Here is a 54,532-nt window from a genome sequence, read left to right on the forward strand (position 1 = left end):
CCAATTGTCGAGGCTTTCGGAAAAGCCCTTCTCGCGCGGTGCCAGCTTCTCGGCCATCTGCTTGAAACCCTTCGAAATGAGTGAGGGCCGTTGCCTACGCCAGCCCCCGTCCGGAATCAATGGTTGCGGGCTATTCGCAACGCTGGGCCTCGTGCCGGCAGTCATGGCCGGAACGGTCCAGCTCCAACTGGTAGAGCGACTGGAGCGCCTCGTTGTCCAGGGAGACGCCCACCCGGCGGGGGCCCGTGCCCGGCTCGTTGAGGAGGATGTCCACCGACTGGGGGTTGCGCTGGGCCACCGGGTCCGCCGGGGCGGCCGTCACCTCGCGCTTCTCGAAGCGCTTCCAGCTGGGGGTGCCCCCGCCGGCCGTGCCCACCGTGGAGAAGCCCTCGGCGCAGTTGGCCGCGCCCCCCACGAAGCCCGCCTGGTAGACGCGCGCGCTGTGGCCCCCCGAGGCCGCGCACATGCCCCCCGAGGCGCCCGCCTCGAAGCTGTTCCACACCACGCACCCGTTGACGATGGCCGTGCCGCTGCCCGTCTGCTCGCGGGAGGCGCCGTACTTCACGTACCAGCCCGCCTCCAGCGCCCCGGCCTCCTTCGCGCCCCCCGTCACCTTCCCCGAGGCGTCGAACTGGGACACGTCCACCAGCTGCTCGTCCGTGAGCAGGCCGGTCTCGTAGCGCGCGGCCTCGGTGGCGGTGCCGAAGGTGCGCGACTTCTTCACCCCGTAGCTCCAGAAGCCATAGAAGCGGTGGGGGCTGGCGGCCGGCAGGGGCTTGGTCGCCGCGAGGGCAATCCAGTCATCCTTCGACACCCGGCAGCCCCACCCCGTCCCCGTGCCATCGCAGGTGTACTCCAGCTTGCCCGCGCTGCTCGCCGAGCACCCGTTGGCCGCGCTGTAGTCCCAGGAGAGCGACACCTTCGTCGAGCCGCAGGTGTCACCCGCGGTACCCGCCGTGGGCGCACTCGAGGTGTAGGCGTAATCGGCGTAGGTGGTGGTGGAGCTCCAGGCCGTCGAGCCGCCGCGCTCCACGGTGACGGTCTGGCTGGCCCGGCAGCCGAGCTGCGCGCACCCGAGTGGGTTGGAGAGCCGGCACGTCGTCCCGCCGCTCTCGGCGAGGTTGAAGCGGTCCCCGGTGCCCACGAAGGTGCGCAGGTAGCCGGTGTCCGCCTGCACGGTGTTGGAAGTCATGTAGCTGAACGTGGGCCGCACGGTGTCCTCGCTCGGGGCCTTCACCTGGAAGGCGCGGGCGGCGAACCAGTTCGTCACCTTGCCGCCGCTGGCCGCGCGCACCCCGGGCTGCCAGAAGCGCACCGTCCACACCTGCCCGCCGTAGTCCGCCACCGTCGCGGTGTCGAAGAGCAGATCTCCATCCGGCTTGGAGCTCAGCTCGCCACCAATGTCCATCATCGCCACGCTGGCGGCGAAGGGGTGGCGCAGGTGCTCGGAGCGCTCGCCGCCGTCGCCGTGGAAGAAGCTCCAGAGGGTCTCGCCCGTCTTCATGTCCACCATGGCCAGGCCCCGGCCCCGGCTCAGCGAGCGGTCATACCCGCCATTGAGGAAGACGACCCACTCCTCGCGGGCCGGCTTTCCATCCACGCGCCAGGGGCCGTCCGGGTCCGCCAGGGCCACCGGGCCGATGGGCGGAGGCCGGGGCGCGAAGGCTCCATCGCTCTCGCCCAGCTGCAGCGCGAGCGCGTCGCACGGCTGCGGCCACATCCACAGGAAGTCCCCCTTCCGCGAGGGCGCGCGGCCCGGCAGCCCGCGGGCGGGGTTGGCCAGCAGGGAAGTCACATCCAGCGCGAAGCGGTGCACCCCGCCCGTGCCCGAGCCCACCACGGCCACGGTGCGGAACTCGCTGGCCTGCTTCTTCCCGTCGGCCGTGGCGTCGCCGGGCGTGCCCACGCCGTCCAGCCACACCTCGCGCACCATGGGCGTGCCGTCCACGAACCAGCCGTGCTTGCCCAGCTTGGGCAGCAGCTTGGGCAGCATGTCCGGCGGGACGAAGGCCCACAGCTCCTCGCCCGTGCCCTCGTCGTGCTGGGGCATGCCGGTGAGCGGATCCTTCCCCGCGCGGCTGCCATTGTGGAAGGCGTGCAGCATGCCGCCGTTGGAGCCCACCAGCACCACGCGGTCGCGGGCCTCGTGGCGCGTGACGTACTCGTCATAGGCGGGGCGGGGGCTGCCGGTGGCCGGGTCCGGGTAGCTCGCCTGCTCCGTGTGGCCCGAGTGGAGCGTCTGGAGGCACTGCTGCGAGAAGGCGCAGAAGTCGCGGGGCATGGGCGGCTCCACGCTCTGGGGCGCCGAGTGGAAGATGTCGTTGAGGAGGAAGGCCCGGTCGAAGTCGCGCCGCGTCTTGTCCGTGTTGAGCACGTCCGCGCCCCGGTAGTAGCGGATGACGGCGCGGGCGCAGTCGTCGGGGCCGAGCTTCTCGCCCGCCACGGTGCAGCCACCGTCACCGATGCCGAGGTAGCCGCGCAGCGCCGGGGCGTTCTCCTCGGTGAAGGCGACGGGGGTGTCGTTGGAGTCGATGCGCCCGTCCGGAGCGCCGGTGGGGCCGCCGTTGTCGACGATGGTGTAGAGGTTGCGCGTCTTCCAGCGCTGGGTGGCCGCCGCCGAGGCCTTGAGCTTCTGGCCCGCCTCCCAGAAGGGCCGGCCCGGCTGGAGACGGTCCTTGAGCTTCACGAAGTCGCCCAGCTCGATCTCCACCACGGCGTCGCCGTCCGCGTCGATGAGGTGGACGTCGTCGCAGTCCTTGTCCTGGTTCAAATCCCACGCGTCCGCGCCCAGGGCGGCCTTGTCCGGCTTGCAGCCGAGCAGCAGCTCCGAGGCGAGCTTGTAGCGGTAGAGGTAGCCGCGCCACGGCTCGTCACGGTCGCGGCCCGGGCGCAGGCGGGGCACCAGCGTGCCGCTCGAGCCACCGAGCTGCAGGCCGGACACGGACGCCGCCGAGAAGGACGTGGAGCGCCGGTTGACGTTGGCGATGATCTCCTCGAGGGCCTGCTTGAGGCCCGCGCCGTCGTTGGCCTGGTGGTAGAGGCCACCGCCCACGCGCGCGGCGTTCTTGAGGATGTTGGCGTTCACCCCGAAGCCGATGGCGTGGATGGTGAGGCTCTGCCGGCCGGAGGTGTCGAAGTCGCCCACCGCCGTGGGGCTGGCGCGCTGCAGGTCCTGCGTGGCCAGCAGCTTCGCCACGTCATCCAGCTTGTGCTGCGCGTCCTCGGGGCAGGGCTCCGAGGCGGGGCACTCCACCGTGCCGCCATTGAGGGCGGTGAGGGCCTCGGCCGGGAGGTGCTCGTCGGCGCTCGGCTCGCCGTCGGTGACGATGACGATGGAGGTGGACTGGCAGCCCCAGCACCAGCTGCGCTCGGGCCGGGTGAGCAGCGCGTTCTGGAAGCCCGTCTTGAGGTAGCTGCTGTCGAAGCCGAAGGTGTCCGTGTAGAGCGAGTTGCTCGAGGAGAAGTACTGCCCGAGGTTGAGCAGCGACTCGGCCAGCGGCGTGGCGGCCTTGAAGTGCAGCCCGTCCACGGCGGCCAGGTAGTTGGGGCGCACGGACTCGAAGGCGCGAGGGTCCGCGCTGAGCTGCTCGCACGTGGGGCCCTGCGGCATGGCCATGAGGGCGCCGTGCACCGAGTTGTCCGCGTCGAAGTAGCTGATGCCCACGCGCACCCGGCGCATGTCCTTGAGGATGGACTTGAGCACGGCCTTGGCCGTCACGTACTTGGGCGGGTTGAAGTTGAGGAAGCGGCCCGAGAAGGCGAAGGTGAGCTTGCGCGGGTCCGTGCCCGGCCGGGCGCCCGTGGCCCCGGGGCGCTTGTAGAAGCCCTTCGTCTGGAGGCACGAGAGGCACGCGTCGTAGAGCGCCCGCGTCGGGTCCGCGCTCGCCGGGTGCTGGTACGCGCAGACGTCCTCCTTGGTGTTCCACTGCGAGGCCGGCGCGTTGGAGTCCTCCCAGAACATGTACCCGTAGAACTTGTCATCCTGGAAGAGGGTGGTGTGGTCCGGGTCCGGCACGGGGTAGGCCGTGGCGGGATTCCACCCGTTGGCCGCCTCCATCGCGACGAGGTCCGGCTGCGAGCACCCATCGCCCGCGGCGAAGAAGGCCTCGTGGTTGCCCTCGTTCACCTGGGGCAGCTCGCGCATGGACGCCGAGGTGTCGATGAGGAAGTGGACGTTGGGCGGGGTGCCCTCGCTCATGAAGAAGCGCTCGTCGCCGGTGATGTCCTCACCGCGCAGGGCCTCGGAGGCCAGCGACGTGGTGAGCTGACAACAGGCGGCCCTGGGCTCGGGCTCGGCGGAGAGGGCGAGGGCGGAGGACAGCAGGAGCGCTGCGGAGGACAGGCGGCGGAGGTGGCTCCAGGAATACATGAGGGTCCTCGGAGGGGGTGCTACTGAAGGCCGACACGGACGACGAACTCGACTTCGCGCTCGGGACCGCCGGGGTACTCCTGGCAGAGGGCCGTGATGGAGTACCAGGCGGCACCCTCGGCCGCGTCGCCGAGCGTGTTGCTGATGTCGCGGGCCGCGCCGCGCGAGGCACCCACCGCGTTGGCGGGCAGCCGCTCCACGTGCGTGAGCGTGGGGGAGGCCGTCGAGCCGCTGAAGTGGCCCGCGCGGATGAGGCCCGGGCCGTACGCGTCATGGAGCTGCACCTGGGCGGTGCTGCTCGGGGTGAGCACGCGCAGGCGGGCGAGGAAGAGGTTGCGCGCGGCCTGGGTGCAGGCCGACATCGAGTCCTCGCGCGTCTGGAGCACGGCGGCGTTGCGCTCGGTGCCGGTGAAGGCGAGGGCGCCGGCCACCAGCAGCGTGACGAGCACCACGACGAGCAGCGCCATCACGAGGGCCATGCCTCGGGGCGCCGGGGAACTGCGGTGGGGATGGTGAGGCATGGGCTCAACCTCCTCCCAGGTGGACGGGGATGAATTGGGAGCGCATCAGCAGGTTCTTGGGGGCGATGGCCTCGCGCATGACGGCGCGGGTGAAGCCGCCGCCCCGCGGGTCGAAGGCCTTGGCGGGCGTGGTGCCCAGGTTCTCCAACTGCCGCCACGAGGCGGTGCCGGAGGGGAGCGCGGGGCCCTCGGTGCCGGGGGCGCCGGGGGTGAGCACGTCATCCCCGGGGCGCTGCGTGTCGGGCTGGGCGCTGCGCGCCACGAAGGTGAGGCGCACCTGCCGGATGTTGGCCGGGTGCGAGACGAGCCGCCGGGGCGAGGCATAGGGGTCTTCCAGGCGCGGCCGGTCCGGCTCGGGCGTGCCGGTGTGCCAGGACTCGCCCCAGGGCACGTCGCCGTCCACGCCGACGAGCGGCGGCGGCGTGTTGCCCAGGGTGTTGAGGATGTAGGCCACCTGCAACTGCTCGAGCCCCACCGCGAGCGGCGAGGCGTCGGCGCCGTCGATGGCCCCGTCCCCGTTGAGGTCCACGCCCCGGTGCAGCATGAGGTAGGGCGTGGCGCCGGGCGTGGCCGGGTTGCCGTCGTCGTCGAAGGAGGCGACGTAGAAGCTGGCGCGCTCCACCTTCACCACCACCGGCGGCTCCGAGTCGTGGAAGCACGCGTCGGAGAGCTGGTCCTGCTCGTGGAAGAGGGCGCCGGGAGGACCCGCGGGCGAGTCCACCGTCACCGGAGTGGTGTCCAGCTTGACGGAGGTGGCGCTCACGGCGGCCGTCTCGCCCACCGTCACGTAGGCGTAGCGGATGGCGCCGGGGCAGAGCACGAGCAGGATTTCGCCCTTGAGCAGGGGCCGCTGCAGCGCCTTGTCGAACTTGAGGAAGTCCGTGCCCACCGTGGTGGCGAGGCGGCGGAAGTACGGGTCGCGCGAGTGGACGGTGAGGCCGTCGGGGAAGCCCTCGCCGTGCGCGTTGCGGGCCGCGTCGTAGGAGTCGTAGGCGAGGAGGGCCCGGTCGGGGTCCACGCCATAGCCCGCGTTGCGCACGTGCCGCTCGACGAAGCCGAGCGCCTGGCGCACGCTGGACTGCACCGCGCGGCGGTTGGCGTGGGCCTGGTACTGCCAGGCCTGGGACACGAAGACGGCCGCGATGCCGGTGAGCACCACCGCGCCGATGGCACTACCGACGAGCAGCTCGACGAGGGTGAAGCCCGCGGGCTGGGACCGGATGGACACGAGGGGAGAGCTCCTTCCAGCCCGCTCGTCTGTGCAAAGCGCGGCCCAATGGCCCCGTTGGCCGGGAGTCCCTGTGCAAGCCCTTGGAACGAGAAGGGAAGCCCGTTACCCCGTGTGACCGGGGGAGTTCCCTCCCCGACCCCAGGAGTTACCCGCGGCTGCCCTTTCTACTGGGAAAGGAATGGCCCTCCTGTAACGATTGCATGCCTCCCTGCTTCGGGCTCGGAGTGGGGGGATGCCTGCTTGCCTGCCCTGGCCATGGGGCCTCTGTCGGGGGCCGCCCTACTCCGCCTTTCGGGCGGAGGCGCGGTAGCGAGACCATCCCAGGAGGAGCCAGAGCAGCCCGGTGCCCAGGACGAAGGGCAGGCTCCACCAGGCGACGCGTTGTGCCAGGAGCGTGTTGACCTCGAGCGCCGCCTTCTCCCGGGTCTGCACGATGACGGCGAACGCGGTGCGGCCCACCGGCGCGAACGCCGCCAGCCACGTGCCCGGCTCGTCGGAGACCGGATCCCGGTAGCCCTCGAGCACGCTTCCCGGGGAGTCCGGCAGTTGAAGCTGCTCCTGCCCGAGGGAGGCGGGCTCCGGCAGGGCCTGGGCGAGCTGCCGCGCCGTCTGGGGCTCGAGCGTGGCCGGCATCCCGCGCCCCAGCCGCTCGTGGGCGAGGACGGCATAGACGTCGCGGGCGGGCCACTCGAGCTGGCCGCGCTTGCGGTCGGTGAGCCCCACGAGCGTGACGGTGCGGCCCGAGTCGCTCCCCTCGTCGAGCTGCAGCATGCCCAGCCGGGAGTCGGTCGCGACGTTCACCACCAGCACCCCCAGCCACGTCCCGTCCGCAGCGTACACCGGGGCGGCCAGGGCGAAGGCATACTTGCCGTCCGACTCCGTCTCGAAGGCCCGGGAGATGTACGCGGCGCGCCGTCCCTCGGCCGCCAGACGCCGGGCGCCCTGGAAGTAGTCGCGCCACCCGTAGTCCTTGCCGAGGATGGCGCGCGGCGGCTCGGGCCAACGGCCCAGGGTGCGTCCGGCCGTGTCCTGGACGAAACAGAGCGAGAACGGCGAGCCCGCGTCCGAGGACTTCAAGCCGCCGCGCGGGCCGTCGTAGTACGTGAAGCCGTCCCGGCAGAAGGCCTCCAGGGCCGCGGCGTCGCGCGTCTGGAGCGCGGCCACGAGCCGAGGCTGCGCCGTCGCGTGCTCCACGCCCTGGCGGTACTGCGCCAGCTCGAAGAGCACCGTCCCCGCCACCAGCCGCGCGGCGTAGAGGTTGACCCGCAGCGCGTCGCGGCGCAGGTCCTCCTCCTGGGCGCGCTCGATGCGCACGGCGCCCACCGCCGCCACCGAGAGGCACCAGAGCAGGGTGGCCAGCAGCCCCGCGCCCAGCGGATGTCTCAGGCACCACATCCAGGCGCGTCCGAGCATGCCGCGGGGCCGCGCCTCGATTTCCCTGCCCTCGAGGTAGCGCCGCAGCTCATCCGCCAGCTCCTCCGCGGAGCCGTAGCGCCGGGTGGGCTCCTTCTCCAGGCACTTGAGGCAGATGGTCTCCAGGTCCCGGGAGATGCGCGGCGCGAGCATGCTCGGTGGGAGGGGCTCGGCCTCCTGAACCTGCTTGAGGAGCTCGAAGATGCCGTTGGCCTGGAAGGGAGGCCGGCCCGTCAGCAGCTCGTAGAGGATGGCCCCGAGGCCGTAGACGTCGGCGGCGACGGTGAGGGGCGGGCCGTGCGTGCGGGCCTGCTCCGGCGCCATGTAGAGGGGGGTGCCCACCGCGCCGCTCCTCGACACGCGGGCTTGCTTGTCGAGCACCTTGGCCACGCCGAAGTCGGCGATGTGCGGAACGCCCGCGGCATCGAGCAGCAGGTTGGCGGGCTTCAAGTCCCGGTGAAGGACGCCATGCTGGTGCCCATAGTGGACCGCCCGGGCGATCGTCTCGACCAGGCTCGCCGCCTCGCGGGGCTTGCCGTGGAAGTCCCGCACCCGCTGGGCCAGGCTCCCGCCCTCCATCAGCGGCATGGTGAAGTAGTGGTCGCCCTCGTGCTCCCCCACGTCGTAGATGGGGACGATGTTCGGGTGCGCGAGGCTCGCGGCGAGTCGGGCCTCGGACTCGAATTGGTGGATCTCCGCGTCGCTGGCCAGCTCGCCCCCGGCGATTCGCTTCAACGCCACCGTGCGGCCGAGCGCGACGTGGCGCGCCTTGTAGACCACGCCCATGCCGCCCCGGGCGAGGAGCACCAACAGCTCGTAATCGCCGAAGCGGGGATACGGGTCCGCTGCTCCGGGCACGGGCTCATCCGGCGGGGGCGCGGGGGGCCGCAGTCCAACGTTCAGCAGACACCGGGGGCACAGCCCTCCCATCACCTCGGGGAGCGCGGCGCCACAGCGGGAACAGGGCAGGGTGAGCGTGTCGTCCATTGCCCCTCCATGAAGCAACGGGCCCCCGGATGTTACCCGTCCTCGACGGCGGAGATGAGGAAGCGCAGCTCGTCGGTGACGTCCTCGGGCTTTTCGACGGTGTGGGAGAGCTCCGTGAGGAGCAGTTCCTGGTAGCGCTGCCGGAGCCGGAAGGCCGCCTTCCTCACCGCGCCCTCCCTCATGCCCAGCTCCGTGGCGATGTGCGCGTACGAGTCCGCCTCCTCGCCGGTGATGGTCTGCTGCAGCTTCTCGAAGCGAAGCGCCTGGCCCTCGCGCGCGTACTCCTCGCCGAGCGCCGTCAGCACACGGCGCAGCAGCCCCAGCGCCCAGCGCCGCTCGAAAGCCCGCTCGGGGGTGAGCCCGGGCATGGGCACCTGGTTGAAGCACGTCTCCGCGTCCTCGAGATCGACCTGGACCCGGGTCCCGCCGCGTTTCTCCGCCCGCTCGCGATCCCACTCGTTCGCCAGGTAGTGTTTGACCGAGGCCAGCAGCCACGAGCGGAAGCGGCCGCGGCCGGGCTCCACGACCGCGAGGGCATTTTTCTCCAGCACGCGGGTGAGAAAGCCCTGGATGAGATCCTTCGCCTTGTCCGGTGGCAGGCCCTGGCGCCGGACGAAGTCATAGAGCGGGTGCCAGTAGAGCGTGCAGAGCTCCGACAGGGCCTTGTGTGCCTCCGGGGCTCCGGGCTGGCCCGCGGCGAGTACCAGGCTCCAACGGGTGGTGACGAACCCGCGCGCGGTGGGACCCGGCGCGGGCGCATTCGAAGGCGGCTCGTTCACGCCTCCGGAGTCTAACGGGAAAAAGATTCCCGGTAACCCGGGGCGCGCCTTTTCTTCACAGGTCAGGGAGCAGCCCGCTCACAAGGAGGAAGTCATGAAGGTAGATACGTGGCTGGTCCTGGGGTTCACCCTCTTCGCGACGATGGCCAGCGCGGGGGGAAGGTATTCCGGAGAGGTGTCCGTCACCCCGTCCGAGACGGCGTCCTCCACGTTGACCACACCGAAGACGGCGGCCCCGGCGCCGAAGGCACCCACGAGGGTGACTCGCTGAAGAGGTGGGTCGTGGCGCCGGACGTGGCCGGGTGGCTCAAATCTCCGGGATGGCCGCGGCGCCCCGGCCCACGGCCTGGGGGTTGTACTTCACCGCCCAGACGTCGATCTGTTTGACGTTCCCGGACGTGGTGGGGAAGCGCACCATGACCAGGATGCGGCGGGCCTCGGTGGTGCTGTCGGCGTCCTTGAGGGGCGCCACGCGCCAGGCCACCTCGTAGGGGCCCTCGGTGCTCACGCTGGCGTGCGCGGCGCCGAGCAGCGGCCGCTCCCCCACGAGGGCCACCGCGTCGGCGAGCTTCACCCGGCCATCGGTCTCGTCGAAGCGGGCGAAGCGCGGGTCCGCCGGGTCGATGGTGCTCTCGGTGGACAGCAGCGCGTGGTCGAAGGGCAGGCGCTCGAAGGAGTCCACCAGATCGCGGGCAATCTTGCTCGCGGTGGACTGGCGCCGGGCGAGCCCGTTCTGCTGGCTGGCCAGCACGTTCATCTGCAGCACGCCGAGGATGCCGATGGAGAAGATGGCGAGGGCCGCCAGGGCTTCGACGAGGCTGAATCCACGGGCCCTGCGGGCGCGGCGGTACGGGGACATGGTGGACGGCTCCTCCTAGAAGACGCGGATGGCGCCAGCGGGCGCGGCGATGACGACCCAGCGGGCCGAGCCGGGCTTGTGCGAGTCGGGAATGAAGGCGACGACGCCGCCCGGGGGGGCGCCGCCGGTCATGACCTGCACGGTGCCATCAGGAGAGAAGCGGATGACGCCGCGGGCGCCGCCGGTGCCCTCGGTGCAGAAGGTGCAGCCCCCGAGCAGGTGGCCCGTGCCGGAGGGCGAGAGCGCAATGGAGGTGAAGGGCGCGGGCAGCGAGGTGAAGTCCGCGCGCGGGGCCGAGAGGTCCATGAAGCCCAGGCCGCTCTCGCGCGAGAGCGCCAGGTGCTCGTGGCGCACGCCGCCCACGGCCGAGGCATTCATCACGTCGTCGCTGGCCCAGTTGAAGGCGCCGAGCGAGTCGGCGCGCTCGAGCAGGTAGACGCCGAACTCCTTGCCGTCGTCATGGAAGACGACGTAGTGGGGCACGCCCATGCTGGTGGCGCGCATCTGTGCGGCGGAGTACAGGGCGCCCACCTCGAAGGCGGCGTTGTTCACCCGGACGCGCGAGGTGCCGTGGAACACGGCCACACCCGCGAGCGTCACGAGGACGCCGAGGATGGCGACGGCGGTGAGCAATTCGACGAGGGTGAAGCCAGCGGAGCGGGACCGGATGGACACGCGGAGAACTCCTTCCGCCCGGCTGCTTGTGCAAAGCGTGGCCCACCTGCCTCCGCGGGCTGGGAGTACCTGTGCAAGCCCTCGGAACGAGAGGGACGCACGGCGACCCAGTCTGACTCCCGGAGTGCGCCGCATGACTCCCGGAGTTGCCTCCGGCTGGCCTTTCTACGGGGAAAGGATTTTCCCTTCTGTAACGATTGCACGCCCGCCTGCCCTTCCCTGACGCGGGAAGCGTCACATTTGCGCCATCGCCCCTCTCTCCCACATGGGGGCCGTCTCATGGCGAATGAGCCGAACGAGGCCACACACCGGATTTCCAACGAGACGAACAAGCGGCTGCGCCTCCGGGTGTCGGAGGGCTGTGAGCTGAACCTCGCCCCCCTGGAGGATCGACGCGAGGTGGTGCTCAGTGCGGAGGAGCGACGCGGCCTCCAGGTGTACGTGCAACAGGGTTACATCGCGTTCGACCGCGAGGCGAGCGCGTCCATGGGGGCCTGGCCATTCGCCGCCATCGTGAGCGGCTGGTTCTCCCTCGCCTATGCGGTCATCGGCCTGGTGGTCCGGGCAGGGCCGGCGTACTGGCTCGTGGGCACCTGCGGCGCCGTGGGGCTGTTCTGCCTCGTCGTGGGGCTGTTGCTGCTTCTGGGCCGCTCCAACCCCTCCCTCCCGCTTCCGTGGTCGCGGCGCCTGGTGAGCGCGCAGCTGGGCTCGAGGCGCCTGCTGAGCTCGGCCATGCAGCATCTGAGCTTCCTGATGGTGGTGGGGATCGCCATCCTCCTGCCGACCCTCCTGTTGCTCTCCACGGGGTTGGTGCAGCGCATGCGGGGGGGCGCTGACGTCTCCGTCGAGCTGGCGTACCGGGTTCTGCATCTGCTCTTCATCTCGGTGCTCTCCCTGCTCCCCTCACTGCTCTTCTTCGTGCTCGACCCGCAGTGCTCGGCGACGCTGCGGAGCAAGTTCACGCGGCAGATCTTCCGGTTCGATCCCGAGCTGACCAACAAGCTGGACGTCCGCTCGAAGTACGGCGGCCTGATGGACGAGGCCTATGGCCTGGAGAACCCCGCCGCCGGGCGGCTCCTGGTGGCCAGGCGCTCCCCGGTGTTCGTGGCCACGCTGGTCATCACCATTGGCTGGAGCCTCACGTTCCTCAGTGGGGCCCCTCCTCCCAAGGACAGCGACACCCAGGGATTGCTGGCCGCGCTCTTCGCGCCCCACAAGTCGGCGCTCGTCTTCGGCTTCCTCGGCTCGTATTTCTATGCCTTGCAGACCGCCTTCCGCAGCTATGTCTACCGGGACCTGCGGCCCAAGGCCTACAGCCACATCACGATTCGCATCGTCAGCACGATGGTGCTGACCTGGGTGCTGTCCCTGCTGGCCGGGTTGTCGCCCCGGGACGGCACGAGCCCCTCCTGGCTGCTCATCCTCGCGTTCATGACGGGCATCGTTCCCGAGACCACCCTGGTCCTCCTCCGGGAGGCCTGGCGCGACTCGGCCCCCGGACGCAAGTGGAGGAAGATACGGGTGGGGCCTTCTCCCGTGGATGAGCATGAGCCGCTCACGAACCTGGATGGCATCGACCTCTATGACCGCTCCCGGCTGCTCGACGAGGGGGTGACGAATGTCCAGAGCCTGGCCCACCATGATGTGGTCGAGCTGATGCTGCTCACCCGCATCCCGGTGGCCCGGCTGTTGGATTGGGTGGACCAGGCCATCCTCCACCTGCGCACCCCCGAGGCAACCGGTGAGGCAAAGCGTACGGGAGACGCGGCCGGGGCTCACTCCCGGCTGCTCACGAGCCTGCGGGAGTACGGCATTCGCACGGCCACGGACCTGGAGAAGGCCTGCCAGTCCCAGGCGCAGCGCAAGCAGCTCGAGCGCCTCTTCCCTTCCGTGTCTTCCCAGGCCACCGAGGCGAAGGCGGGCGCGACGGAAAGCCGCCTTCCGACCATCCTGCGGTCGATCCGGGACGAGCACTGGATGCGCAATCTCCACTCCTGGCACCAGGAGCACCCCGTCGAGGAACTCGTCCTGCCCGGAGCGCACGCGCACCCGCCGCGCGCGCTGGGTGGCCCGTTCCGAGAGGAAAACCGCCCCAACCCGGAAGCGGCGGGCCTCCACTGAACCCGGCTTCTCCTCTCAGAAGCGCCCCGCCAGCCCGAGCACCGCGCCCTGGGAGGAGACGCTCAGCAGGGGTTGCAGACGCGCGGCCGTGGGCGGGGGAGGCGTGGACGCCGCCGGGGACAGCTCGTACGCCACGACACTGAAGACATAGGGCGTGAGCAGGAGGTGCCCATGGCCTCCCATCAGGCTTCCGCCGCCCCAGGCCCCCAGGGAGAAGCCGAGGCTGCTCCAGGCTCCCGTGCCTCCTCAACGGGAGGGCCCTACCGGCCCTTCTTGCGGCCGGGGCGCTCGGCCGCATCGGTGTTGAAGCCCGAGACGCGCATGCCGAGTGTCTGGGCCAGGAGCACGGCGGTCTCGACGGGGACGCGGGTGTCCTTGAGGCGGTTCCTCGCCGGGTCGAGGAAGGCGCCCACCGCGTTGGAGAAGTCCGTGCGGGTGAGGGTGCAGCCGCGGAAGTTGCTGCCGGTGAGGTCCGTGCCGCTGAAGTCCGCGTCCGTCAGGTCGAGGTCGAAGAAGTTCGCCTCCATGGCGGTGCAGCGCAGGAAGGGCGTCTTGCGCAGGCTCTGTCCGACGAACGAGGCGTAGCGCAGCACGCACCCGTCGAACGCCAGCTCCGGGTTGGGGGACACGCCCGTCCAGTCGACGCCCATCAGCTTCGAGCCCTCGAAGCGCACCTCGCGCAGCGCCGTCTGGTTCACCTGGATGCGCGTGAGGTCACACCCGTTGAAGACACACACCTCGAGCCTGGTGTTCTTCCAGCGGCTCTCCTGGAGCTGACAGCGCTCGAAGGTGCAGCGGTAGAACTCCTTCTGGCCGAGGTCGCGGCCCTGGAGGTCCAGGTCGCTGAACGTCTCGTTCTCGAAGGAGTCCTCCTTCAGGAGCCGCTGTGCATCCGCCGAGAGCGTGTCCGGGTCTGAAGACATGGCCCGGCGGCATAGCAGAGGAACGAGCTTTTCCAATCCCCGGATCTGGACTCGCGCGTCGAGTCCGCGAAGAGTGCTGGCGTGTTTTCCGACCCGGGGGAGCCCGCAATGCTGCGTCCGCTGTCCGATGACCTCTTCGTGATGGATGTCCCCTTCCGCATGGGGGGAATGGAGCTGGGCGGGCGGATGACGGTGATGCGCCTGCCGGACGGCGGGCTGTGGCTGCACTCGCCCGTGAAGCTGGACGCGGCCGTGCGGAGCGCCGTGGACGCACTGGGGCCGGTGCGCTTCCTGGTGGCGCCCAATGTGATGCACCACGTGTTCCTCGGGGACTGGGCCGCCGCGTACCCCTCGGCGAAGGTGCTCGCGCCCGCGGGGCTGCGCCAGAAGCGCAAGGACCTGCGCATCGACGTGGAACTGTCGGACGTGATGGACGTGGGCCAGTCCCCGGACATCGAGCTGCTCCTCGCGCATGGCATCCCCAAGCTCGAGGAGTTCGTCTTCCTGCACCGGCCCAGCCGCACGCTGCTGCTCACCGACCTGGCCTTCAACATCCACGACTCGTCCTCGTGGCTGACGCGCACGTACCTCAAGCTGTGCAAGGCATACGGGCGGCTGGCGCCCACCTGGCTGCTCAAGTCCATGGTGAAGGACAAGGCCGCGCTGCGCTCCTGGCGCGACCGCGTCCTCACGTGGGACTTCGACCGGGTGGTGCCGTGCCACGGACAGGTGCTCGAGAGCGGAGGCCGCGACGCGATGCGCGAGGCCTTCGCGTGGCTCTAGGCTCCGCCCGCCCGGCTGCTCTCCTGCCTGACTCGGGAGGCGTGAGAAGACGGGGAAACTGATTGCTGCGATGATCGGCCCCCCACATGAGAATCGACCGACTCCTCGCCGGCCTTTTCCTCGCGCTCCCCATCGCGTGCGCTTCCTCCACCTCCTCCGTTCGGAGTGAGCCCGCTCCCGTGACGCTCTCGGCCCCCGGGGCCCTGGCGCTTCCCGCGGCGGCGCGCACCCCCTCCGAGGGCGACCTGCGCGTGATGACCTTCAACATCCAGTCCGGCCGCCAGGGCCTGGACAAGGTGGCCGGGCTCATCCGCTCGGCCGCGCCCGACATCGTGGCCCTCCAGGAAGTGGACGTGCACACGCGGCGCGCGGGCGGCGTGGACCAGTCCGCCGAGCTGTCGCAGCGCACGGGGCTGCCCTACTACGCGCACTTCCGCACCACCTCCCTGTATGGCGGGGACTACGGCGTGGCCATCCTCTCGCGCTTCCCGCTGGAGTCCGTGGAGCAGCAGCCGCTGCCCGTGGAGCCCGGCGCCGAGCCGCGCACCGTGGCGCGCATCCTCATGCACATGCACGGGCAGGAGGTGAGCGTCTACGTCACGCACCTCACCCGGCGCCCCTTCAACGGGGACGTCCGCGTGCGCCAGAGCGCCGCCATCATGAAGTGGATGGACGCGGACCCGCGGCCCAAGCTGCTGATGGGCGACATGAACGACACGCCCGACTCGGGCTCCGTGCGCCTCTTCAAGCGCGAGCTGCTGGACGTGTTCGCCCTGCGCGGACAGGGCGCCGCGGACACCTATCCGCTGCCCGTCATCCCCAACGTGCGCATCGACTACGTGCTGGCGAATGACCGCTTCATGCCCCGCGGCAGCCAGGTGCTGCGCGTGAAGGCGTCCGACCACTACCCCGTGGTGGCCGACCTCACCCTGCTCGAGCCCGTGAAGCCGCCCTCCGCCGAGATGGTGCAAGCCTCGCCGGGCGGCGCCACCACCGCCGGCAGCAAGTAGTCCGGAGGGGGCTGGCTCACCCGGGCCGGCTCACTCGAGCTGCAGTCCGCAGTCGCCGCACGCGCCCGCGACCAGGGGCGCGGCCGTGCCGCACGCGGGGCAGGGCGGCTCACCGTCCTCCGGTACCAGCTGGGGGGCGTGGCCCTCGGGGAGCAAGCCCTCGCGCTGGAGGGTGTCCAGCCAGCGCCGCTGGAGCAGGCCCGCGACGCGGGGAGCGTCCTCGGGCCGCACGAGCACCTGGAACTTCGGAGAGCAGTTGGGCTTGGCGCAGGCCTCGCGGTGGACGAGCGCGGGCACGCCCTCGGCGAGGCACGCCTCCACGAGCCGCCGGGCGTCCGGGAGCTGCATCTCCACGCACGGCACCACTTCCGCGTCCGTCAGTGCCTTCTCTGCTTCGTGAGGAGTCATGGGAGGAGCCATGGGCCGCAGTGAAGCGCAGCCCCGCGCCCGCGTCCATGGCCTCCGGGGTCTCCCGTCCGGCCGCAGGGGAGGGGAGCCGCCGGGGCCCGTCTACCCGCCCGGCTCCGGCTTCGGCGTGGCCGAGGCGATGAGCTTCTCCAGGATGCGGAAGAGCGCCCGCCGGTCGGTGGCGTCCAGGTGCTCCAGCATCCGCTCCATGTCCTGGAGGACGGTCTTGTCCAGCTTGCGGTGGAGCCGGGCGCCCGAGGCCGTCAGCCGGCAGCGGATGACGCGGCGATCCTCCGGGCTGCGCTCGCGCTGCACGTGGCCCTCGCGCTCGAGCCGGTCCACCACGCCGGTGACCGTCTTCTCGGTGATGCCCAGCCGCCGGGCCAGCTCGCCCATGGTGAGCGTCCCGTCCCGTCCCAACCACAGCAGCGCGTGGATTTGAGGGGCGGTGAGGTCCATGTTCTCGCAGCGGCGGGCGAGCGGATCCCTGAGCGAGTGCAGCCGGCCCAAGGCGAACAGGAGCCGCTGGAACCGGTCGACATCACCGGCTGAATCTTCCGCCGTGGAGACATTCCGTGACACGGAGCTTCCTTGTCCCGGCCCGGGTCGCCCGCTGATGCACCCGCCCCGATACGGCCAAATGTGGGCTCCTCGCGGCCGGATGGAAAGCCACCCGGGAGCGTCAAGGGAGCCATGGCCGAGGACGGACCGCCGGGGAGCGAGCATGCATCCGTGGCCCCGGGTACGACGTGAAACGTTCTCCTCTCGGGCCGGTCGCTCGGGGTCCGGCTCCCCCTGTCACGGAGGAGGAGGGCCGGACAGTTGGCGTCTCCAGGAGGCGTGCCGAAGTTAGGCCCACACACGGACCGACGCGATTCACGCGGGACCTACGGGAGAGATCATGGACGCCATCGAACTGTTGACGCAGCAGCACCGCGAGGTCGACGAGCTGTTCGAGAAGTTCGAGAAGCTGGGCGAGGGCAGCACCGAGAAGATGATGGACCTGTTCGCGCGCATCGCGGACAACCTCGCGGCGCACGCCACCATCGAGGAGAAGATCTTCTATCCCAGCGTCTATGTCGGCCCCACGGCGGACAAGCTCCAGGAGGCCGTGGAGGAGCACCTGTCGGTGAAGCGCGTCATCGCCGACCTGCTCGATCTGGAGCCCTCGGACGTGCAGTTCAAGGCGAAGATGAAGGTGCTCCAGGAGCTCGTCGAGCACCACGTCGAGGAGGAGGAGAAGGACCTCTTCAAGAGCGTGAAGAAGCTGATGACGAAGGACGAGCTGGCCCTCATGGGCGAGCAGCTGGAGGTGATGTTCTCCGAGCTCATCCAGACCGAGCCGCGCATGCAGGTGCCGCGCGAGACGGACGAGGCCGCGCCGCTGGCGTGAGCCCGGGGGCCGTGTCTTCACTCCGGGGTGCGCTCGCGTAGAGTGCGCCCCGGAGGACGTCATGGCCCGTGGCAGCACCCCCACTCCCGCACTCTCCGTCTCTCTCGAGCGCGCTCGCGCGCACTGGCATTTCAAGCAGGGGCTCGCCGAGCCGCTGAAGGGGAGTGTCGAGGAGGTGGTGGCCGCCACCGGCTGGCCGCGCACGCTCGGGGGCGTGGACGTGTACCTGGCGGTGCGCGCCCGCGTGCCCGGGTTGAAGCGCCAGCAGCTGGACGAGGCGGTGGAGCAGTCCCGGCTACAGGTGGTCCCCGCCGTGCGCGGCTGCATCTACCTCGTGCCGCGCCCGGAAGTGCCGCTGGTGATGCGCATCGCCGAGGAGCAGTACCGCAAGCGCGCCGACCGCGAGCACGAGAAGGCGGGCATCGCCCCCCATGAGCTCGCCGATGTGGGCGAGGCCGTGCTGAAGGCCCTGCGCAAGGGGCCCCTCTCCACGGACGCGCTGCGCAAGGCGCTCCCTGAGGGCACCGTGCGCAGCCTGGGCGAGAAGGGCAAGAAGCTGGGGCTCTCCTCGACGCTGCCTCCGGCCGTGCGCCACCTCGAGTTCGAGGGCAAGCTGGAGCGCACGCTGGAGGGCGGGCGGCTGGACACCGAGCGCTACCTCTGGCGGCTCCCGGCGAAGAATCCCCTCACCGGGGCGAAGGTGCCCGCCGGGTCCGGAGAGCGGTACGCACGCATCGCCGCCATCTTCTTCCGGCAGGCCGGGCCCTGCACCGTGGACGACTTCGCCTCCTGGGCGGGGCTCTCCCAGCGCGACGCGCGCGCGGCCATGCAGCAGTTGCCGCTCGTGCCCGTGGCCGTGGAGGGCTTCTCCGGCGAGGCCTGGGTGCTGGAGGAGGAGCTCGCCACGCTGCGCGCGAAGGCGCCCGCCACCGACTCGGTTTCGCTGCTCACGTTCGAGGACGGCTACCTCGCCTTCCACGGTGGCACCGCGCTCTTCACCGACCCGAAGCACCACGCGCTGGAAGTCCCCGTGTGGGGTATGAGCAAGGGGGGCACGCTCGGCGACTCGCGCTACATGTTCATGCGCTCGGTGTTCGACGGGGACAGGCTGGTGGGCTTCTGGGAGTACGACATCGACGCGGGTGCCGGGGTGTTCGGCACCTTCGACACGCTGGCCCCCAAGCGCCGCAAGGCCCTCGAGGCGCGCGTCGCGGACGTGGCCGCCTTCCTGCGCGACGACGTGGGCCATGCGCGCAGCTTCAACCTCGATACCGATGGCTTCGTCCGGGAGCGCGCGGCCTTCGTCAAGGCGATGTGAACCAGCGCTGGTCCACGGTGGCGAAGCCCATGCACAGCTCGCCCGCCAGCCGCGGCCGCACCACCTTCTCCGGGCGGCGCAGGTAGTCGTTGAGCACCCGGCCCTGGGCGTCCCGGCGGACGCCCGGCTGGCCCAGGTTGAGCTTCGAGCGCTTCACGCCTCCGCCCGAGCGGTGCACGAACGTCACCGTGCCGTCCTCCGCCACGCGCTCCACCACGCCAATGTGCGTGAGCCCGTCGTTGCGCCGCCCGTCGCGGTTGCGGTCATACGTGTCGCGGAAGAAGACGAGGTCTCCCGGGCGCGGCGTCTCGTGCAGCGCGCCCAGCGCCTGGGCCTTGCGGTAGATGGCGGCGACTCCGCCCTCGCCCGGCTGGGTGCGCTCGGGCATGAGGCTCAGGCCGCGCTTGCGGTAGGCGAGGTTGGCCAGTCCGGAGCAGTCGTCATTCACCGAGCGGCTCACCCGCGACAGCGAGGGGAGTCCCACCCAGAGCGAGGCGCGGACCACGGCGCGGCGCGCGAGCGGACCGGAGGCGAGCTGGATGCTCGGGCTCGAGGTGTCGCCGGGCGTGGCCCGGGCCTCGGAGCCCGGGAGAAGCACGCCCAGCAAGGCACACAGCAGGAAGGCACGATGCATGCCGGGTTCCCCTGAGCAACCGCCGTGCCCCGGGCATTTTCCGGCTGTCCCGTCCACTCGCCAACGCGGGCACTGTCCTTGACTGTCCCGCGCTGGGAAGGACTCTGCCCAACCTGTGCGCGAGGGGACGTGCACTGATGCCGCGCCGGGGCCATCGAGGGCCTTCCGCGGGCTGTGCACCAGCCGACACGTGATTTCTCCGCATCCCGGAGGGGTGACCCGGGTTGTCAGCCAGCCAGCACGCCGGTACGGTGGAGTGAAACGGAGGCGTTCAGTCTTTCCTCCCGTGGTCGCACGCTCGTGGGAGGGTGATTAACCGTCCCCTCCCACCCCTACAGGAACGGCGTCGATGAGCACCACTCCCGGTCAGGATTCCTTCCCCGTCATCCGCGCGGTGGAGCGGCTGTTGCCTTCCCACTACGCGCCCCAGGAGCAGATCATCGGTGCCCTGAGGGAGCTGTGGGCCACGCGCCACTACAACCTCGAGCGATTGGAGGAACTGCACCGCTCGGTGAAGGTGGACGGGCGCTTCCTCGCGCTGCCCATCGGCCGGTACCCCGGGCTCGCCACGTTCCAGCAGCGCAACGATGCGTGGATTGAAGTCGCGATGGAGCTGGGCGAGCAGGTGGTGGGCAAGGCGCTGGAGCGCGCGGGGCTCACCCCGAGGGACGTGGACCATGTCTTCTTCACCACGGTGACGGGCATCGCCACGCCGAGCATCGACGCGCGGTTGATGAACCGGCTGCGCATGCGCGCGGACATGAAGCGCACGCCCATGTTCGGGCTGGGGTGCGTGGCGGGCGCGGCGGGCACGGCGCGGGCCTCGGACTACCTCCGGGCGTGGAAGGGGCACACGGCGCTGCTGCTCTCCGTGGAGTTGTGCTCGCTGACGTTGCAGCGCGAGGACCTGTCCATTCCCAACATCATCGCCTCGGGGCTGTTCGGGGACGGCGCGGCGTGCGTGGTGCTGCAGGGCTCGGAGAAGGCGGGCCCGGCGTCCGGCCCTCGCGTGGTGGCCACGCGCTCGGTGATGTACCCGGACACCGAGCGCATCATGGGCTGGGACGTGGTGGACACGGGCTTCAAGGTGGTGCTGAGCGCGAAGGTGCCGCAGCTGGTGCGCGAGTTCATCCGCCGGGACGTGGACGGCTTCCTCGGCGAGCACGGGCTGACGCGCAAGGACGTGAAGCACTGGGTGGCGCACACCGGAGGGCCCAAGGTGCTGCAGGCCTTCGAGGAGTCACTGGAGCTGGCGCCGGACGCGCTGGAGCGCTCGTGGGCGTCGCTGCGCGAGGTGGGCAACCTGTCCTCGGCCTCGGTGCTCTTCGTGCTGGGGGACATGCTCGAGTCCGGCCAGGCGAAGCCGGGTGACTGGGGTGTGATGATGGCCATGGGACCGGGCTTCTGCGGCGAGCTGGTGCTGCTGCGATGGTGAGCTCTCCACACGCGTACCTGGGGCTGCTGGGGCTGCTCGCCGTCGAGCGGTGGGTGGAGCTCGTCCTCTCCAAACGCAACGCGGCGCGGGCCTTCGCGCGCGGCGGGGTGGAGACGGGGCAGGCGCACTACCGCGTCATGGTTGTCTTTCATTCGCTCTTCCTCGTGGCGTGCGCGGTGGAGGCGTGTGGGCTGGAGCGGCCCTTCCCGGGGGCGCCCGGGTACGCCGCGCTGGGCGTGGCGGTGGGGGCGCAGGCGCTGCGCTACTGGGCCATCGCCTCGCTGGGCGAGCGGTGGAACACGCGCATCATCGTGGTGCCGGGCCTCGCGCCGGTGACGCGCGGGCCGTACCGCTTCCTGCGCCACCCCAACTACGTGGCGGTGGTGCTGGAGCTGGCCGCGGTGCCGCTCGTGCACGGCGCGTGGGTGACGGCGCTCGTCTTCTCCCTGGGCAACGCCCTGCTGCTGCGGGTGCGCATCCGCGCCGAGGAGGAGGCCCTGGGCGCGCTGTACGCCGAGACCTTCGCCGAAAGGCCCCGCTTCATTCCGGAGGTACCCCGTGGGTGAGAACGAGCACGCCATCCTCTCCGAAATCCGCCGCATCCTCTCGCAGGAATTGGACTGGAGGGAGCCGGTGGAGCCCTCGCAGCACCTGACGAGGGACTTGCAGCTCGACAGCCTGGGGCTGACGGTGCTGGCGGTGGAGCTGGAGAACCACTTCCGCATCCGCCTGTCCATGGAGGACTCGGTGGGGGTGAGCACCGTGGGCGACCTGGTGCGCCTGGTGGCCTCGCGGGCCTTCCAGGAGCCGTCCGCGGTGTCGTGCGCGGGAGGCGTGCCATGAAGGGGCCGGCGCTGCCCCCGTTGAAGCACGCCACGGTGAACGAGTGCCTCGCGGCCGCGGCGCGCACGGAGCACGGGCTCGTCTTCGTGGACGCGGCCGAGCGCGAGACGCGGCTGTCCTGGGCGCAGGTGTACGGGCGTGCCCGCCGCACGGCCGCGGGACTGCAACGGCTGGGCGTGGCTCCCGGCGAGCGCGTGGCGGTGCTGCTGCCCACCTCACCGGGCTTCATGGAGGCCTTCTTCGGCGCGCTGCTGGCGGGCGCGGTGCCGGTGCCCCTCTACCCTCCGGTGCGGCTGGGGCGGTTGGACGAGTACCACCGCTCCACCGCGCGCATGCTGGAGGTGTCGGGCGCGGTGGTGGTGCTGACGGACGCGAAGGTGCGGCTGCTGCTGGGCGAGTCCGTCGCGGCGGCGCGTCCGAGGCTCGGCTGTCACACGGTGGAGGAGGTGTCGAGCGCGGAGGGCGACGTGGCCCTGTCCGTGCGGCCCGAGTCGCTCGCGCTCATCCAGTTCTCCTCGGGCTCGACGGTGGACCCGAAGCCGGTGGCGCTGCGGCATGGCCACTTGTTGGCGCAGCTCGCGGCGCTGGAGGCGGAGCTGCCGCTGGTGCCGGGCCAGCCGCCCGTGGGCGTGTCCTGGCTGCCGCTGTACCACGACATGGGCCTCATCGGCTGTCTGCTGTCGGCGGCGTACTACCCGGGCAACATGGTGCTGATTCCTCCCGAGGTGTTCCTCGCGCGCCCGGCGCTGTGGTTGCGTGCGTTGTCGCGGCACCGGGGCTTCGTCTCGCCCGCGCCCAACTTCGCCTATGGCCTGTGCCTCAAGCGGGTGAAGGACGCGGAGCTGGAGGGCGTGGACCTCTCCAGCTGGAGGCACGCGCTCAACGGCGCCGAGCCGGTGTCGCTGGAGACGCTGCGCCGCTTCACCGAGCGCTTCGCGCGCTGGGGTTTCCAGGCGGGAGCGCTGCGGCCGGTGTACGGGCTGAGCGAGGCCTCGCTGGCCGTCACCTTCCCTCCGGCGGGCCGGGGGCCGCGCGGGCTGGGCGTGGACGCGCGGGTGCTGGCTGCGGAGCGGCGCGTGGTGGAGGGCTCGCGCGAGGTGGTGTCCGTGGGGCGTCCGCTGCCGGGCTTCGAGGTGCAGGTGCGCGACGAGCTGGGCCACGAGGTGCCGGAGGGCCGGGTGGGGCGGGTGTTCGCGCGAGGGCCCTCGGTGATGGAGGGGTACTTCGGCCACGCGGAGGCGACGGCGCGCGCGCTGGACGCCGAGGGCTGGCTGGACACGGGAGACCTGGGCTTCGAGCGGGACGGCGAGCTGTACCTCACGGGCCGGGCGAAGGACGTGGTCATCATCCGTGGCGCCAACCACGCGCCCCAGGAGTTCGAGGAGTGCCTGGAGGGAGTGGAGGGCCTGCGCACGGGCTGTGCGGTGGCGCTGGGCTTCACGCCGGAGGGAGAGCAGGACGAGGCGTTGCTCCTCCTCGCCGAGCTCGCGCCGGGCGCGCGGGAGGAGGGCCTGGAGGAGCGGGTGCGCGAGGCGGTGGTGGCGGGCACGGGCGTGCGGCCGCACACGGTGCGGGTGCTGGAGCCCGGGACGCTGCCGCGCACCTCGAGTGGGAAGCTGCGCCGGGCCGAGTCGTTGCGGCGCTACCTCGCGGGCGAGCTGACGGCGCCGAAGAAGGTGGGGACGGTGGGGCTGGTGGTGGAGATGGCGAAGAGCGCGTGGGCCTTCACCCGGGCGGGACGCGAGGAGTGAGGGCCTGGGACGTCGCGGTGGTGGGCGGAGGGCCCGCGGGGCTGGCGGTGGCGCTCACCACGGCGAGGCGGGGGTTGAGCACGGTGGTGCTGGAGCGCGCGGCCGTGCCGCCGGACAAGGCGTGTGGTGAGGGATTGATGCCCTCGGGGGTGGCGGCGCTGGAGCGCTTCGGGGCGCTCGCGCTGTTGGAGCCGAGGGAGTGCGCGCGCTTCGTGGGCATCCGCTACGTGCAGGAGGACGGGAGCGGGGCGGAGGGCCTGTTGCCCGCGCCCGGTGGCCTGGGCGTGCGGCGGGTGGCGCTGGTGAAGGCCATGGCCGCGAGGGCGCGGATGCTCGGCGTGGAGCTGCGCGAGCAATGCGCGGTGCGGGGCCAGCGGCGCACCTCGGAGGGCTGGGAGGTGGAGACGGCGGCCGGGCCGTTGCGGGCGCGGATGCTGGTGGCGGCGGACGGTTTGGCCTCGCCGCTGCGGCGCGCCGAGGGTTTGGAGTTGGAGGCCACGGGGCCGAGGCGCTTCGGGTTGCGCCGGCACTTCCGGATGAAGCCGTGGGCGCCCTTCGTGGAGGTGCACCTGTCCGAGGGCGTGGAGGCCTACGTGACGCCGGCCGGGGACGAGCGGGTGGGGGTGGCCTTCCTGTGGACGGACGGATTGCCGGGACGCATCGGCTTCGACTCGCTGCTCGCGCGCTTCCCGGTGCTCGCCGGGCGCGTCGGGGGAGCGGAGCCGGACTCGAAGGCGCGGGGAGCGGGGCCGCTGGCGCGGGCGGCGCGGGCGCGGGTGGCGGACCGTTTCGCGCTGGTGGGAGACGCGGCGGGGTACGTGGACGCGGTGACGGGGGAGGGGCTGTCGCTGGCCTTCACGTGCGCGGAGGCGCTCGGGAACCTGTTGCCGGACGCGCTGGCGCAGGGCGCGACGCGCGAGTCGCTGCTGCCCTACGAGCGGGTCTTCCAGGGCGCGTTCCGCAAGTACGCCTGGCTGACGCGGAGCGTGTTGCTGATGGCGGGCACGCCGAGGGTGCGCCGCCCGCTGGTGCGCTGGCTGGGCACGCGGCCGCGCCTCTTCGAGTGGGTTCTCGCGCACGCCATCGTGTAGGGGCCCCCCGCCCCCGGCGTGTCAGTGCTGGACCGCGGCCGAGCCGGCCGGCTGAATCTCTTCCACCCGCTGCTTGAGCACCGGGTCATCCGCCACGGCGAGGCCCAGGGTGACGTAGGAGAGCTGGTGCGCGCGCCCGCCCTTGGGCGCCTTCACGTCCAGCTGCGTCTCGAGCTGCCGCATGCGGCCCTCCAGCTCGACGATGGTGCGGGTGAGCTCGGCGCGCGTCGCCTCGTCCTGGGTGCTGGCCATGCGCTCGTTGGCCTTGAGGAGGTTGTCCTCCACCAGGTGCAGCTGCTTGCGGGCCTCGGACCCCGAGCCCAGGTCCACCGAGGGCCCCGGTCCGTCCACGTTCAGCTCCAGCCGCGTCACCTGCTTGCCCAGCTCGCCCGCGGGGAAGACGGCGGTGTAGCCATTCACCGGCGAGCCCACGCCGATGCCCCGGGCGTCATGGGACTCCACCACGAAGTCCACGACGTCCTTGGCCTGGAGGGCCAGCTTCACCGCCTCCTGGTAGGGCACCGCCGCGAGCACCACCACCACATCCACCTTCTTGGACTGGCGCAGCTTGCGGGACTCGGCCAGGGCCACTTCAATCGGCGGGCGGCCCTTCAGCGTGGGCTCTCCGGCGGGCACGCCCTCGGGGGACACGCCCACCACGCCCACCTTCAGTCCGCCGGCCTCCACCACCAGGGAGGGCGCGAAGGGCGTCTTGCCGGCCTTGTCCACCAGGTTGGCGGACAGCAGCTTCATCTTCTTGCCCTTCCCCCCGGTGGCCTTCTGCAGCCAGGCGAGCCCCTGCGACAGATCCCTCTCGCCCACGGCCATGGCCACGGTGCCGTCGGCCTGCATCCGCTCGAGCACCAGCTCCGCGCGCTGTTTGATGACGGGCTCCTGGCCGGGCTTCGTCTCCTTGAAGAGCGCGTTGCCCGCGTCCATCAGCACCACGGGCAGGCCCCGGGCCTTCTCCGCCTCGATGGCTGTCTTCCTCCGGGCCAGTCCGCCCTGCGGCTCCGCCTTGCACCCACACGGGGCAATCTCTCCCCGGTTGTCTCCGGTGAAGAGCAGCACCACTCGCTTGGGCTCCGCTCGCGCCCCCAGGGGCAGGAGCAGCAGCACCGCCAGCACCATCAACGAGAATCGGGCCTTCACTTCGTCTCCTCGCACGCGCACGAGCCTCGCGGCTCTCGGGAACTCCCGGATGCTACGCCAGAGTCTCCCGCGCTCGGGCCCGACAGGCATTTGGTTTGAGGTGAAAGTAATTGGCGCGGGGAGTCAAGAAAAAGCGGTTTTAAAAAGAATAAGGGGATTGATCATTTTCTTGGAGCAATCTAAAAGTTGCACGTCCTTCAATTGAGACCCCTTCAATTGGGACCCAATCAGTTGGAACCCCTCAATTGGGTAAGGCGGAGACACACATGCGGATGCTCAAGACGGTGCTGGCTTTCGGTGCGATCGCTGCGATGACGGGCTGTGGCCCCGCGGACGAGATGGAGCAGGTGTCGGAGCAGCAGGTGACGGACATCCGCACCTGTGCCGGCGCGGACTTCACCGCCGAGCAGGTCGCGCAGATCGAGAACAACTTCGAGGTTCTCAAGGCCCAGCAGGCGATGCAGATGGGCGGCACGGTGCACCAGATGGCCGTGTCCATCCCGGTGTACGTCCACATCATCAAGAGCGCTACCGGCGCCGGTGGCGTGACCACCACGCAGATCAACAACCAGATCTCCGTGCTCAACGGCGCCTACGCGTCGGCCGGCTACAGCTTCTTCCTGGCGGGCACGGACACCACCAACAACGGCACCTGGTACACCTGCACCGGTGGCGCGTGTGAGTCGCAGATGAAGAGCGCGCTGCACAAGGGCACCGCGTCCTCGCTCAACCTCTACACCAACAACATGGGCCAGGGCCTGCTGGGCTGGGCGACCTTCCCCTGGAGCTACGCCAGCTCCCCGTCCCTGGACGGCGTGGTCATCCTCCAGAGCTCGCTGCCCGGCGGCACGGCCACCAACTACAACCTGGGCGACACGGCCACCCACGAGGTCGGTCACTGGATGGGCCTGTACCACACGTTCCAGGGCGGCTGCGTGAGCCCCGGTGACAGCGTGAGCGACACGCCGGACGAGTCCTCTCCCGCCTCCGGCTGCCCGACGGGCCGCAACACCTGCTCCACGGCCGGCAACGATCCCATCACCAACTTCATGGACTACTCCTACGACTCCTGCATGAACACGTTCTCGGCGGGCCAGAACAGCCGCATGACGAGCATGTGGAACTCGTACCGCGCGGGCAAGTAGTCGCCCCGGCCCGGACAACCCTGTCCCGGCACTGAGCAGCGGGTCTCCCACGCGAGTGGGGACCCGCTGTTTCTTTTTTGGGCTCGAGGGCCCCACGCGGCGAACGCCCCGGCGGAGCGCAATCCGTTTCACGCGAAACCATTGCCCTCCAAATGATTGAGCTGGCAATCATTGCGTCAGAAACAATCGCATCTCAAAAAGTTGCACGTGAAGCCTTTGCGCTTGAAACGAGTTGTCGCAGGGAGTCAAGGAAAAACGACAATCAGGGGATTGATCATTCTTTCGGACTAACTTAGAAGTCTTCGCGTCCCTCGGTTGAGAGTCTTTTCAACCGGGACCCAATCCCTCGACAGGAACGTGGAGACTCACATGCGCATGCTCAAGACGGTGCTGGCTTTCGGTGCGATCGCGGCGATGACGGGCTGTGGCCCTGCGGATGAGATGGAGCAGGTGTCGGAGCAGCAGGTGACGGACATCCGCACCTGTGCCGGCGCGGACTTCACGGCCGAGCAGGTCGCGCAGATCGAGAACAACTTCGAGGTTCTCAAGGCGCAGCAGGCGATGCAGATGGGCGGCACGGTGCACCAGATGGCCGTGTCCATCCCGGTGTACGTCCACATCATCAAGAGCGCCACCGGCGCCGGCGGCGTGACCACCACGCAGATCAACGACCAGATCACGGTCCTCAACAACGCCTACGCGTCGGCCGGCTACAGCTTCTTCCTGGCGGGCACGGACACCACCAACAACGGCACCTGGTACACCTGCACCGGCGGCGCGTGTGAGTCGGCGATGAAGAGCGCGCTGCACAAGGGCACCGCCAGCAGCCTCAACCTCTACAGCAACAACATGGGCCAGGGCCTGCTCGGCTGGGCGACCTTCCCCTGGAGCTACGCCAGCTCCCCGTCCCTGGACGGCGTGGTCATCCTCCAGAGCTCGTTCCCCGGCGGCACGGCCACCAACTACAACCTGGGCGACACGGCCACCCACGAGGTCGGTCACTGGATGGGCCTGTACCACACGTTCCAGGGCGGCTGCGTGAGCCCCGGTGACAGCGTGAGCGACACGCCGGACGAGGCCTCCTCGGCCGCCGGCTGCCCCTCCGGCCGCGACACCTGCTCCACGGCCGGCGCGGACCCCATCACCAACTTCATGGACTACACCTACGACTCCTGCATGAACACGTTCTCGGCCGGCCAGCGCAGCCGCATGACGAGCATGTGGAACTCGTACCGCCTGGGCAAGTAATCCCCGGCTCGAGACACTTCCCGTCTCGGACATGAGCAGCGGGTCTCCACGAGCGTGGGGGCCCGCTGTTTCTTTTTGGCGGGCCTTCCGGGAGGGCGCGGCGCTCGTCTCTCGCGGCTTCTCCCGCCCACCCTCCGCCGGAGCCCTCCACGGGTGTCCTCCGCCGGAGCCCTCCACCGGGCCGCTCGAGGGGACGCCGCGCCGGGCTCCTCCCGCGTCGGCCGGCCCGCGAAAAGCAAGACGCCGGAGCGCTCGAGGCACTCCGGCGTCGGGGACTTCAAGACGTCAGGACTTCGCGGCGGACATCAGATGCCGCGGTACTGGGCGGTCAGCTGGTCCATGCGCTCGGCCTGGCCGGCGGAGAACGTGGTCATGCAGCTGTCGTCGGTGTAGTCCATGAAGTTGGTGATGGGATCCAGAGCGCCACCGGCGCAGGTGTCGCGGCCGGAGGGGCAGCCGAAGGCGGAGGAGGCCTCGGCCGCGGTGTCGGCCACGTAGTCACCCGAGCCGGTGCAGCCGCCCTGGAAGGTGTGGTAGGCGCCGAACCAGTGGCCGGCCTCGTGGGTGAGGGTGTCGCCCTCGTTGTACGGAGCCGCCGAGCCGCCGGGCAGCGAGCTGTAGAGGATGACCACGCCGTCCAGGCTCGGCTGCTTCGCGTAGCTGGAGGGGAAGGTCGCCCAGCCCAGCAGGCCCTGGCCCATGTTGTTGGAGTAGACGTTGAGGTCGCCCGCGCCGCCCTTGCGCAGCGCGCCCTTCATCTTCTTCTCGCAGGCGCCGCCGGAGCAGGTGTACCACTGGGAGTTGGTGGTGCGGTCCGTGCCCACCAGGGTGAAGGTGAACGGCGTGTTCTTGTACGCGGCGTTCAGCACGGAAATCTGGCTGGCGATCTGCGAGTCCGAGACGTTGCCCTGGGCCGCGCTGGTGCCGTTGTTGATGACGTGCCAGTAGACCTTCACGTTCACCGAGCCCGCGGCGCGCGTCTGCGCGGACACGTGGCCGGCGAGCACCTGCTCCACCTGGGCCTTCTCCTCGGCGGACAGCTCCACGGTGGCGCAGCCGCCCTGGACGATCTGCTGCGTGGGCTGCTGCTCCCCGGCCGGCTGCTGCTCCGAGCTGCTGCAACCCGTCACCGCCATCACCGCGCCGAGCACCACCGCGAACTTCCCAGCCTTGAAGGACATCTTCACTCCCGGAATAAGTTGGAGCTCCTTATAACTCCATCATAAGTTCCAGACAAGGCGCCCCTGCCTTCTCTAATTTTGCCTAATTCCAAGAAAACGCGGGGAGAGGGGTGAATCGGCGGGCGGACAGGGGGGCGCCAAAAGCAAGACGCCGGAGCGCTTGGGGCGCTCCGGCGTCAGGGACTTCAAGACGTCAGGACTTCGCGGTGTGAATCAGATCCCGCGGTACTGGGCGGTGAGCGCGTCCATGCGGGCGGCCTGGCCGGCCGAGAACGTGGTCATGCAGGAGTCGTCGACGTAGTCCATGAAGTTGGTGATGGGGTCCAGGCCGGCGGTGGAGCAGGTGTCGCGGCCGGTCGGGCAGCCGAAGGCGGAGGAGGCCTCGAACGGCGTGTCATCCACGGAGTCGCCAGGGGCCGTGCAGCCGCCCTGGAAGGTGTGGTAGGCGCCGAACCAGTGGCCGGCCTCGTGGGTGAGGGTGTCGCCCTCGTTGTACGGAGCCGCGGAGCCGCCGGGCACGGAGGAGTAGAGGATGACCACGCCGTCATCCTTGGGGTTGGAGGCGTAGCTGGAGGGGAAGGTCGCCCAGCCCAGCAGGCCGCGGCCCATGTTGTTGGAGTAGACGTTGAGGTCACCCGCACCGCCCTTGCGCAGCGTCGCCTTCATCTTCGTCTGGGCGTTGCCGGTGTCGGTCGCGGTGTACCAGGTGGAGTTGGTGGTGCGGTCCACGCCCGCCAGGGTGAACCGGAACGGCGTGTTCGCGTACGCGGCGTTCAGCACGGAAATCTGGGCGTCGATCTGCGACTGGGGGATGTCACCGTTGGCGATGCCGGTGCCGTTGTTGATGACGTGCCAGTAGACGTTGACGTTCACCGAGCCGTTGGCGCGCGTCTGCGCGGAAACGCGGCCGGCGATGGCCTGCTCCACCCGGGCCTGCTCCGTGGCCGAGAGGTCCGCCGTGGCGCAACCGCCCTGGACGGCCTGCTGCGTCGGCTGCTCCTCGGCCGGCTTCTGCTCCGAGCTGCTGCAACCCGTGACCGCCATGACCGCGCCGAGAACCACTGCGAACTTTCCAGCCTTGAAGGACATTTCCAACTCCTCGGGAAAAGAGTGAAAAGACTTGTATCTCAAGAATTTGAGCCGAGCAAGGGGGCTAGCGACTTTCCTGGAAAATTCTATCTGCACGGATGTGTGGAAGTATCCGTGAGGTAGTCAAAGCACGTAAAAAAGGGGAACCCTGACACACGGGGTGTGTCCGGGCTCCCCTGGGAGTGCGGGAGGAGGAGGCGCGGGGCCGTCAGTGGACGATGGCCTGCCGGGCCGGAGGGGCCACCAGCAGCGAGAGGTTCTCGAAGGCCTCGATGTTCTGGCGGATGTAGGCGCGCTTGATTTTGCCGCTGGTCGTCTTGGGCACCGTGTGGGGGGCCACGGGGATGACGCGGTTGGGGCGCACGCCGGAGCCCTGGTAGACCATCTCCTCCACGTGCTTGCACAGCTGGCGCAGCACGTCGGGCTTCGTCTCGGCCGTCTCGCAGACGAGGACGATGTCCTCGGTGCCCGTCTGCTGGTTGTTCACGCCCACCGCGGCCACGCACCCGGCGCGCACCCCGGTGACCTGGGCGGCGGCGTTCTCCATGGTGTAGGGGTGGTGGTTCTCGCCGGCCTTGATGATGAGATCCTTGCTGCGCCCGCAGATGAAGAGCTCGCCCTCGGCCAGGTAGCCCAGGTCCCCGGTGTACAGCCAGCCCTCGCGCAGCACGCTGCCGGTGGCCTCCGGGTTCTTGTAGTAGCCGCCGAAGAGCGAGGTGCCGCGCAGGAGGATTTCCCCTTCGTGGCGCTCGCCCACCTCGCGGCCCTCCTCGTCGACGATGCGGATGTCGATGCCGCGCAGCACCCGGCCCACGCCGAGCACGGTGAGGGCATCCGGGCCGCCCTCGGTGAGCGGAACGGCCCGCCGCTTCGAGGACAGCGCCGAGCGGGAGACCGTCTCCACGCGCAGGGGCAGGGCGGCATCGCGGATGGACACGCCCACCACCATCTCCGCCATGCCGTAGGAGGGCCGCCAGGCGTCCTGCTCGAAGCCGTAGGGGCGGAAGCGCTCGGTGAAGTGGCTCACGGTGTCGGCGTGGATGAACTCGGCGGCGTTGTAGGCCCGCTTCCACGCGCTCAGGTCCAGGCCCTCCACCTCGGCGTCCTTTATCCGCTTGACGCACAGCTGGTAGGCGAAGTTGGGGGCGAAGGACGAGGTGGCGCGGAAGTACTGCAGCGCCCACAGCCAGCGCGCCGGCTTGAGCAGGAAGCCGAAGGGGGGCAGCAGCGCCGTGGGAATCCCGTGGACGAAGGAGGCCAGGGTGGAGGCCACCAGCCCCATGTCGTGGAAGAGCGGCAGCCAGCACACCATCAGGTCATCCGAGTCCCAATGGCTGATTTCGCCCATGGCGGCGCAGTTGGCCAACAGCGCGCGGTGGGAGATTTGAACGCCCTTGGGCGCGTCCGTGGTGCCGGAGGTGAACTGGATGAAGGCCACGTCGTCCGCGCCCGTGGTGGGGGGCTCGAAGGCGGGGGCCTCGCCCACCAGCTCCTTCACCGTGGCCACGAAGGGGAGCGGTGCGCCCGGCTCGGGCTCGTAGCCCTGGAGGGCCTCGTGCGCCAGGTCCGCGAAGTCCGGGTCGATGAGCATGGCCCGGGCGCCCAGCAGCCGCAGCTTCACCTTCAGACGCTCGCCCCAGGAGCTCACCGACACCTTCGAGGAGGGCAGCTCGATGAGGCAGGGGATGGCGCCCACCAGGCCGCAGGCGAAGAAGCTCTCGAGGAACTCGGGGCTGGTGTCGAAGGAGATCACCACCCGGTCGCCCTGGCGCACGCCGCGCGCGTGCAGGTTGGCGCCGATGCGCAGGGCGTTGTGGTGCAGGTCTCCCGCGGTGAGGACGCTGAGCGTGTCCTCCAGGCTCGCGAAGTAGAAGAGCGGCTGCGAGGGACGCGTGCGGGCCCAGTGGGCCACGGCCTCGGCGAGCGTGTGCACCGGCGCCACGTGGGCGCGGGTGGGAGCCCGCTGGGGAATCTCACGGCTGGGGTGGCGCCCCACGCGCGGGCCCAGTTGAACGGGCCCCGTCTGGCGCCGCAGCGCTTCCTGGCTCATGTGTCTGTCCTCGGAATCGTCCTCGGGGGGAGGACGCGCTCAGAAACGGACCAGCATGGACTCGACGGTGAGGCCGGGGCCGAAGCCCATCATCACGCCGTACTCGCCGCGCTGGGGCTTGTCCGTCTTCATCGCCTCTTCCAGCACCAGCAGGGCGGTGACGCAGCCGCAGTTGCCGTACTCGCCGAGCACGTGCCAGCTGGCGCGCATGGCCGACTTGTCCAGCTTGAGCTGCCGGGCGATGGCCTCGAGAATCTTCGGTCCGCCCGGGTGGATGAGCCAGTGCTTGATGTCGCCCTTGCCCAGCTTCTCCGGCCCCAGCAGCCGCTCGAGGATGGTGTCGATGTGCTCGGCGAGCACGAAGGGCACATAGGGCGACAGGGTCATCTTGAACCCGTCGTTCATCATGTGCCAGCCCATCAGCTCGTGCGTCTCGTAGAGCTGCTCGGTGTGGGAGCGGATGAACTGCACGCCCTCGCCGTCCGGCGCGGTGCCCAGCACCAGCGAGCACGTGGCGTCGCCGAACAGGCCCATGATGACGGCCTGCTCGGGGTCCGGATCGCTTCGCCACTGCAGCGAGCTGTACTCGGAGGCGTTGGCGATGACGTACTCGTCCGGGCGCGCGGCGAGGCTGTCCATGGCCACCCGCAATGTCGGAAAGGCCGCGAAGCAGCCCATGTGGCCCACGAAGGTGCGGCGGATGCTGGAGCGCAGCCCGAGCTTCTTGGCGATGAAGAGATCCAACCCCGGGCCCGAGTAGCCCGAGTTGGTCGTCATGGTGAAGGCGCCCACGCGCGAGCGGTCCAGGCCCTCCAGGGCCTTCTCCACCGACTGGCCCGTCACCTCCAAGCCCACGCGCTCGTAGACGCGCACGCGCTCTCCCAGGCCGCGGTTGCCCTCGCGCAGCTCCACGCGTGGATCCCACGCGAAGTGCCGGCGGCGCACGCCCGTGTTCTTGATGATGCGCTCGGCGTTGGGGATGTCCTTGTACCAGTGCTTCAGCAGCCCCTCGAAGATCTCCTCCTGGGAGAGCGAGAGAGGGGGTGTGGCCGACGCGATGGACAGCAGGGTGGGGCGGCGCGCGGGGGCGGCCTGCGACGTCATGCAACCTCCACGTCGAGCTGGCGCTCGGCGTTGGAGGAGTGGGCGGGGGCCTCGTCGGTGTTGGCGGCCGTCAGCTGCGACAGGCGCTCGTCGATGAAGTCCACCAGGCTGCCCACCGTGTCGTGCCCACGGCGCGAGGCCTTGATGTACCAGGGGGTGAACTCGATGTCCGCCACTTCGTCCTTGAGCCGGGAGATCATCGACTCGAGATGGAAGGAATCCATGCCGAGATCATACGTCATCGAGGCGAACTCGCTCACGTCGTCCGGATACAGGCCATTGTTGGTGGCCAGGATGATGTTGCGGACGTGGTCGAGAATCTCTTGCCGGTGCATACGGACCTCCCGCCTCGGGCGAGTCAACTTTCGTGGGCCCCCCTTCAACGTGGATAGAATATTACAGCCAGGAGACACGAATGGTCAACCTGGATTTATTGAATAAGACCACAGTGTAGGATAATGGGAGATAGCAGCTTGCTTGGACCAACCGGAGGGGGTGTCCGGCGGGGCCGAGAATCATCCTGGGCACGATGGAGGCGGACGGAAAGCCATGAAACGAATGCCCTGGGGTGCGGTCCGGGAGTGGATGGACGGACGGGGCTATTCGATGTGGTACTGGCCGGCGACCTGGCTGACCTGGGTGGACACCTTCTGGAGGGTGTCGGCGGCTTCCTGGGTGGACTCGAGGCGGTCCATGGCCTGGTCCATGCTGCGGGAGAGGTCGGCGACGGCATTGAAGATTTGAGCGAAGCCCGCGTTCTGCTGAGCCACGGCGGCGGTGATCTGGGTCACGGCCGCGGAGCTCTCGTTCACCATCAAGGACAGCTGGCGCAGGCTGTCGCCGGAGGTCTTCACCTTGTCCAGACCGCCCTCGACCTGGGCGGCGCTCACGTCCGTCATGGCGACGGCGTCGCCAATGGCGTTGCCCACCTCGTCGAGGATGGTGCTGATGCGGCTGGTGGAGCGGATGGACTGGTCGGCCAGGAGGCGGATTTCGCGGGCCACGACGGCGAAGCCCTTGCCGTGCTCGCCCGAGCGCACCGCCTCGATGGCGGCGTTGAGCGCGAGCATGTTGGACTGGTCGGCCAGGTCCTTCACCGTCTGGGTGATTTCGCCAATCTGCACGGCGCTGGCCTGCAGGCGCTCCATCTTGCCGCGGATGGCGAACACCGAGTCGCGGATGGCGCTGAAGCCGGCGATGGTCTGCTCGATGGCGAGGGTGCCGGCGCGGCTGAGCTCCTCGGCGTGACGCACCACGTGGAGCACCTCCTCGGCGCGGTGCGCGGTGAGGTCGGAGGTCTGCTTTATCTCCTGCGCGGTGACGTTGGTCTCCAGGAGGGCGGTGGCCTGGGTGGTGAGGGCGCGGCGCTGGGCCTCGTTGGCGTGGCGCAGGGTGATGCCGGCGTCGACGAGCTGGTTGGCCGACTGCTGGAGGGCGCGGGGCAGGGCGCTCAGCTGCAGGATGATGGAGTTGAGGCCGAAGGCCAGGTCGCCGATTTCATCGGTGGAGACCCAGAGGGGAGGGCGCACCTTGCCCACGGAGAGGCCCTCGATGGCGGCGAGCACCGCGAGCGAGCCGCGCTCCTGGCGGCGCGCGAGCATCCACGCGGAGAGGGTGGGGATGGTGAGCACCAGCAGGGTGAGCACCGCCACGGGCAGGCTCAGCTCGGAGAGGAGCGAGGAGGACATCCCCTCCATCATGATGGCGGCCTGTTGCTGGCCGGCGGCCTGGAGGTCCTCCACGTAGCGGCGCTGCAGGTTGTTGGTCTGCACGATGACGGTGACGCCGCCCAGGACGATGAGCGAGAGCACGCTGACGGCGAAGGCGTAGGGGAGGAACCAGGACTGGCGCACCCAGAAGAAGCCGCCGCTGAGCACGCGCAGGTGGGGGTAGCGCCGCTGCTCCTCGAGCGCCATGGGCTGCACCCAGCGCTCGATGATGATGCCCGCGGGGAAGGCCAGCAGCAGGCCGACGGCCAGACCCACCGCGCCGCCCCACACCGCCAGCTTCAGGTCCTTGCCGAACCACAGGCAGACGCTGGTGGAGAAGAAGGCGGCGCCGGCGGCGTAGGTGCCCACCAGGTTGTAGAAGGCCAGGCGCCAGGGCAGCTTGAGCAGGCGCACCAGCCGCATTCCGGGCTGCTCCCCCGGAGTCTCGCGCAGCGCCTCGCGCACGAGGTGGTTGATGATGATGAGCGGGCAGAGGACGGCGAAGAGGACGAGCGTCGGCGGCAGCAGGAAGATGAGCGCGCGCGAGACCTCGTCACCCTGGAGCCCGAGCACCATTCCCAACAGGTAGGCGACGAAGGGCGCCAGCGGCAGCGCACAGGCCCGCATGAGCGCGTCGATACGGCTGGGCAGGGAGCGGTTGCTGCTGCTCGACGATTGGAAGAACGCCATGATTCAGGGCCGGGGGCGGAGCGGTGTCGCGGGCGGTATATGCGGCAACCCGGGGGACCGCCATGTCCTCGGGCCCGACGCTATCACCTTTCACGTCCCATGGGCTCGCGGGTGCCTGCCCGCTCCCCGGCCGGACGGGGGGACGAAAACCTACAGTTTCATGCGCTTGAAGACGCGCTCGGGGATGCCACGGATGGCGAACATGATGGGGCCCCAGAAGCCGGGCAGGTACACCTCGTCCTTGCGCGCGTCCGCCGCCCGGACGATGCCCCGCGCCACCTTCTCCGGCGTGGCGAAGAGCGCGTTCTTCTTCACGTCCGCCGTCATCGGCGTGTCAACGAAGCCCGGCTTCACCGTCACCACCGCCACCCCGGCGTGCGCCAGCCGGTTGCGCAGCCCCTGGAGGAACACGCTCAGTGCGCCCTTGGAGGCCCCGTACACGTAGTTGCTCTGCCGGCCCCGGTCTCCCGCCACCGAGGAGATGACCACCAGCGTGCCGGCCTTCTGCGCCTCGAAGCGGTTGGCCAGCGGCGTGAGCAGCGACACCGCGCTGAGGAAGTTGGTGCGCAGCACCTTCTCCGCCTCCGCGTACGAGCGCTGCGCCGCCTCCTGGTTGCCGAGAATGCCGTGGGCGAGCAGCGCCCCATCCAGCCCCCCGAGCGCCGTGGCCGCGCGCTCCACCAGCGCCTCGTGCTGGGCGATGTCGTCCAGGTCCAGCGCCTCGGTCTCCACCTTGGAGGCTCCGCGCGTCCGGGCGTCCTTCGCCACCGCCTCCAGCCGCTCGGGGTTGCGGCCCACCAGGTACAGCGACGCGCCGCGCGCGGCCAGCAGCCGCACCGTGGATTGGGCGATGGCGCTCGTGGCGCCCAGGACGAGGACCTTCTTCATAGGGGATGGCCCGTGAGGGGTTCAGGGAGAGGGGTGAGTATCATTCACGCGGCGCCAGAAGGAGGAGGAGAACGCCGGGTCCACGTACTTCGCGAAGCGCTCGCGCTCCGGGTAGTAGGCCGCGAAGCTCTCCGGACTCATCCGCGCGTCCTTCGCCGGGTACACCCGCCCGCCCGCCTCGCGCGTCACCTTGTCCAGCTCCGCTACCAGCCGGTACGTGCGCTCGCCCCGGTTGGCGAAGTCCAGCGCCAGCGTCATCCCCCGCTTCGGGAAGCTCATCATCCCCGGCGAGGGCACGTCGCCGAACATCTTCAGCACCGTGAGGAAGCTCGGCATGCCGCTGCGCGCCCCCCGGTCCAGAATCTCCTTCAACGCCGCCATGCCCACGTCGCTCGCCGGCACCACGCACTGGAACTGCAGGAAGCCCCGCCGCCCGTAGATGCGGTTCCACCGGTGCACCCCGTCCAGCGGGTAGAAGAACGGATCGTAGTGCACCAGCCCCGACGTGTGGCGCTTCTGCGTGTGGAAGTAGAGCCAGTTGAAGGCCGCCACCGACAGCCGGTTGAGCGCCAGGCCCGGGAAGTCGAAGGGCACCGCCAGTCGGCCGCGGCTCGACAGGTGGCTCTTCGCGAGCGGCACCGCGTCGAACTGCGGCGGCGCGTGGTTGCCCCGGTAGAACAGGCCCTTGCCCAGGTTCTTCCCCCGGCCCAGGCAGTCCACCCACGCCACCGTGAAGTCGTAGTCCCGCTCGGACTCGAGCGCGAGCGTGAGGAACTCGTCCACGTTGGCGAGCGGAATCGTCTCCTGGAGGATGTACGGGTTGCTCATCCGGGTGAGCTGCACCTCCGCCCAGGTGATGAGCCCGGTGAGCCCCAGGCCCCCGATGGTGGCCTCGTACCACTCCCGGTTCTCCGTGAGCGAGCACACCCGGCGCGAGCCATCCGAGCGCACCAGCTCGAAGCGCGGCACGTGCCGGCCGAAGGTGCCCGCCCGGTGGTGGTTCTTGCCGTGCACGTCGTTGGCGATGGCCCCGCCCACGCTCACGAACTTGGTGCCCGGCGTCACCGGGAGGAACCAGCCCTGCCACGACACCAGCCGGAGGATGGCGTCCAGCGTGACGCCCGACTCGCAGCGCAGCAGGCCCGTGGCCGGGTTGAAGTCGAGGAAGCGGTCCAGGCGCTCCGTCGTCAGCAGCGCGCCGCCCGCGTTGAGGCACGAGTCGCCGTAGCTCCGGCCCTGCCCGTACGGCAGCAGCGAGCCTCCTGCGGCCGGCACCGGCAGGGCGTCCGTGGTCCACACGGCGGGCAGCGGGCGCTGCTCGGCCACGCGCGGATACCGGCCCCAGGATTGAAGCTTCATCCCCACGTGCGTCACTCCCTCATGTCGCGGCCAGCAGCACGCCCGCGGCGAGAAGCCCCACCGCGTAGCTGACCTTGTCCTTCAACGCGAAGATGAGCGGGTCCTCGTTCACCAGGCCCCGGTGCGCCAGCAGCCACACCCGCCCCACCCAGTACATCATCACCGGACACAGCAGCCACAGGCGCTCGGGGTGCAGGTAGAGCGCCGTCACTTCCTTGCTGGTGATGTAGAGCGCGAGCACCAGCACGGACAGGTAGCCGCTCGACACGCCGAGCATGGCCAGCTGCTCGTAGTCCCCCGCCATGTACCCGCGCCCGGGCGCCGCCTCCTCGTTGGCCAGCCGCAGCCGCCGCACCTCGCTCAGCCGCTTCACCAGCGCCAGCGACAGGAAGAGGAACATGGAGAAGGTGAAGAGCCAGCTGGACGTGGGCACGCCCACCGCCAGCGAGCCGCCGAAGATGCGCACCGTGTACAGCCCCGCCAGCACCAGCACGTCCAGCATCGCCACCTGCTTGAGGTACAGCGAGTACGCGAGCGTGATGGCGTAGTAGGTGCCCAGCAGGGCGAGGAACTCGCGCGGCAGCAGCAGCGCCACCGCGGCGCCGGAGCCCAGCAGCAGCGGCGCGAGCCACAGCCCCGCGCGCACCGACAGGTCCCCCGACGCGAAGGGCCGCTTGCGCTTGGTGGGGTGCTTGCGGTCCGAGTCCAGGTCCAGCATGTCGTTGAGCACGTACACGCTGGAGGCGCACAGGCTGAAGGAGATGAAGCCCAGCACCGCCTGGAGCAGCAGCGCCGTGTTCAGCACCTTGTGCGCGGCGAGCATCGGCACGAAGACGAGCACGTTCTTGGCCCACTGGTGCACCCGCAGCGCCTTGAGCAGCGTGCGCGGGAAGGGCCGGCCAGGCGCGGAGCGGCGCGCCTCCTCGCGAGGGCCCTCGAGCGGGTTGTCGCCCGTGTGCACCGCGTCGAAGAGGCCCAGGTGCGCGGCCACCGCCTCCGCCACCCGCCGGTCCGCCACCGTGCTCAGCACCACCCGGCGGCCCCCGGCCCTCTCCTCGGACAGGCGCGACACCAGCGCCTCGTCATAGGGCAGCCGCGTCACGTCCAGCTCCTCCCGCCGCGCCACCTCGGCCCGGAGGAAGGCCGGGCCCCGCAGGCTCCACCCCAGCACCGCCGGGAGCAGCCAGGGCCGACGCTTGAGCAGCCGCAGCAGCCCTTCGTGCAGCGTGTCCGTGCGCGCCAGGACTCCGTCCAGCTCGACGGCCAGCGGCGTCGCGTCCTGTGTCTCGGGGGTCGTGGGGGCGGGGTTCGGCATGGGAAGCACGTCCCAGGGTAGCAGCGCCCTGGAGCCCCACCGCACTCATTCTGTAGGGCAGGCTTGCGTGCACTCCCGGGCCCGGCCCTTCACCCGCCAGGGGCTCGGCCTGGCGCTCGCGGCGGAGCGGCCCCGCTCACTCGGGACGGGCGATGATGAGCGTCTGCAGCGGCAGGTGGCGCACCGGCTTGCTGCTCTCGATGCGGAAGCCCGCGTCGTCCAGGAAGCCCTCCACCTCCGCCGGCGTGTATGCCGCCGCCTTCGAGGTGAGGAAGTAGTGCAGGCCGATGAGCGGCGCGGCGCTCGGGGGCCTGTCCTCGTCCACGTCCTCGCGCAGGTACTCCAGCACCGCCAGCGTCCCCTTGTGCGTGAGCGCCGTGCGCACCCGCCGCAGCAGCGCCACGTTCTGCGCGGGCGACAGGTGGTGCACCACCTGGAAGAGCAGCACCCCGTCGTACGGGCCCCCCAGCTCCGAGGTGAGGATGTCCCCCTCGCGGTGCTCCACCACGTGCGACAGGCCCGCCCGGGCGATGATTTCCCGCCCCACCCGCACGCTGCCCTCCAAATCCAGCACCGTGGCCTTCACGCCCCGGTTGCGCCGGCACAGCTCCGCGGCGAACCAGCCGTGCGCCCCGCCCAAATCCAACACGTGCCTGGCGCCCCGGGGCAGCGGAATGGCCCGCGCCACCTCGGGCGCCGACAGCCGCGCCAGCTGGTACATGCCCAGGATGTACGAGCGCCAGCGCGGGTCGTCCGGGTCGAAGCGGTGGATGTCCACCGACTCGCCCGAGCGCACGGCGTCCTCCATGTGGCTCCACCACTCCCACTGGGTGTAGTTGAAGTCCAGGAAGCCGCCCACGTACTGCGCCGAGCGTGGATCCAACCAGCGCCGCGCCGCGTCCGCCATCCGGTAGCGGCCCTTCTTGCGCTCCACCGCGTCACACGCCTCGAGCGCCTCCAGCAGCGCGCGCGTGCCCTGCGGCGAGAGCTTCAGCCGCGCCGCCAGCTCCTCCACCGTGGCCGAGCCGTCCGCCAGCGCCGCGTACACCCCCAGCCGCTCCCCGGCCATCAGCGTGCGCGCCGCCATCATCCCGAAGAAGGCGTGCGCCAGGGGCTTGGGCGCCAGGTTCAGCCAGTCCGCCACCCGCTCCAGCAGGTTGTCCGCCTTGAGCCCGAGCCTCATCGTCCCTCCCGCCCCCGCCGCCGCGCCGCCACCACCAGTCCCAGTCCCACCACCGCCAGTGTGTCCGCGGGGCCCAGCAGGCACCCCACGCGCTCGGCCTGGCGGATGCCCGTGTACCGGCACGTGCCCTGCGCGCAGCTGAAGCGCGCCGCGCACTCGCCGCTCGTGCGGCACGCCCCGCCGCCCCGGCCCGTGGTGTCGTCTCCCTCGGGGTTGTCCTGGTCCGCGCCGCCATTGCCCACCGAGGCGTCCGGGATGTCATAGAGGCTGCCCGCGTCCGGGAGGCCGCCGTCGCTCTGGGCTCGCGCCAACACGGGCAGGGCCAGGGCGAGGACGAGGGCAACGCGCGACAGGAGACGGGAAGTCGGGGGGAAGTTCTTCATGGGGGTTCTCGACGGGGGGCTTCCACCCTATCCGCCCGGGCGGCGGGATGCACCCGCCAGTGAGAAGGTCAGAAATCAAGCTCTTACAGAAGGACGGGGTTTTGGCTAGGGTGGCGCGCGAAATGGCGCCCCGAATCCTCGTCGTCGATGACAACCAGGAGTTCCTCACTCTCCTCACCCAGCTCTTCGAAGATGCAGGTTACGAGGTGGTGGGAGCGAGCAAGGGCAAGCAGGCAGTCGAGGTGTCACGGGCTCAGCCGCCCGCCGTGGCCGTGCTCGATATCCTCCTGCCCGACATGATGGGCTACCACCTGGCGGACGCGCTGCGGAAGGATCAGCCCCAGCTGCCGCTCATCTTCATCACCGGCGTCTTCAAGGGCGGCAAGCACGCCATGGAGGCCCGGCAGAAGTACGCGGCCGCCGGCTACTTCGAGAAGCCCTTCGAGGCCTCCAAGCTGCTCGAGGCCGTGCAGAAGCTGACGCCGGTGACCCGGCAGGCCCCCACCGCCGCGGCCGCTCAGGACGCCTTCGATGTGGAGCTCGACATCGACGTGGAGGAGGAGGGGCCCCAGGACGCCATGGAGCTCACCGGCCGCATCAAGGTGATGGGCGGCGACAACCTGACGGCGGAAATCCGCGGCGCCAACCTCACCGCCACCCCGCTGCACAAGGTGGCGGCCACCCTGGTGCGCCCGCCCGTGCCGGGCCGTCCGCCCGACCCCCTCCCGGTGGGCTCCGGCGGCCCCGGCCAGCGCCGCGGCGAGCTCAAGGACAACCTGGCCGCGCTCCTCACCGCCTTCTACCTGTCTCGCGAGACGGGCGAGCTGGGTGTGCAGCGCGGCAAGGTGCGCAAGGTCGTCTACTTCGAGCGCGGCACCCCCGTGTTCGCCCTCTCCAACCTGCTGGCGGACCGCTTCGGCCAGTTCCTCGTGCGCGTGGGCAAAATCAAGCCCGAGCAGCTCGCGGACGCCTCGGCGGTGGCCACCGCGAGCAACCGGCGCACCGGCGACGTGCTGGTGGAGCGCGGCCTGCTCAAGGACACCGAGCGCCTGTACTACGTGGGCCAGCAGGTGAAGGCCATCATCTACTCGCTCTTCTCGTGGGAAGACGGCACCTACGTGATGAGCTTCAAGGAGAAGGCCACCGCCGAGTCCATCAAGCTCGACGTGCACCCGGCCAACCTCATCGTCCGGGGCATCAAGAAGCTCTACAAGCCCGAGCGCCTGCGCCGCCTGCTGCGCCCGGAAGACAGGCTCATCCCCGCCGTGGCCCCGGCCTACCACCTGCACGAGGTGGAGCTGGAGCGGTGGGAGGCGGAGCTGCTGCCGAAAATCGACGGCAACCGCACCGTGGGCGAGCTGCTCGCGTACGCCAACCGCCCCGACCAGACCGTCTACGCCTTCCTGGTGTCGATGATGTCGCTGGGCATCCTCGAGCAGCGCACGTAGCCGGCGCACCGCGGGCGGCAGGCGCGCCCGGGCCGTGGATGCTCAGACGGATGTTGCTTTCGTACGCGACATGTCGCTGAGAGACCTCCTGCGTGCCTCGCCGAAGGCGGTGAGCGAGTCGTAGCCCCGCTCGCGGACCCGCTCATACAGGCGCACCTTCCAGTTGCCCTCCCAGGAACGTCCGTCGCTCATGGTCCTCTTCACGGCGTGAAGTTCACGCTTCTTCATCAGGCAGGAGCGTGCGCAGCAGCTCGTCGTCGGGACCGAGCGGACGCCAGCCGGGCGGCGGTGAGGTGGCGAGGAGTGCGTCGCCGGCCTTCCTGACACGCTCCTTATGCGTTTCTGGAGTGTCGGCGGTCCACGTGCCGAGCACCAAGGCAACCTCTCCACGGTTTGCATCGTCCAGCACGGCCGGCCAGCCGTCAGGGAGGCTCTCTGCAAGTTCGCGCACGAGAACATCGCGCACAAAGCGTGTAACCCGGTGGCTTCGCTCCGCCTCGGCAAGCAACCCTCTGAACACCTGCAACCCGGCGACGTCGTCCTTGCCAAGCTCCTCGGCCAGCGAATCCAGAGGAACGCCAGGGCGCGCCTCGGCGAAGGCGGTGAGGGAATCGTAGCCGCGCTCGCGGACTCGCTCATACAGGCGGGCCACCCAGTTGTCCCGCCAGGCCTGCCCGCCGCTCATTGCCCTCTCCAGCGAGAGAACTCCATCGGGATGCCATAGCGGCGCATACGTCTCGCGACGAGCTTCAAGATCTCATTCCGAGTCAACATCCGGCCAGCCTTGCTCTCTGCGTCGTACAGCGCCTCCATGATCATCCGGTTCCATTCACCCGGCCATGTTCGCCCCAGCTTCCAGTCGCCACCGCCGTGGATGGCCTCGTGGTGCGCCTGCTCCAACTCCACACAGAACTCGTTGATGTCCATTTCGCCGGTGAAGCCACGCTGCTCGAACCACTCGCGCAACTCCTCGGGCATGACGTGGTGCCGCGGCGGCCTGGCCATGCCCGCCCCCGTCTTGCCCGTCACGCGCAGGGCCCGCACCTCGGGCCCGTCTCCGAGTGCCTCGCGCACGCCTTGCGGCAGCTCACCGTGCGCCTGCGCCAGCATCACCCCGCCCGCGTGAATCCGCACGGCGGCGCCGACGGCAGGCAGCGACAGGACGCCCGCGCGCACCAGCTGCCGCATCATCTCCACCCACTCGGCGGAGACGACCAGGCGCGTGCCCATCATCACTCCGCCGCCACCCACCGTGAGGCGCACGCCGAGCAGAGCCGGGGCAGACGGTGCCTCGGACGCCAGCAGGGGCGCTTCCAGCGCCAGGGGGAGCGACAGGAGGATGTCTCTGAGCACCAGCACCTTGGCGGTGAGCTCCACCTCCTTGCGCACGTTGGCAATTGTGGCGGCGAGCGCATCCGAGAGGTGGCCCACCAGCGCGGGGGCGTCTTGCGCCACGGCCTCCACCTGGTCCGGCTCCAGCGAGGAGAGCGCCCGCAGGGGGGGCTCGAGCATCCCCTGCCAGTCCATCAGGTCACGGAGCATTCTCTCCGCGCTGGAGAGGGACTGGTCGAGCAGGGCGTCCACGAGGTGCAGACAGTCGAGCCATGCGGCGAGCAGGAGTGAGCCGAGCATGGTGGCTTCCAGCCGGGGGCCGGCCATGCGCAGCAGGGCGAGCTGCATGTCCGGGTCGTCCATCTCCGAGGCGGCGTTGGCCAGGTGGAGGGCGGCGTCAAGCTGGACGTCCATCCACCGCACCTGCTCGGTGCCGAAGTCGATGAAGCGCACGAAGAGGCCGGCATGCTTGCCCGAGAGTCCTCTCCCACTGGCCTCGAGCCGGGTGAGCTCGGCGGAGACGCGGCGGGTGGAGCCGGACACCTCGCGCAGGGCATCGCGAAACGCCAGCTGCGCCGCGAGGGCCCGCTGTCGCGCTTCCCTCTCCGCGCTGTCCGGGCCCACCGCCGTCACCTCCTGGCGCGGGGCCCGGCGCCGGTGCAGCCGCTCGGGCGCAGTGGACACGGAAGGGGAGGGGGGTGTGGAGCCGGGAGCGCGCGGCGCATCGCCGTCTTGCCCCTGGAGTGAGGAGGGCTCCGGGGCCTCGCGCGGTGCGTAGCGCGGGCTCGTCCCCTCGCCGGGTGGTGGCGTCAGCGAGGCACAGCCGGTGGACAGCAACGCCAGGGCGAGCAGTGGGCCCGTCCACGGGGCCCGGTGCGAATCAGCGCGCAGTGTCCACGCAAAGGCCCCTCGCATCGCGGACGTCATCGCTGCCTCCCAAGGGTTACACCCATTGTAGGGGCGACCTGCGACGAGTCCTGACAGCCAGGAAGATGACGTACCCCTTCCCAGACGCTCGGGGTCTCTCCCTCGGATTTCCTCCTCCGGAAAACCCTTCGGAGGGGGTCATGGCCGCTTCAGAGGCGGCTGACGATCCAGAACAGGCCGAGCGCGGCGGAGCCGGCGGCCACGAAGCGCTGGAGGCGCTCGGCGAGACCCGAGCCCAGGCGCGAGAGGCCCTCGGCGAAGAGCAGGCCCACCGCGCCCATGCCCACGAGGATGCCGAGCGCGAAGCCGGGCAGGTACGTCCACCCCGAGGAGTGCAGGCTGCCGCCCACCAGCAGCGGAGGCAGTGCCAGCAGCAGCGAGCGCACGCCACTGACCGCCATGAGCGCGCCAGCCGCGGTGCTCACCCGCTCGTGCGTGTCGTGGTGATGGTGCGAGTGCGGCTCGTGCGTGTGGCCGGGCAGGTGGGGGTGGCCGTGGCGCAGCACGTTGGGGAAGAGGAAGGCGGTGACGGCGAGCGCCACCAGCACCATGCCGCCGAACATCTCCGCCCAGCGCTCGAACGTCTCGGAGAGGCCCACGCCCGCCAGGAGGCAGACGCTGGCCACGCCGCCGAGCACCACCGCGTGCCCGAGGGCGAAGCGCAGCGCGACGAGCAGGGTGGCGCGGCGCCGGGCCGGGCCGAGCGTCCCCAGCGTGGCCATGGCGGCGCAGTGGTCCGGCCCCACCGCGTGGAGCAGGCCCTGGCCGAGACCGAACAGGAATGCGAAGAAGAGGGGCGACACGAGGATCCACCCTAACCCCCCTTCGTGTCCGAGGCCAGCAGGAGGCTTGCACGTGTCTCTCATCCACCGAAGACGCCAGGTCGTGGTGCCGCTCCTGTTGGGGATGTTGCTGCTGGGCGCCTGCTCGCGGGATGCGGGGCCCGGGTTGCTCGCGCAGGCCGAGGACAAGCAGGCGGAGCTGGTCACCCGCGGGGTCCGCCCGGATGACCCGGCCTGGGACCAGGTCCTCCAAATCCTCTACCTGATACCGCCGGACTCCAAGGCCCGGCCCGAGGCGGAGCGGCGGATCTCCCGCATCAAGGAATTGCAGAGCACCCGCCTCCCGCCCCGTCCGTTGGCGCGGCCCGACGAGGAGGATGGGGGCTCGCCGTCGCTGGACGAGCACGGCCATCCGATGGCGCCGCACGAGCATCCGAAGTGACCGCGGAGGTGACCTCCAAAGTCAGGCTTGCGAACCCGCGTGACTGAGTTATCCAATCGAGCACCCATGCCCATTCCCCAGACAGGCAACCCGGCCCCCGATTTCCAACTGAAGGACCAGAACGGCAACGACGTGAAGCTCTCGCAGCTGCGAGGCAAGAACGTCGTCCTCTACTTCTACCCGAAGGACAACACGCCGGGCTGTACGCGCGAGGCGTGTGACTTCCGGGACGAGCACTCGGCGCTGGGAGCGGCCGGGGCGGTGGTGCTGGGCGTGTCGCCGGACGACGCCAGGAGCCACCAGAAGTTCGCCACGAAGTTCTCGCTGCCCTTCCCGCTGCTCGTGGACCCGGGGAACCAGGTGGCCGGGTCCTATGGCGTCTGGGGCGAGAAGTCGCTGTACGGCCGCACGTTCCTGGGCATCACCCGGGCCACGTTCCTCATCGACACCGAGGGCAAGGTGGCGCGCGTGTGGCCCAAGGTGAAGGTGGACGGCCACGTGCAGGAGATCCTCGCGACGTTGAAGGGCGGCGCCCCGGCGGAGGAGCCGAAGAAGCCGAGCGCCACGAAGAAGGCCGCTCCGACGAAGAAGGTCGTCGCGAAGAAGGCGGCCCCGGCGAAGAAGGCCGTGGCGAAGAAGCCGGCCCCCGCGAAGAAGGCCGTGCCGATGAAGAAGATGGCGGCCAGGAAGAGCGCGGCGCGCCGCTAGTCCCCTGGCCACCGAGGGAGCATCCTTCCCCTCTCCCCCTCGGGAGAGGGACGGGGTGAGGGTGCGTGGAACCCGGATTCCCCTCCGTGGCCACGCATCTCCCTCCGTCCGTCCGCGGACGAGCAAGCAGCCCTCGTCCTCCCGCTCGCCGCTACCCGTCCTCCCCATGCATGGCCACCCCTGTGCCAGAGGAACGGACGACGACAGGGAGGCGGCCATGTGGAAGACGTGGGTGAAACAGGGACTGCTCGGCTCACTCGCCGCGGCGGCGGTGCTCTGCGGATGCAATGACGGTGGACGCGTGTGGTCCATGACGGCGCAGGAGGACTACTACTCCGAGCAGGGTCAGGACGACGTCGGCAAGGCCCGCTCCAACGTCGGGACCAGCGCCACGCTGTACGAGAGCTCCGAGCAGGAGCGCGGTACGGGCGGCGCGGGTGAGGCGACGGCGGGCGGTCCGGGCACCACCAGGACGCTCAGCGCGCAGCAGCTCCACGGCACGGATAAGGAGCAGCGGGCGTTGTGGCTGCAGCAGGACGAGCGCGTCCCCTTCCCGCCGCCCCAGTTCAGCGCCCGGGTCGCCCTCGCCGAGGGCACGGGCAGGCCGCTGCGCAAAGGCCCCAATGGCGCGTGGATTCAAGGCGTCCACGGCGTCGAGCTGGGCTCGGGCGTCGCCCAATCCATCGCGCCCTCCAGCGGCTCCTACCAGCCGCAGGAGCCGGCCACGGGCTCGCCCCTCCCCAGAGACGCCTCGGGCGACAACCCGGCGGCGGCGCCCCACGGACAGGTGGGCCAGCAGCCCGGCTCGGGCTCGGAACCCCCGGGCTCGGGGATGGGGCCCGGACACTAGGGCCGGCCCGCTTCTCCCGCTGGAGGGCGGCCGGACGAGCGGGCCCTCGCCGGAGACCCGCTCGGTAGCCGGGAAGCATCCGGGTGCCCATCCCTGAAGACGCGGCTTGCTCCGCCCCTCGCACCCCGCGAGAGGCGGGCGCACTGGACGCGGTGCCTGGAGACGGACATGCACGACAGAGGTTTCAAACGGTGGGTGGTGTTGGGGGCGCTGGCCTCGGCCTCATGGTTGGCCTCGGCTTGTGGTGCGCTTCCGCAGCAGGCGGGGAATGACTCCTTCTCGCCCGGCTTCGTCCGGGGCTCGAGCCCTCAGGAGAGCGGCAACAACGGGACCATCAAGGACCTCCCGACGAGCATCGACCCGCGCACGCCCCAGGCGCAGGGCACGCCGAATCGCTCCCTGCCGTATGACCCCGGAGAGATGGCGCTGCTCAAGCAGTCGGGGGAGCTGGGCCTGGGCGGCAGCGGCTCCACCGTCGAGGGGCAGGGCCCCGAGATGAAGCAGATCGAACCGGCGAACGACAAGCCCGCCGCGGAGAGCGTTCCGGGCGAGACGCTCGAGCCCGCGGGGGCGAACAAGCCCCTGCCGCGGAACGGGCGGTAGGGCCCGAGGCATTCACGACGACCAAGGAGCGGAGATGCGCGGAAGCATTCGCAGGTGGCTGGTGGTGGGGGGGCTGGCGTCGGCCTCGCTGTTGTTCCCGGGGTGCACGAACACGAACCGGGGGAGCGATGACACGCAGAACCAGATGGGCACCGGGGGCTCGGGTGGTGCGAGCCTCGAGGACCAGGGGATGGGGGGCTCGGGTGGTGCGGGCCTCGGGGACGAGGGCACCGGTGGCTCCGGTACCGGTGGGGCGCACAAGGACAAGGGCGCCAAGGGCTCCCACGGTGGCGGAACCCTGAGCCCGGACGCGGGCACCCCGGCGGACGCGGGCACCGGCGGCTCCGGGCTCGAGGGGAGCCAGAGCACGGGCACCCCGGGCCAGGGCGTCACGGGCAGCGGCACGCCGGAGGAGAACGCGGGCGACAACGTCCCGGTGGAATCCGGCGGCGTCCCCACGAAGTAACCCGTCTCGCGAGGGCGTCCCGGTCAGACCGGACGGGACGCCTGCATCACCTCGGTGGGGTCCTTGCCGGCGAAGCTGCTGTTGAGTCCCTCGGCGAGCGCGCGGTGCTGCGCGTCCCCGAGCGTGGCCAGCCGGTTCTCGGGGCCGTGGGCGAAGCGCGACTCGAGGAGGGCCAGGCGGCGGTGGGCCTCGTCGATGCGGGCGCGCGGCACGCGGCCGGACTCCACCGCGCGCACGAGGGCCTCGATGGCCCGGCGCTGCACACTGGCCTGGTGGCACACGAGGAACAGGTCCACACCGGCGAGCGTGCCCTGCACCGCGGCCTCCTCCACCGAGTAGTTGTCGGCGATGGCCTTCATCTCCAGGTCATCGCTCACGAGCACGCCGTCGAAGCCGAGCTCCTGGCGCAGCACGCCGTGCAGCACGCGGTGGCTCATGGTGGCGGGCACCTTCGGGTCGAGCGCGTCGAAGAGCACGTGCGCCGTCATGAGCGAGGCGAGCCCCGCCTGGGCGAAGGCGCGGAAGGGGACGAGCTCCACGCGGCGCAGGCGCTCCATGTCATGCGGGAGCCGGGGCAGCGTGAGGTGGCTGTCCGAGGTGGTGTCGCCGTGTCCGGGGAAGTGCTTGCCGCACGAGGCCACGCCACCGGCCTCGAGGCCGCGCGCGAGCGCCACGCCCATGCGCCCCACCTCGTCCGGGTCGCGGCTGAAGCTGCGGTCGCCGATGACGGGGTTGGCGGGGTTGGTGTCCACGTCGAGCACGGGGGCGAAATCCCAGTCGAAGCCCACGGCGCGCAGCTCGTGCGCGAGCAGCTGGCCCACGCGCTCCACGAGGGCGAGGTCCCCGCGCTGGCCGAGCTCGCGCATGGGGGGCAGGGCGGTGTAGGGCGCGCCACGCAGGCGGGCCACGCGTCCCCCCTCCTGGTCGACGGAGAGGATGAAGGGCCGGCGAGCGCGCGACTTGATGTCGCGGCACAGGGAGGCCGTCTCCTCGGCGGTGCCGACGTTCCGCTTGAAGAGGATGGCGCCGAAGATGCCGTCGTCCATCAGCGCGGCGAAGTCGTCGTCGATGCGCGGACCGGGGAAGCCCACCATGAAGAGCCGGGCACAGTCGCGATAGAGGGCGTTGCTCATAGGGGGCGTACCTTCTCACGCCGCCTGGGACACCGGGAGGGAAGAGCGCGGCGGATGCCCACCCGAGCACGCGCCCGCCTGCCCATCCGTCAGGAAGACGGCACCCGGCCAGAGAGGAGCCGGGCGGCCAGCCGTGCCTCCCCAGCGGGTGGGGCCTGTGGAGCGCGCTCACTCCATGACGGGCAGCACGAGGGCCGACGGGTGGGCGGGGTCGTGGAAGATGCTTTGGTCCGCGGGGACGAGCGTCTTCGCGGTGGCGAGGGGCTCTCCGCTGCCGGTGTTGCGGGCGAAGCGCGGGTGGGCGCCGCTGGAGACCTGGAGCCGGAGGCGGTGGCCCGCGAGGAAGCGGTGCGCGGTGGGCCACAGGTCGAGGGTGACGCGCAGGGTGCCATCGGGCTCGGGCGCGGGTGTGCCGGGAACGAGGCGCAGCAGCCCATCGCAGAGGTTGATGGACCTGCCCGAGGGGTCGACGTCGCACAGGCGGGCGAAGAAGTCGGTGTGCTGAACGCTGGAGCGGACGAAGAGCTCGACGCGGACGGGACCGATGACCTCGAGGGGCTTCTCCAACGGCGCGCTGGTGTACGTGAGGATGTCGGGCCTCGTCTCCAACTGCCGGTTGTCTCGCGGGCCCGCCTCGCGCGTCAGGAGCACGCCTCCCACGCTGGGCGTCGGGTCGGCCGGGTCATAGCGGTAGCGGTCGGGCTCCGAGGCCGTGGGCGTGGCGGGAGAGAGGCCCCGGCCGGAGTGCAGGTGCCAGCGCTGGGGACGGGCGCCGGGCGGAGGCCACTCGGAGAAGTCGCGCCAGGTGTTCGCGCCCATGACGAAGAGGCGCACGGGCGCTTCGCGCAACTGGTTGCGCTCGCCCTTGAGGTGGGCCTTGAGCCACACCAGCGACTCGCGCGCGGCGGCCGCCATCCCCGTGGGAGAGACGTGCGTCCACGGGCCGATGGTCAGGTAGGGCGCGCGCCCGGCCCGGCGGAGCTCGGCGTAATCCTTCACCTGCCAGGGCAGGAAGATGTCGTACCAGCCGCCGATGAGGTGCGCGGGCGCGGTGACATTGGAGACCGAGCCGCTGAAGTCCGCGGCGTTCCACCACGGGTCGCCCGGCGCGTCGTGCTGGAGCCAGTCCTGGAAGAAGGGCACCCGCTCGTCCACGGCGCGCGCGTCCACCTCGTTCAACGGCAGGTGCTGGAAGAGCGGCTTGAGCTTGCGCATCGCGCCGAGCCGCGCGAGCGAGCCCTTCAGTCCCGTCTTCTCCTGGTTGTAGATGAGGTGGACCCAGGACAGCGTGGTGTCGAGCGAGTAGGCACCGCCCGCGTACGTCTGTCCGCGGAACTCGGAGGCGGTCTCATGCGCCACCATCGCCTTCAACGTGGGCCCCGCCTCGGCGGCGAGCGCCCATTGCACGAGCCCCAGGTAGCTGGGCCCATGGGTGGCGAGCTCGCCGGAGAACCACTCCTGCTGCTTCATCCACTCGAGCGTCGCGAGCCCATCGGCGCGCTCGTTGCGGAACGGGTCGAACCGGCCCGCCGAGCCGAAGGTGCCTCGCACGCTCTGCACGAGCACCTGGAAGCCGCGCTCGGCGAAGAGCCGTCCGAACTGGAGCCCGAAGAAGGCCCGCCGGCCATAGGGCGAGCGCACGAGGAGCGTGGGAAGCTTGCCCGCCCCCCGAGGGGCATAGTGGTCGGCCAGCAGCTTGACCCCATCGGCCATGGGCACCTCGAGGTCCCGCTGGACGACGACGTCGTAGGTGTCCGCGGGCGGTAATTCCAGGAGACGCGCGAGGACCCGGCTGGCGATGGTCATGACCGTCAGTGATAGCACCCGCGCGTGTCCAAGCGGGACATCACACCCGCAGTAAGGGCGACTCCCTCCATATGAGGGGCGCGAGGTTGCCATCCAGGTCAAGCGCTCCGGAAAGTGAGGATGCCCCCGTGTGCACCATTCTGCTGGTTGATGACGAGGCGGACCTCCGCGAGCTCTACACCGACGTGCTGGAAGTCATGGGCTACCACGTCATCCAGGCGCACGATGGCCTGGAGGCCCTGGAGCTGGCCCACCAGCAGCGGCCGGACCTCATCGTGACGGACTGGATGATGCCCCGCCTGGATGGGGTGGAGCTCTGTCTGCGCCTGCTCCACGACCCGGAGCTCGAGAGCGTCCCCATCATCCTGCACAGTTCCCGGCGAGCGCCGCGTATTCCCGGAGTGCGCCGTGTCCTCTCCAAGACCTGCCCGCTCGAGGAGTTCGAGGACGCGGTGGCCGAGGTGCTCGACAGCGCCCTCCCGGCCGATGAGGCGGCCCCCATGCAGTTAGCCGCGAGCTAGCCGCGAGGCCTGGCGAGCGCTACTTGCGCAGCAGGGTGCCCTCGAAGAAGAAGGCGAAGGCGGCGGCGACGATGAGCCACGTCCACAGCGGCACCGGCGGGCGCTCCGCATCCGAGCTCGACGCCTTCACCGTCTCCTCACCGAAGTGCGCGGAGAGCGCGTCCTGCGGCAGGCGGCTCAAGTCGCTCTCGGCCGGGTCGAGCGTCGCGGCGAACGCCAGCGCACTTACCGGCTTGCCGTCCCCACCCAGCACCGAGAAGTTCCCTGGCTGCTCCACCGGGCCCACGAGCACCGTGCCGTCCGGCTGCGCCTTGTGCGGCACCTCCGCGCCATCCGGTGCCTTCACCGCCGTCACCGTCTGGTTGCCCTCGGGCCGCAGCGCGAGCGTCTCGCCCACGCGCACCCGCTGCTCCTCGCGCTCCTCCAGCGAGCCCGCGAGGTACGCGGCGAAGCGCTGCATGAGCGGCAGGAAGCTGGTGCGGATGGGGAAGTCGCTCCAGTCGCGGTCCACCGTACTGGTGAAGAGCGCCACGCGGCCCTTGCCCCGCCGCGCCACCGCCACCGCCGGAGCCCCATCCGAGTACGTGGCCAGCACCTGGCTCGCGCCCTGGGGCGCGCCCCCGCCTCCGTCCGACTCCAGCAGCATGTACCGGTAGAAGCGGGCCCCCACGAGGCCCTCCTCGGCGCGGCCGGTGAAGGGCGCGAAGAGCGGATGCTCCACCTTCACCTGCGCCAGCTTGGCCGCCTTGTCGTCCGCGTCCGGATCATCCCGCTCGACGCTGGTGCGCACCAGGCGCAGGCTGCGCGGCAGCAGTCCGCCGAGCCGCGTGTTGTACGCCTCCGGATCCACGTGGTCGCCCATGCTGATGAAGAGGCCACCGCCGTTCTCCACGAAGGCGCGCAGCTTCGCCGCGCCCGCCTCGTCCGGCGCCGGAGCGTTCAGCAGGTACACCAGGTCATAGTTGGCGAGGTCCTCGCGCCACCCGGCCTCCGCGTCGCGCACGGCCACCTGCACCGGCGAGCCCGGGGCCGACAGCGCCGCCTCCATGAAGAAGGCCTCGTCGCGGTAGCGCGTGGCGTTGGGGGCACCGTTCACTACCAGCGCCTTGAGGGGCCTGGGCACCGCGAGCACGAAGGCCCGCCGGTCGTCCTCGGCCAGCCCGTCCGCCGTCAGCGTGCCCTGGCCCACCACCGTGCCGCCCTGGTTGAAGCGCACCGTGAGCGACTTCTGCGCCGTGCCGTTGGCGGGCACGTCCACGAAGCCCTTGCCCAGCACCGTGTCGCCCGAGCGCACCGCCGCCTCCAAGTCCTTGAGCGGCGCCTCGCCGAAGTTCTTCACCGTGAAGGTGAACTGGAAGGCGCGCGGGCCCGCCTGCAGCGCGGGCTCCACCTTCAGGTCCACCAGCGCGTGGTTGGGCAGCACGTCCTTGCCCCGGGCCGCGTCGCGCAGCACCACCTCGGGCCGCACCGCCTCGCCCGTGGGGCCCTTCACCGTCGGCGCCGGCGACTCCAGGCGCATGGAGCCGGCCGTCAGGTCCGACACCACCACCAGCCGCTTGCCCGCCATGGGGCTCTCCTCCAGTGAGCGCGCCGCGAGGTCCAGGCAGCGCGACAGGTCCGCCGCCGCGAACGTGGGCTGGGCCTCGTCAATCATCTGCCGCAGCTTCGAGCGATCGAACCCCGGCGCCGCGGGCGGCAGGGGCGAGCTCGTGCACACCAGCACCGTCGCGGGCTCCTCGGGGCGCAGGTCCGCGAGCGCATCTCGCGCCTCGTCCCGGCCGCGCTCGAAGAGCGGGGTGCCATCCGACCAGCGCATGGACAGCGAGGCATCGAGCACGATGGCCGTGGCCGCCGGGCCCTTCACCACCGCCGCCGCCTCCGCGTCGCGCTTCCACTCCGGCCGGGCCAGGGCCACCGGCAGGGCGAGCAGAATCAGCGTGCGCAGCACGTACAGCAGCAGCCGCTTGAGCTTGAGCCGGCTCGCGGTGCGCTTCTGGCTGCGCAGCACGAAGGCCAGGGGCCCGAAGGGGTGGGGCCGGGGCCGCCGCCGGTCGAAGAGGTGGACGAGCAGCGGAATGAGGGCGCCCAGCGCGCCCAGCAGCATCCACGGATGCAGGAACGTCACCGGCGCCTCCCCCGCTTCGCCAGGAAGCGCAGCAGTACCTCGTCCAGGCGCTCGTCGGTGCGCACCAGCTCGTAGTCCACGTCCGCCTCCGCGCAGGCCGCCTTCGCGTTCGCCAGGAAGGCCCCGAACTCCTCCAGGTAGCTCTCCTTGATTTCTCGCGGATTCACCTCGATGCGGCCCTCGCCCTCCATGTCCAGGAAGAGCGTGGGGTCATCGAAGGGGAACGTGAGCTCGGCCGGGTCCACCAGGTGGAACACCGCCACGTCGTTCTTGCGCTGGCGCAGCGCCAGAATCCGCTTGAGCGAGTCCTGGTTCTCGTCGAGGAAGTCCGAGAGCACGACGACGGAGG

At 70.4% G+C, this 54,532-nt stretch carries 52 protein-coding genes (1 of these 52 cut by a window edge); 20 read left to right on the top strand and 32 right to left on the bottom strand.

Annotated features, from left to right (window positions below):
• Window positions 1-130 precede the first annotated feature (130 nt).
• The 5 genes from ACJ8AN_RS41300 to ACJ8AN_RS41320 all read right to left on the bottom strand — a co-directional run bounded on the left by ACJ8AN_RS41300 (window position 131) and on the right by ACJ8AN_RS41320 (window position 9,300).
• Window positions 131-4,369 carry a pilus assembly protein PilY gene (locus ACJ8AN_RS41300; RefSeq protein ID WP_407761143.1) on the bottom strand — a complete coding sequence of 1,413 codons (4,239 nt, stop codon included), beginning with the start codon at window positions 4,367-4,369 and terminating at the stop codon, window positions 131-133.
• A 20-nt stretch (window positions 4,370-4,389) separates the two neighbouring features.
• Complete coding sequence (locus ACJ8AN_RS41305) at window positions 4,390-4,890, bottom strand: hypothetical protein (RefSeq protein WP_407761144.1); 501 nt, start codon at window positions 4,888-4,890, stop codon at window positions 4,390-4,392.
• Between the two features lie 4 nt (window positions 4,891-4,894).
• Window positions 4,895-6,118 (bottom strand): PilW family protein, encoded by a 1,224-nt coding sequence (locus ACJ8AN_RS41310; RefSeq protein WP_407761145.1) that lies wholly within the window; start codon window positions 6,116-6,118, stop codon window positions 4,895-4,897.
• A gap of 282 nt (window positions 6,119-6,400) precedes the next feature.
• Complete coding sequence (locus ACJ8AN_RS41315) at window positions 6,401-8,521, bottom strand: serine/threonine protein kinase (RefSeq protein WP_407761146.1); 2,121 nt, start codon at window positions 8,519-8,521, stop codon at window positions 6,401-6,403.
• Between the two features lie 32 nt (window positions 8,522-8,553).
• On the bottom strand, window positions 8,554-9,300 hold the full coding sequence (locus ACJ8AN_RS41320) for an RNA polymerase sigma factor (RefSeq protein ID WP_407761147.1): 747 nt from the start codon (window positions 9,298-9,300) through the stop codon (window positions 8,554-8,556).
• A 94-nt stretch (window positions 9,301-9,394) separates the two neighbouring features.
• Between ACJ8AN_RS41320 and ACJ8AN_RS41325 the strand changes: the two genes are divergently transcribed.
• A complete protein-coding gene (locus tag ACJ8AN_RS41325) occupies window positions 9,395-9,571 on the top strand; it encodes a hypothetical protein (RefSeq protein ID WP_407761148.1) in 177 nt (58 codons plus the stop codon).
• Between the two features lie 36 nt (window positions 9,572-9,607).
• Here the strand turns inward: ACJ8AN_RS41325 and ACJ8AN_RS41330 are convergent, their stop codons facing one another.
• Both ACJ8AN_RS41330 and ACJ8AN_RS41335 read right to left on the bottom strand, forming a co-directional pair.
• Entirely contained in the window at window positions 9,608-10,159 is a 552-nt protein-coding gene (locus ACJ8AN_RS41330) for a prepilin-type N-terminal cleavage/methylation domain-containing protein (protein ID WP_407761149.1), read from the bottom strand.
• A gap of 15 nt (window positions 10,160-10,174) precedes the next feature.
• Window positions 10,175-10,834: a Tfp pilus assembly protein FimT/FimU gene (locus tag ACJ8AN_RS41335; RefSeq protein ID WP_407761150.1), complete on the bottom strand. Its 660-nt coding sequence runs from the start codon at window positions 10,832-10,834 to the stop codon at window positions 10,175-10,177.
• A 279-nt stretch (window positions 10,835-11,113) separates the two neighbouring features.
• Here ACJ8AN_RS41335 and ACJ8AN_RS41340 point away from each other — a divergent pair, with 279 nt between their 5' ends.
• A complete protein-coding gene (locus tag ACJ8AN_RS41340; RefSeq protein WP_407761151.1) occupies window positions 11,114-12,955 on the top strand; it encodes a hypothetical protein in 1,842 nt (613 codons plus the stop codon).
• Window positions 12,956-12,970: 15 nt separating this feature from the next.
• Here ACJ8AN_RS41340 and ACJ8AN_RS41345 read toward each other — a convergent pair whose 3' ends face one another.
• Together ACJ8AN_RS41345 and ACJ8AN_RS41350 are read right to left on the bottom strand one after the other, a co-directional pair.
• Entirely contained in the window at window positions 12,971-13,138 is a 168-nt protein-coding gene (locus tag ACJ8AN_RS41345; RefSeq protein ID WP_407761152.1) for a hypothetical protein, read from the bottom strand.
• Between the two features lie 77 nt (window positions 13,139-13,215).
• Window positions 13,216-13,878 carry a pentapeptide repeat-containing protein gene (locus ACJ8AN_RS41350; RefSeq protein WP_407761153.1) on the bottom strand — a complete coding sequence of 221 codons (663 nt, stop codon included), beginning with the start codon at window positions 13,876-13,878 and terminating at the stop codon, window positions 13,216-13,218.
• Window positions 13,879-13,986: 108 nt separating this feature from the next.
• Between ACJ8AN_RS41350 and ACJ8AN_RS41355 the strand changes: the two genes are divergently transcribed.
• Together ACJ8AN_RS41355 and ACJ8AN_RS41360 are read left to right on the top strand one after the other, a co-directional pair.
• On the top strand, window positions 13,987-14,661 hold the full coding sequence (locus tag ACJ8AN_RS41355) for a DUF4336 domain-containing protein (RefSeq protein ID WP_407761154.1): 675 nt from the start codon (window positions 13,987-13,989) through the stop codon (window positions 14,659-14,661).
• A gap of 179 nt (window positions 14,662-14,840) precedes the next feature.
• Complete coding sequence (locus tag ACJ8AN_RS41360; RefSeq protein WP_407761155.1) at window positions 14,841-15,671, top strand: endonuclease/exonuclease/phosphatase family protein; 831 nt, start codon at window positions 14,841-14,843, stop codon at window positions 15,669-15,671.
• 30 nt (window positions 15,672-15,701) lie between these two features.
• Here ACJ8AN_RS41360 and ACJ8AN_RS41365 read toward each other — a convergent pair whose 3' ends face one another.
• Both ACJ8AN_RS41365 and ACJ8AN_RS41370 read right to left on the bottom strand, forming a co-directional pair.
• A complete protein-coding gene (locus ACJ8AN_RS41365; RefSeq protein WP_407761156.1) occupies window positions 15,702-16,079 on the bottom strand; it encodes a hypothetical protein in 378 nt (125 codons plus the stop codon).
• A 102-nt stretch (window positions 16,080-16,181) separates the two neighbouring features.
• Window positions 16,182-16,661: a MarR family winged helix-turn-helix transcriptional regulator gene (locus tag ACJ8AN_RS41370; protein ID WP_407761157.1), complete on the bottom strand. Its 480-nt coding sequence runs from the start codon at window positions 16,659-16,661 to the stop codon at window positions 16,182-16,184.
• A gap of 319 nt (window positions 16,662-16,980) precedes the next feature.
• Between ACJ8AN_RS41370 and ACJ8AN_RS41375 the strand changes: the two genes are divergently transcribed.
• Window positions 16,981-17,472 carry a hemerythrin domain-containing protein gene (locus tag ACJ8AN_RS41375; RefSeq protein ID WP_407761158.1) on the top strand — a complete coding sequence of 164 codons (492 nt, stop codon included), beginning with the start codon at window positions 16,981-16,983 and terminating at the stop codon, window positions 17,470-17,472.
• Between the two features lie 61 nt (window positions 17,473-17,533).
• The gene (locus tag ACJ8AN_RS41380) at window positions 17,534-18,790 is read left to right on the top strand and encodes a DNA glycosylase AlkZ-like family protein (RefSeq protein WP_407761159.1); all 1,257 of its coding nucleotides are present in this window, start codon (window positions 17,534-17,536) and stop codon (window positions 18,788-18,790) included.
• Here ACJ8AN_RS41380 and ACJ8AN_RS41385 read toward each other — a convergent pair.
• On the bottom strand, window positions 18,777-19,424 hold the full coding sequence (locus ACJ8AN_RS41385; RefSeq protein WP_407761160.1) for an NlpC/P60 family protein: 648 nt from the start codon (window positions 19,422-19,424) through the stop codon (window positions 18,777-18,779). The genes ACJ8AN_RS41380 and ACJ8AN_RS41385 overlap by 14 nt on opposite strands.
• 349 nt (window positions 19,425-19,773) lie before the next feature.
• Here ACJ8AN_RS41385 and ACJ8AN_RS41390 point away from each other — a divergent pair, with 349 nt between their 5' ends.
• The 5 genes from ACJ8AN_RS41390 to ACJ8AN_RS41410 are packed head-to-tail and all read left to right on the top strand — an operon-like array spanning window position 19,774 to window position 24,544.
• Window positions 19,774-20,859, top strand: a complete 1,086-nt coding sequence (locus tag ACJ8AN_RS41390) for a type III polyketide synthase (RefSeq protein WP_407761161.1) — start codon at window positions 19,774-19,776, stop codon at window positions 20,857-20,859.
• Window positions 20,853-21,425, top strand: coding sequence for an isoprenylcysteine carboxyl methyltransferase family protein (locus ACJ8AN_RS41395; protein WP_407761162.1), 573 nt, complete (start codon window positions 20,853-20,855; stop codon window positions 21,423-21,425). Before ACJ8AN_RS41390 ends, ACJ8AN_RS41395 begins: the two co-directional genes overlap by 7 nt.
• Window positions 21,418-21,702: an acyl carrier protein gene (locus tag ACJ8AN_RS41400; protein ID WP_407761163.1), complete on the top strand. Its 285-nt coding sequence runs from the start codon at window positions 21,418-21,420 to the stop codon at window positions 21,700-21,702. Before ACJ8AN_RS41395 ends, ACJ8AN_RS41400 begins: the two co-directional genes overlap by 8 nt.
• Window positions 21,699-23,453, top strand: a complete 1,755-nt coding sequence (locus ACJ8AN_RS41405; RefSeq protein ID WP_407761164.1) for a fatty acyl-AMP ligase — start codon at window positions 21,699-21,701, stop codon at window positions 23,451-23,453. The genes ACJ8AN_RS41400 and ACJ8AN_RS41405 overlap by 4 nt, the downstream gene beginning before the upstream one ends.
• Window positions 23,450-24,544, top strand: a complete 1,095-nt coding sequence (locus tag ACJ8AN_RS41410; RefSeq protein ID WP_407761165.1) for an NAD(P)/FAD-dependent oxidoreductase — start codon at window positions 23,450-23,452, stop codon at window positions 24,542-24,544. The genes ACJ8AN_RS41405 and ACJ8AN_RS41410 overlap by 4 nt, the downstream gene beginning before the upstream one ends.
• A 21-nt stretch (window positions 24,545-24,565) precedes the next feature.
• Here the strand turns inward: ACJ8AN_RS41410 and ACJ8AN_RS41415 are convergent, their stop codons facing one another.
• Complete coding sequence (locus ACJ8AN_RS41415; RefSeq protein WP_407761166.1) at window positions 24,566-25,696, bottom strand: 5'-nucleotidase; 1,131 nt, start codon at window positions 25,694-25,696, stop codon at window positions 24,566-24,568.
• Between the two features lie 266 nt (window positions 25,697-25,962).
• Between ACJ8AN_RS41415 and ACJ8AN_RS41420 the strand changes: the two genes are divergently transcribed.
• A complete protein-coding gene (locus ACJ8AN_RS41420) occupies window positions 25,963-26,841 on the top strand; it encodes a zinc metalloprotease (protein ID WP_407761167.1) in 879 nt (292 codons plus the stop codon).
• A gap of 369 nt (window positions 26,842-27,210) precedes the next feature.
• On the top strand, window positions 27,211-28,089 hold the full coding sequence (locus ACJ8AN_RS41425) for a zinc metalloprotease (protein WP_407761168.1): 879 nt from the start codon (window positions 27,211-27,213) through the stop codon (window positions 28,087-28,089).
• A gap of 305 nt (window positions 28,090-28,394) precedes the next feature.
• Here ACJ8AN_RS41425 and ACJ8AN_RS41430 read toward each other — a convergent pair whose 3' ends face one another.
• From ACJ8AN_RS41430 to ACJ8AN_RS41480, 11 genes are all read right to left on the bottom strand, one after another.
• Window positions 28,395-29,270: a zinc metalloprotease gene (locus tag ACJ8AN_RS41430; protein WP_407761169.1), complete on the bottom strand. Its 876-nt coding sequence runs from the start codon at window positions 29,268-29,270 to the stop codon at window positions 28,395-28,397.
• A gap of 213 nt (window positions 29,271-29,483) precedes the next feature.
• Entirely contained in the window at window positions 29,484-30,359 is an 876-nt protein-coding gene (locus tag ACJ8AN_RS41435) for a zinc metalloprotease (RefSeq protein WP_407761170.1), read from the bottom strand.
• A gap of 208 nt (window positions 30,360-30,567) precedes the next feature.
• Entirely contained in the window at window positions 30,568-32,409 is a 1,842-nt protein-coding gene (locus ACJ8AN_RS41440) for a fatty acyl-AMP ligase (protein ID WP_407761171.1), read from the bottom strand.
• A 39-nt stretch (window positions 32,410-32,448) separates the two neighbouring features.
• Window positions 32,449-33,513, bottom strand: coding sequence for a type III polyketide synthase (locus ACJ8AN_RS41445; RefSeq protein ID WP_407761172.1), 1,065 nt, complete (start codon window positions 33,511-33,513; stop codon window positions 32,449-32,451).
• Complete coding sequence (locus ACJ8AN_RS41450; protein ID WP_407761173.1) at window positions 33,510-33,848, bottom strand: acyl carrier protein; 339 nt, start codon at window positions 33,846-33,848, stop codon at window positions 33,510-33,512. Before ACJ8AN_RS41450 ends, ACJ8AN_RS41445 begins: the two co-directional genes overlap by 4 nt.
• Window positions 33,849-34,112: 264 nt before the next feature.
• The gene (locus tag ACJ8AN_RS41455) at window positions 34,113-35,912 is read right to left on the bottom strand and encodes a methyl-accepting chemotaxis protein (RefSeq protein WP_407761174.1); all 1,800 of its coding nucleotides are present in this window, start codon (window positions 35,910-35,912) and stop codon (window positions 34,113-34,115) included.
• A gap of 150 nt (window positions 35,913-36,062) precedes the next feature.
• Window positions 36,063-36,800 carry an SDR family oxidoreductase gene (locus ACJ8AN_RS41460; protein ID WP_407761175.1) on the bottom strand — a complete coding sequence of 246 codons (738 nt, stop codon included), beginning with the start codon at window positions 36,798-36,800 and terminating at the stop codon, window positions 36,063-36,065.
• A gap of 21 nt (window positions 36,801-36,821) precedes the next feature.
• Window positions 36,822-38,159: an FAD-dependent oxidoreductase gene (locus ACJ8AN_RS41465; protein WP_407761176.1), complete on the bottom strand. Its 1,338-nt coding sequence runs from the start codon at window positions 38,157-38,159 to the stop codon at window positions 36,822-36,824.
• A 19-nt stretch (window positions 38,160-38,178) separates the two neighbouring features.
• Complete coding sequence (locus ACJ8AN_RS41470) at window positions 38,179-39,474, bottom strand: UbiA family prenyltransferase (protein ID WP_407761177.1); 1,296 nt, start codon at window positions 39,472-39,474, stop codon at window positions 38,179-38,181.
• A 136-nt stretch (window positions 39,475-39,610) separates the two neighbouring features.
• Entirely contained in the window at window positions 39,611-40,657 is a 1,047-nt protein-coding gene (locus tag ACJ8AN_RS41475; RefSeq protein WP_407761178.1) for a methyltransferase, read from the bottom strand.
• Window positions 40,654-41,040, bottom strand: a complete 387-nt coding sequence (locus ACJ8AN_RS41480; RefSeq protein ID WP_407761179.1) for an MXAN_6627.5 family MYXO-CTERM protein — start codon at window positions 41,038-41,040, stop codon at window positions 40,654-40,656. The genes ACJ8AN_RS41475 and ACJ8AN_RS41480 overlap by 4 nt, the downstream gene beginning before the upstream one ends.
• 122 nt (window positions 41,041-41,162) lie before the next feature.
• Here ACJ8AN_RS41480 and ACJ8AN_RS41485 point away from each other — a divergent pair, with 122 nt between their 5' ends.
• Complete coding sequence (locus ACJ8AN_RS41485; protein WP_407761180.1) at window positions 41,163-42,488, top strand: response regulator; 1,326 nt, start codon at window positions 41,163-41,165, stop codon at window positions 42,486-42,488.
• A 42-nt stretch (window positions 42,489-42,530) separates the two neighbouring features.
• Here ACJ8AN_RS41485 and ACJ8AN_RS41490 read toward each other — a convergent pair whose 3' ends face one another.
• From ACJ8AN_RS41490 to ACJ8AN_RS41505, 4 genes are all read right to left on the bottom strand, one after another.
• Window positions 42,531-42,680, bottom strand: a complete 150-nt coding sequence (locus ACJ8AN_RS41490) for a hypothetical protein (RefSeq protein ID WP_407761181.1) — start codon at window positions 42,678-42,680, stop codon at window positions 42,531-42,533.
• Between the two features lie 22 nt (window positions 42,681-42,702).
• Complete coding sequence (locus ACJ8AN_RS41495; protein WP_407761182.1) at window positions 42,703-43,173, bottom strand: NUDIX hydrolase; 471 nt, start codon at window positions 43,171-43,173, stop codon at window positions 42,703-42,705.
• Window positions 43,170-44,747, bottom strand: coding sequence for a DUF2380 domain-containing protein (locus tag ACJ8AN_RS41500; protein ID WP_407761183.1), 1,578 nt, complete (start codon window positions 44,745-44,747; stop codon window positions 43,170-43,172). Before ACJ8AN_RS41500 ends, ACJ8AN_RS41495 begins: the two co-directional genes overlap by 4 nt.
• A 149-nt stretch (window positions 44,748-44,896) precedes the next feature.
• Entirely contained in the window at window positions 44,897-45,550 is a 654-nt protein-coding gene (locus ACJ8AN_RS41505; protein WP_407761184.1) for a hypothetical protein, read from the bottom strand.
• Between the two features lie 52 nt (window positions 45,551-45,602).
• Between ACJ8AN_RS41505 and ACJ8AN_RS41510 the strand changes: the two genes are divergently transcribed.
• The 5 genes from ACJ8AN_RS41510 to ACJ8AN_RS41530 all read left to right on the top strand — a co-directional run bounded on the left by ACJ8AN_RS41510 (window position 45,603) and on the right by ACJ8AN_RS41530 (window position 48,598).
• Window positions 45,603-45,971: a hypothetical protein gene (locus ACJ8AN_RS41510; protein ID WP_407761185.1), complete on the top strand. Its 369-nt coding sequence runs from the start codon at window positions 45,603-45,605 to the stop codon at window positions 45,969-45,971.
• 66 nt (window positions 45,972-46,037) lie between these two features.
• Window positions 46,038-46,679, top strand: a complete 642-nt coding sequence (gene bcp / locus ACJ8AN_RS41515) for a thioredoxin-dependent thiol peroxidase (RefSeq protein WP_407761186.1) — start codon at window positions 46,038-46,040, stop codon at window positions 46,677-46,679.
• A gap of 217 nt (window positions 46,680-46,896) precedes the next feature.
• On the top strand, window positions 46,897-47,529 hold the full coding sequence (locus tag ACJ8AN_RS41520; protein ID WP_407761187.1) for a hypothetical protein: 633 nt from the start codon (window positions 46,897-46,899) through the stop codon (window positions 47,527-47,529).
• Between the two features lie 168 nt (window positions 47,530-47,697).
• Window positions 47,698-48,132, top strand: a complete 435-nt coding sequence (locus tag ACJ8AN_RS41525) for a hypothetical protein (protein WP_407761188.1) — start codon at window positions 47,698-47,700, stop codon at window positions 48,130-48,132.
• Between the two features lie 34 nt (window positions 48,133-48,166).
• Window positions 48,167-48,598: a hypothetical protein gene (locus ACJ8AN_RS41530; RefSeq protein ID WP_407761189.1), complete on the top strand. Its 432-nt coding sequence runs from the start codon at window positions 48,167-48,169 to the stop codon at window positions 48,596-48,598.
• 23 nt (window positions 48,599-48,621) lie between these two features.
• Here the strand turns inward: ACJ8AN_RS41530 and nagZ are convergent, their stop codons facing one another.
• The gene (gene nagZ, locus ACJ8AN_RS41535) at window positions 48,622-49,731 is read right to left on the bottom strand and encodes a beta-N-acetylhexosaminidase (protein ID WP_407761190.1); all 1,110 of its coding nucleotides are present in this window, start codon (window positions 49,729-49,731) and stop codon (window positions 48,622-48,624) included.
• A gap of 168 nt (window positions 49,732-49,899) precedes the next feature.
• Window positions 49,900-51,537: a CocE/NonD family hydrolase gene (locus ACJ8AN_RS41540; RefSeq protein WP_407761191.1), complete on the bottom strand. Its 1,638-nt coding sequence runs from the start codon at window positions 51,535-51,537 to the stop codon at window positions 49,900-49,902.
• A gap of 128 nt (window positions 51,538-51,665) precedes the next feature.
• Between ACJ8AN_RS41540 and ACJ8AN_RS41545 the strand changes: the two genes are divergently transcribed.
• Complete coding sequence (locus ACJ8AN_RS41545; protein ID WP_407761192.1) at window positions 51,666-52,058, top strand: response regulator; 393 nt, start codon at window positions 51,666-51,668, stop codon at window positions 52,056-52,058.
• Window positions 52,059-52,077: 19 nt separating this feature from the next.
• Here ACJ8AN_RS41545 and ACJ8AN_RS41550 read toward each other — a convergent pair whose 3' ends face one another.
• Complete coding sequence (locus ACJ8AN_RS41550; RefSeq protein WP_407761193.1) at window positions 52,078-54,183, bottom strand: BatA domain-containing protein; 2,106 nt, start codon at window positions 54,181-54,183, stop codon at window positions 52,078-52,080.
• On the bottom strand, window positions 54,180-54,532 hold the 3' portion of the coding sequence (locus tag ACJ8AN_RS41555; protein WP_407761194.1) for a DUF58 domain-containing protein. Its footprint extends 526 nt past the window's final position; the window shows 353 of its 879 coding nt (coding positions 527-879); the start codon falls outside the window, past its right edge — the gene reads right to left on this strand; it ends in the stop codon at window positions 54,180-54,182. Before ACJ8AN_RS41555 ends, ACJ8AN_RS41550 begins: the two co-directional genes overlap by 4 nt.

Origin of the sequence: Archangium sp. (assembly GCF_045802675.1) — a bacterium.
Lineage (GTDB): Bacteria > Myxococcota > Myxococcia > Myxococcales > Myxococcaceae > Archangium.

What these genes read in the sequence shown, in the direction of transcription:
- ACJ8AN_RS41300 (WP_407761143.1), bottom strand. Translation starts at nt 4,369, where the DNA reads ATGTATTCCTGGAGCCACCTCCGCCGCCTGTCCTCCGCAGCGCTCCTG.
- ACJ8AN_RS41305 (WP_407761144.1), bottom strand. Translation starts at nt 4,890, where the DNA reads ATGCCTCACCATCCCCACCGCAGTTCCCCGGCGCCCCGAGGCATGGCC.
- ACJ8AN_RS41315 (WP_407761146.1), bottom strand. Translation starts at nt 8,521, where the DNA reads ATGGACGACACGCTCACCCTGCCCTGTTCCCGCTGTGGCGCCGCGCTC.
- ACJ8AN_RS41325 (WP_407761148.1), top strand. Translation starts at nt 9,395, where the DNA reads ATGAAGGTAGATACGTGGCTGGTCCTGGGGTTCACCCTCTTCGCGACG.
- ACJ8AN_RS41330 (WP_407761149.1), bottom strand. Translation starts at nt 10,159, where the DNA reads ATGTCCCCGTACCGCCGCGCCCGCAGGGCCCGTGGATTCAGCCTCGTC.
- ACJ8AN_RS41340 (WP_407761151.1), top strand. Translation starts at nt 11,114, where the DNA reads ATGGCGAATGAGCCGAACGAGGCCACACACCGGATTTCCAACGAGACG.
- ACJ8AN_RS41345 (WP_407761152.1), bottom strand. Translation starts at nt 13,138, where the DNA reads ATGGGAGGCCATGGGCACCTCCTGCTCACGCCCTATGTCTTCAGTGTC.
- ACJ8AN_RS41350 (WP_407761153.1), bottom strand. Translation starts at nt 13,878, where the DNA reads ATGTCTTCAGACCCGGACACGCTCTCGGCGGATGCACAGCGGCTCCTG.
- ACJ8AN_RS41355 (WP_407761154.1), top strand. Translation starts at nt 13,987, where the DNA reads ATGCTGCGTCCGCTGTCCGATGACCTCTTCGTGATGGATGTCCCCTTC.
- ACJ8AN_RS41365 (WP_407761156.1), bottom strand. Translation starts at nt 16,079, where the DNA reads ATGACTCCTCACGAAGCAGAGAAGGCACTGACGGACGCGGAAGTGGTG.
- ACJ8AN_RS41375 (WP_407761158.1), top strand. Translation starts at nt 16,981, where the DNA reads ATGGACGCCATCGAACTGTTGACGCAGCAGCACCGCGAGGTCGACGAG.
- ACJ8AN_RS41380 (WP_407761159.1), top strand. Translation starts at nt 17,534, where the DNA reads ATGGCCCGTGGCAGCACCCCCACTCCCGCACTCTCCGTCTCTCTCGAG.
- ACJ8AN_RS41385 (WP_407761160.1), bottom strand. Translation starts at nt 19,424, where the DNA reads ATGCATCGTGCCTTCCTGCTGTGTGCCTTGCTGGGCGTGCTTCTCCCG.
- ACJ8AN_RS41390 (WP_407761161.1), top strand. Translation starts at nt 19,774, where the DNA reads ATGAGCACCACTCCCGGTCAGGATTCCTTCCCCGTCATCCGCGCGGTG.
- ACJ8AN_RS41395 (WP_407761162.1), top strand. Translation starts at nt 20,853, where the DNA reads ATGGTGAGCTCTCCACACGCGTACCTGGGGCTGCTGGGGCTGCTCGCC.
- ACJ8AN_RS41405 (WP_407761164.1), top strand. Translation starts at nt 21,699, where the DNA reads ATGAAGGGGCCGGCGCTGCCCCCGTTGAAGCACGCCACGGTGAACGAG.
- ACJ8AN_RS41420 (WP_407761167.1), top strand. Translation starts at nt 25,963, where the DNA reads ATGCGGATGCTCAAGACGGTGCTGGCTTTCGGTGCGATCGCTGCGATG.
- ACJ8AN_RS41425 (WP_407761168.1), top strand. Translation starts at nt 27,211, where the DNA reads ATGCGCATGCTCAAGACGGTGCTGGCTTTCGGTGCGATCGCGGCGATG.
- ACJ8AN_RS41430 (WP_407761169.1), bottom strand. Translation starts at nt 29,270, where the DNA reads ATGTCCTTCAAGGCTGGGAAGTTCGCGGTGGTGCTCGGCGCGGTGATG.
- ACJ8AN_RS41435 (WP_407761170.1), bottom strand. Translation starts at nt 30,359, where the DNA reads ATGTCCTTCAAGGCTGGAAAGTTCGCAGTGGTTCTCGGCGCGGTCATG.
- ACJ8AN_RS41440 (WP_407761171.1), bottom strand. Translation starts at nt 32,409, where the DNA reads ATGAGCCAGGAAGCGCTGCGGCGCCAGACGGGGCCCGTTCAACTGGGC.
- ACJ8AN_RS41445 (WP_407761172.1), bottom strand. Translation starts at nt 33,513, where the DNA reads ATGACGTCGCAGGCCGCCCCCGCGCGCCGCCCCACCCTGCTGTCCATC.
- ACJ8AN_RS41450 (WP_407761173.1), bottom strand. Translation starts at nt 33,848, where the DNA reads ATGCACCGGCAAGAGATTCTCGACCACGTCCGCAACATCATCCTGGCC.
- ACJ8AN_RS41455 (WP_407761174.1), bottom strand. Translation starts at nt 35,912, where the DNA reads ATGGCGTTCTTCCAATCGTCGAGCAGCAGCAACCGCTCCCTGCCCAGC.
- ACJ8AN_RS41460 (WP_407761175.1), bottom strand. Translation starts at nt 36,800, where the DNA reads ATGAAGAAGGTCCTCGTCCTGGGCGCCACGAGCGCCATCGCCCAATCC.
- ACJ8AN_RS41465 (WP_407761176.1), bottom strand. Translation starts at nt 38,159, where the DNA reads ATGAAGCTTCAATCCTGGGGCCGGTATCCGCGCGTGGCCGAGCAGCGC.
- ACJ8AN_RS41470 (WP_407761177.1), bottom strand. Translation starts at nt 39,474, where the DNA reads ATGCCGAACCCCGCCCCCACGACCCCCGAGACACAGGACGCGACGCCG.
- ACJ8AN_RS41475 (WP_407761178.1), bottom strand. Translation starts at nt 40,657, where the DNA reads ATGAGGCTCGGGCTCAAGGCGGACAACCTGCTGGAGCGGGTGGCGGAC.
- ACJ8AN_RS41480 (WP_407761179.1), bottom strand. Translation starts at nt 41,040, where the DNA reads ATGAAGAACTTCCCCCCGACTTCCCGTCTCCTGTCGCGCGTTGCCCTC.
- ACJ8AN_RS41485 (WP_407761180.1), top strand. Translation starts at nt 41,163, where the DNA reads ATGGCGCCCCGAATCCTCGTCGTCGATGACAACCAGGAGTTCCTCACT.
- ACJ8AN_RS41490 (WP_407761181.1), bottom strand. Translation starts at nt 42,680, where the DNA reads ATGAGCGACGGACGTTCCTGGGAGGGCAACTGGAAGGTGCGCCTGTAT.
- ACJ8AN_RS41495 (WP_407761182.1), bottom strand. Translation starts at nt 43,173, where the DNA reads ATGAGCGGCGGGCAGGCCTGGCGGGACAACTGGGTGGCCCGCCTGTAT.
- ACJ8AN_RS41500 (WP_407761183.1), bottom strand. Translation starts at nt 44,747, where the DNA reads ATGACGTCCGCGATGCGAGGGGCCTTTGCGTGGACACTGCGCGCTGAT.
- bcp (WP_407761186.1), top strand. Translation starts at nt 46,038, where the DNA reads ATGCCCATTCCCCAGACAGGCAACCCGGCCCCCGATTTCCAACTGAAG.
- ACJ8AN_RS41520 (WP_407761187.1), top strand. Translation starts at nt 46,897, where the DNA reads ATGTGGAAGACGTGGGTGAAACAGGGACTGCTCGGCTCACTCGCCGCG.
- ACJ8AN_RS41525 (WP_407761188.1), top strand. Translation starts at nt 47,698, where the DNA reads ATGCACGACAGAGGTTTCAAACGGTGGGTGGTGTTGGGGGCGCTGGCC.
- ACJ8AN_RS41530 (WP_407761189.1), top strand. Translation starts at nt 48,167, where the DNA reads ATGCGCGGAAGCATTCGCAGGTGGCTGGTGGTGGGGGGGCTGGCGTCG.
- nagZ (WP_407761190.1), bottom strand. Translation starts at nt 49,731, where the DNA reads ATGAGCAACGCCCTCTATCGCGACTGTGCCCGGCTCTTCATGGTGGGC.
- ACJ8AN_RS41540 (WP_407761191.1), bottom strand. Translation starts at nt 51,537, where the DNA reads ATGACCATCGCCAGCCGGGTCCTCGCGCGTCTCCTGGAATTACCGCCC.